This window comes from Prochlorococcus sp. MIT 0603 (assembly GCF_000760215.1).
Classification (GTDB): Bacteria; Cyanobacteriota; Cyanobacteriia; order PCC-6307; family Cyanobiaceae; genus Prochlorococcus_E.
In genome coordinates this window covers 56,036-113,706 of record NZ_JNAW01000003.1, presented here as the reverse complement: position 1 = coordinate 113,706, position 57,671 = coordinate 56,036, and the positions used below count along the sequence as shown (strand labels likewise).

The following is a 57,671-nucleotide window of genomic DNA, read 5'->3' as shown; positions in this document are numbered from 1 at the left end:
CACCTGCTGCACCATTTGTAAAAGTTGATAAACTATATACTTTATATGAATATTCACCTTCACTTAATGTTGTGGTAACTGGGAATGATGGACTGATTCTGGTTGGTTTTGAAAAATCTTTATCGATTGGCTTTATAGTCTTATATAGATTCTGAGCTTCATCTATAGATAATGGAATCTTATTATGTTTGTTTATAGAGTCAGGGCCTAATTCGATTTCATCACTATTAATAAATTCCCATCTCATTTCATCCGAAGATTGATCTGATTCTGGGTAAGTAATTTTTTCCCAGATTATTTTATTTTCCTCTTGATTTTCTGCTCTAGATTGATTTTCCGCAAGAAGTATAAATAATAAAGGAAATATAAATAATAAATAAGAGCGTGAATTTGAAAGACTTTTACCTAAAAATAGAAAATATTTGATTAAAAGGTTTTTTTTATTATGTGATCTATATTCCATTGGCTATTGATTTCAACGTTGGCCTCGTACGAATCTGGATTCTTCCTGTTAGATGATCTTACCACTTTAAACAATTAAGTTTTTCGCCAAACTGCCAATAGTTTGCCTTGTATTTCAACCATAGACGCTTCCAGCTCAATGGGTTCATAGGCTGAGTTTGCAGCTTCAAGTCTGATTAAAGATCCATTGCGATAAAAATGCTTTAATGTTGTCCCTGAGCCGCGAACCATTGCGCTAACAACGGCTCCATTTCTTAAAGAGGACGATTCTTTCACTGGTTCCATTAGGACTACATCTCCATCAGCGATAAATGAGTCAATCATTGAATCTCCATTAACAGTTAACGCAAATAAGCCTCGAGTTTTAAGAATTGATTCCATGTCAAGGGTTTCTTGAACATCATCAAATGTTTCTATAAGACCTCCAGCAGCAACAGCTCCAAGTAATGGAATGCCAGGAAAATTATCTTCCAATAACTGCAATGTTCTCGCTTGACCTTCTTGCCAAGTTATCCACCCCTTCTCTTGAAGATGCCTTAGCCTGCTTTGTATCGGCGCAGGAGAACGAAGCCCCATCGCTGACATCATTTGTCTGATGGAAGGGCTGTGATGATGCTCCCCTATGTAGTCAGATAGCCATTCAAAAAGCTCTTTTTGAGCAGGAGTCAATGCCTCGCTTGCCATTGGGCCAAAAGTAATGCATATGTTCTTCAATACATATGTACCTAAGAATCAATTGGTTCGCAAGGTCTAAAGTCCACCTAGTAATGCAGCTAGAAGAGCTTGTTGCACATGAAGTCTATTTTCAGCCTGATCGAATACTCGACTACGTTTGCCTTCAAGTACTTCGTCGGATATCTCTTCCCCTCTATGAGCGGGTAAGCAATGAAGAACGATTGCCTTGCTATCAGCCTTGTCTACTAAACGATTATCTAGAGTAAAGTCTTTAAAAGCTTCTTCCCGATGTAATTGTTCTTTTTCCTGTCCCATTGAGGCCCAAACATCTGTATAAATAACATTGCTTCCATTTACGGCCTCTAATGGATTATGTGAAATTTCAATATTAGATCCAGATTCCTTTGCCAAAGCTTTAGCTTGATCTATTACAGATGGAATTGGCTCAAAGCCTTTAGGGCAGGATATTCTCACATTTACTCCCAAAAGGGCCCCACAAAGCATTAGTGAATGAGCAACATTATTTCCATCGCCTAAATATGTAAGTGTTAATCCTTCTGTCTTGCCAAAAACTTCTTTCATTGTTAGAAAGTCAGCTAATGCCTGGCAAGGGTGCTCTAAATCTGTAAGTGCATTCAATACAGGTATTGAAGACCATTTTACGTATTCGATTAGCTCATCATTGCCATAAGTCCTTATCGCAAGAGCATCACAATAACGGCTTAGGACTCGAGCGGTGTCTTTTAATGGCTCGCCTCTCCCAAGCTGAGAGGTCTTTTGGTTTATATCAATTGTTTGACCGCCTAGCCTTGTCATTGCGACTTGAAAGCTAACTCTAGTCCTGGTTGAAGCCTTGCTAAAAATCAAACCTAATACTCGGCCACCAAGGTCGATTTTTCTCTCCCCATTTTTTAATTGAAGCGCGAGTTTGTGAATTGCTTCAATTTGATGAGCATTTAGATCATTGCAAGAGATAAAACTCTTGCCTTTAAGATCAGCAAGAATTCTTGATAATGATTCTGAGACCATTTCCATAAAATTAGTCTCTTTAAAAATTTAATATGGATATATAAATTAGCTATTGATCAAGAGAAAAACAAATTTTTATAAGCCTTAAGGCATAAGACTTTCTGAAAGCAAAGATTTAAGGTCATCTCCATCAATAACTTCTTTTTCAAGAATCTTCTGCGCAATGCTTTCAAGCAAAGGCAAGTTTTTGCGAAGTATGCTTAGAGCGCTTTCATGAGCTTCGTCTACAAGGCTCCTTACTTCCTTATCTATAGCCTGAGCAGTTGCGTCACTAACAACTCTTCTTGGATTATTGTTCCCACCTAAGAACTGACCTCCTCCTTGTTTGTCATACGCCAATGGTCCCAATATGTCACTCATCCCATAAGTACCAACCATTTGTTCGGCAATATCAGTTGCTCTTTGTAGATCATTTGAAGCTCCAGTTGTGACTTTCCCGAAAACAATTTCTTCAGCAGATCTACCACCTAATAATGTGGCAATTTGTCCCTTTAATTCATCTTTAGAGTTAAGAAATCTTTCCTCAGTGGGAAGTTGCAATGTATAACCTAATGCACTCATTCCCCTAGGAACTATAGAGATTTTTGCAACTTTGCTTCCACCTGGCATCAGATGCCCAACAATTGCATGACCAACTTCATGGTAAGCGACAACTTTCTTCTCATCATCTTGTAGGACCCTGCTTTTCTTTTCTAATCCAGCAACAACCCTTTCTATAGCCTCATTTAAATCTCTCTGCTCTACTGAGGTTCTTTTAGCTCTTGCCGCTAATAAAGCTGCTTCATTTACCATGTTTGCCAAGTCTGCTCCAGCAAAACCGCTAGTGGCTTGAGCAATAGTATCTAAATCAATTTTTTCAGCTAATTTTATTTTCTTAGTATAAATCTCTAAAATAGTTTTTCTTCCGGATAAATCTGGCCTGTCAACTAATACTTGTCTGTCAAATCGTCCAGGTCTCAATAAAGCAGCGTCAAGAACTTCTGGTTGGTTTGTCGCGGCTAAAACAATGACTGGCTTGTCAGCGGAAGAAAAACCATCCATTTCTGTGAGCAGTTGATTAAGGGTTTGTTCTCTTTCATCATTACCCCCAACAACACCCATAGAACCTGAGCGACTCTTGCCTATTGCATCTAATTCATCTATGAAAATTATGCAAGGAGCTTTTTTCTTGGCTTGTTCAAATAAGTCTCTAACTCTTGCAGCACCAGCTCCAACAAAAAGCTCTACAAATTCTGACCCTGAAATAATAAAGAAAGGAACTTCTGCTTCTCCTGCAACAGCTTTTGAAAGCAAGGTTTTCCCTGTCCCTGGCGGCCCTACTAGCAAAACACCTTTAGGTATCCTGGCTCCAATATCCGAATACCTTTGAGGTCTTTTTAGAAAATCAACTATTTCAGTTAGTTCTTCCTTGGCTTCATCAACTCCCGCTACATCATCAAAAGTGACTCGTGACTCTTCATCGGGTACATAAACTTTTGCTTTGCTTTTCGTAAAGCTCAATGCTCCTTGAGCACCTCCTCCACCCATGCTTCTGCGAGCGAAAAACTGAAGAACTAAAATAAATATCAATGGAGGCACAACCCAACTAAGAATTGTGCTGAAAATATTGGGCTTCTTAGGAGGTGCAGCTGCAAATTCAACGCCTTTTGCTTCAAGTCGTTGAGGTAGATCCATATCAAATATTGGTGTTGTAGCTAAGACTGATGGAGCTCCTTCAGTTGGCGTTGAGAGCTCATATCTAATTTGATCTTGGGTTATATAGGCTCTTTTAACTTCGCCATCATTTACCTGGTTAATAAATAATGAATATGGGACTCTTGGTACTTGCATGTTCTGATTTGGAAAGAAGCTGCTGAAAAGCAAAAGAGCTCCAAATCCAATCAAAATCAGATTAATTATGCCGAAACGACGATTCGGCTGATTTTCATCTTGGCGAATCGGCATAACAATAAAAAATTAATTGAATACAAAACTAACAAATATGTGCAATTCAGATATCAAAAATTAGGTGTAAGAACCGAACGAGATCAAAATTAACTTCTAGCATTGATTATCAAATAAGCATATTTAAAACAAAATCATGCCCTTTTTTTGATTGAGAAATCTCTTTTACCGTAAGGACTTGCTCCATTGAAGCAAACCCTAGATTAGAAAGAGGCGTCATCGCAGAGGTCCCCCCTAATAATTTTGGAGATATGAAAACTAATATTTCTTGAACGCAATTATGTTTAATTGCCGCAGTTGCTAGTCGACTTCCACATTCCCATAAGACTTGATTACAGCCTTTTTGAGCAAGAACCTCTAATAATTTTGCTGGATTACATTCTTCTAAAAGAATTGATTCAGGACCATCTGGCAATTTATCTAAAAGTCTAGAGTTACTTTCTGGACCATAACAAATCAAAGTTTCTGCTTGCTTAGTATTCCAAATTTGGGCCTCCACTGGAAAGTCTAGAGAAGAACTTAGAACAACTCTTAAGGGCTCTTTTTTCTTAATGCCTCTGCTTGTCAAGAGAGGGTTGTCGAATTTTACGGTTTTTCCTCCAACAATTACAGCATCGCATCGTGAACGAAGGGAATGGACTTTTTTTCTAGATTCTTCTCCACTAATCCATTGACTTGTTCCATTAGGCAATGCTGTCCTTCCATCCAAGCTCATGGCCCATTTTAAAACACCCCATGGCCTTCCAGTTTGATTGCGAAAAATGAAAGCTCTATTTAACCAAGCCGCCTCTTTTTCTAGAACTCCAGTAATTACTTCTATTCCAGCTTTACGTAAAATAGAAATGCCTTTACCAGAAACCCTTGGATCTGGATCCTTAATAGCAACGACAACCCTTGCCAAACCTGACTTTAAAATTGATTTTGTACAAGGAGGAGTTTTTCCATAATGACAACAAGGTTCAAGATTGATTAATAGCGTTCCCCCTTTTGCATTAGGACCGGCTTGCAACAAGGCTTCTATTTCCGCATGCTTTTGACCAGTACCCCTATGAAAGCCTTCACCTATAAGGTTTTGTTGAGAGTCTAAAATCACTGCGCCAACAAGTGGATTAGGACTTGTTTGCCCTTCAGCTAGAAGGGCTAAGTCCAATACACGGCGCATCCATTGCCCCCAAGTTCGTTGATATAAGTCAGGTCTCATTTCTTATAAAGCTTTTAAGCATTGATCTCCATTCATTAACAACATAGGGCGGTACAGGTAAATCATTAAAACCTCCCACCAAAGACAATCGCAATGGCCGATTATTATTAAGTTCTTGCAGAAATGGGCTTAATAAAAACTCTGCAGCCGCATCACGATTATCGTTAGCCAGTTGAGGGTTGCTTAAAGTTATATCTTTAAGATCCCAGGATTTAAGACCTGATTTTAAATGTAATTTTTCTGGGTGATTTAATCTAAGACTTCCTGTAAACCCAACTATTCGCAAGACTAAGTTATCTTCATGTCCTGTTTGAGGGTAAACAACCAATTGCCATGTCTGGTCATCAAGATCTCTTAAACTTTCTAAGCTTCTTTGAACTTCATTCCCATTGATATTTTCAAAAAGTTCCAACTTTGCTTCTAACGCTTTAGGTGGAATTAAATAACAAGAAATTGATATGAGTAGGAATAGAAGAAATGACTTAATCACTTTGAATTGACTCCGAATCAAGTAATGCATCTAAAGTTATTGAGGTGTTAACTAATGATTGGTATTTTGCCAAAACACGACGATTTCGGTCTAACCATTTTGCAGGATCAGTTGCATTGCTTCCATTAGAATCAAATCGTGGTCCTTCTGCATCCATTAGATCCAAGTCTTTTTGTTGTTTAATAAGAGCTATTAAAAGTTCATGTTGACGCTGACGCCTAATAGGATCTTTGTTTATATGGCCGGTTGACTTTTTCAATGAACTCTCTAAGAAGCAAAAAGAATCTAATCAATCAACTTATCAATTAAATGTTTTTAATATGGTAAGAAACAATAAAAACAAGGCCAAAGAGGGAATTTCTATAGACATCATTGGTGTTTCAGCTTCAGGGGTTGCAGATCTTTCAAGCAGATTGCAAGGAATTGTCCTCTCAGCAAGAAATATTTCAGCCCCTAGAAGATTGCTGATTTCTCTTAAAGACTGGTGGAATAAGCAAAATTCAAGTAATCCATTCCCAATTTTTTTTGCAACTGATAATCCAGGAGAATTTATCAATTGGCTCAATGAGCAAGATCAAAAAACTGTTGTATTAGCAAGTGGAGACCCTCTTTGGTTTGGAATTGGGAGGATATTGTTAAAAAATTTTCCATCTGAAAAACTTGTTTTTCATCCTTCTCCTACTTCTTTGCAATTAGCATTTTCACGATTAGCTATCCCTTGGCAAGATGCTCATTGGATTAGTCTTCATGGGAGAGAAACAACTCCTCTCACTAAGCTTTTACAAAAAAGACCTAATACGATAGGTATACTTACAGACCCGAATCGAGGCGGAGCCCAGGAAGTAAGAGCAATACTTGCGGCATGTGAACTTGAAAATATTTATAGCTTTTGGATATTCGAAAATCTTGGTCATAAGCAAGAACGTACATATCGAATTTCTCCTAAAGAAGAATTGCCTTTGCTAGACCCACTTCATCTAGTAGTGCTAATAAAGGACAAAGAACCCTTTATTAGTAAGAAAGATATTCCTTTATTTGGTATAGAAGATGGTTTTTATTTGTCATATCAGGATCGTCCAGGTCTTATGACAAAGAGAGAAATACGCATTCAATTATTAGCAGATTTAGAACTTCCAGAAACGGGTGTTATTTGGGATATTGGTGCTGGTGTAGGGACTATTGGCTTGGAAGCTTTACGATTAAGGCCTAAATTAGAACTTTTATCTATTGAAAAACGTTTGGGAGGGGAAGAGCTTATTAAATTAAATGCAAGAAGGCTAGCAGTCTTTCCTAGAAAAATTATTGAAGCAGATGCCCTCTCAATTCTTGAAAAAGAAGCAATCCCTAGTCAACTTGCACAACCAAATAGAGTGATTCTAGGAGGAGGAGGTTCTGAGAAAATAAATCTTTTAAATGAAATTATTGCTCGAATAAAACCAACAGGAATTATTGTTATTCCTTTAGCAACAATAGAAAATCTAGAAAAGATTGCGAACCTTTTAAAGAAAAAAGGATTTCAATTGAAAATTAGCCAGCATCAAAATTTAAGAGGTGTGTCTTTAAAAGAAGGGACAAGACTTAATCCAATGAATCCTGTCTTTATAATTAAGGGTAAATTTCAATAGAAGTAATTTCATTCGACAATCAATTTTTTTCAGGCTTGGCGATATGAGGCAAACCCCAGCCTAATTTATTACCAAGTACTTGGAAGAATTCATTATCAGACAAACGAATGAATTTAACAGGATGATTGCTTCTTCTAATTAGGACCCTATCTTCTGGCCATACATAACAGCCTGCAGTCCCATCAACAACCATCATCAATCTTTCAGGTGTTGCAGGGAAAACAGTTACAGGTTCTAATTCACTAAAAACAAGTGCTCTTGAAGCTAATGAGTGTGGGGCTATAGGAGTCAATTGAAGGACTGGGCAATCTGGAGTTATAACAGGTCCACCTGCACTAAGAGAGTAAGCAGTTGAACCTGTAGGAGTGGAAAGGATTACACCATCAGCAGATATATCTACAGGTGCATGATTGCCAATTGAAATTTCAAAGTGACACATGCTTGTTAAAGGCTCTCTATGTAACGCCATTTCGTTAAGACATAAAGCTTCCCAACGTCTCTGCTCTCCACGCATGACACTTACAACAAGACTAGTTCTTTCTTCTATATACCATTCGGTTCTTAAAACGCTATTAAGAGCTCTATCAATATCTGGAAGGTATGTTTCTGTTAAAAAACCTAAATGGCCTGTATTAATTGTAAGAATAGGGACTCCAATCGGCGCTGTCTGACGAGCTGCAGAAAGTACTGTGCCATCTCCTCCTAAGACAATGGCTAATTTCATAGAAGAATCAAAACCTTCTGGAACGCATGCGTTATATCCAAGTGTTCTCATATGTTGATCTGGGTTGGCGAAGCCAACCATTCCACCAGCACTGCTAGCTCTTATAACTTCATAACCAGCAGCCTCAAATTTTCTTTGAATATAAAGAGCTCTTTCTAAAGAAAGCTCTTTACCATCATTAAAAATCAGTCCTAGTAGAGGCACTGATCACAAAAGCAAACAACTTTATCACTTTAATTAAAAAGCTTATTCACAAGATAAATCTAATTAACCAGAAATCAAATAGAAGCAATACTAATTCTAAAATTGCTCCAAAAATCTAAGGTCACTTGTATAAAGCCTCCTAATATCATCTATCTCATGTCGAACCATGCAGAAGCGTTCTACCCCTAGCCCTGCAGCGAAACCAGTCCACCTTTCAGGGTCAATGCCCAATCCATTTAATACAGCAGGATCAACCATCCCACAGCCCATCACTTCAAGCCATTTCCCTCTCCATTGGACATCAACCTCAACAGAAGGTTCAGTGAATGGGAAATAGCTAGCTCTAAAACGAACTGGCAAATCTCCAAAAAAAGCTTTTAAGAATGCCATCACTGTTCCACGAAGATGGCTGAAGTCCAATCCTTCATCAATAGCCAATACCTCTATTTGATGAAAAACAGGCGAATGAGTTGCATCAATTGCATCTCTTCTATAGACCCGACCTGGTGCAATGATTCTTACTGGGGGAGGGCTTCCTTCTAAGCATCGAATCTGCACAGGGGAAGTGTGTGTTCTAAGAAGCAAATTGTTTTCTAAATAAAATGTGTCTTGCATATCCCTTGCTGGATGATCTGCAGGAATATTTAAAGCCTCAAAATTGTAATAGTCAGTTTCAATTTCAGGACCCTCATGAACTTCATATCCAAGTCCGCAGAAGAGATCAACTATTTGCTCTGTTGTTTTCATTAAGGGATGTCTATTGCCAAATGGTTTGCCTGTAGGCGGTGCAGTCACATCTACACTTTCATTCTTGATTTGTTCATTTAAAATCTTCTCTTCTAAATTATTAGATCGTTCAGCAATTAATTTGTGCAGTTGATTTTTTAATAAATTTGCTCTTTGACCAATTGCTGGACGTTCAGATCCATCCAAATTGGCCATAGAGGCTAATACTTTTGATAGGCGGCCTTTCTTTCCTAGGAACTGTATTCTAAGTTGCTCGAGAGAATCCTTGTCTTGAGAAATGGTAATAGCCTTTGCAGCTTCTTTCTCTAACCCTTCGAGGTCATCATTGAGCTGCTTAAGAGAGACGTTTTGACTCACAACAAAAATAGATTGAATACAATCTTAAACAGGTATGGTCACTATTTTTTTTTTACGAGCAACCAGCAACAATGAACCCATTGACAATTTTAATTAGTAATGATGATGGAGTGTTTGCAGAGGGAATGCGAACACTTGCTATTGCAGCAGCTAATAGGGGCCATAAGGTAATAGTAGTTTGTCCTGATCAAGAACGATCTGCAACAGGACATGGCCTTACTTTACAAGCCCCTATAAGAGCAGAACGAGTAGACGAACTTTTTCAAAAAGGCATCAAAGCATGGGCATGTAGTGGTACCCCAGCAGACTGTGTAAAACTTGCTTTATATGAACTTTTGGATGAAAAGCCAGATTTGATTATGTCTGGCATAAACCATGGTCCAAATCTTGGTACGGATATTTTCTGTTCAGGGACTGTGGCAGCTGCTCTTGAAGGAACGCTTGAAGGTATCCCTTCAATAGCAGTTAGTGTAGCGAGTTTTCAATGGCGAGAGTTTGCTTTTGCTGGAGAAATAGCTTTAAATATTTCCGAGAATGCTTTATTGCGTAATTGGTCCCAAAAGTTACTACTTAATTTAAATATCCCCCCGTGTAATGCTGAAGATATGGGTGAGATTGGCTGGACAAGACTTTCTATTAGACAATATCAAGAACAATTTAGTAAGAGAAAGGACCCTAGAGGAAATACTTATTATTGGATGGCTGGAGAAGCGGTAAGAGATCTTGAATCTGCTGGAGATGGTCCCATTGAATGGCCTAGTGATGTATCTCAAATCGAAACCAATGCACCATCATTGACTCCAGTGCAGCCAGATTTGTTTTGGAGAGGAAATGTTGATGATTTACCAAAATTAGATTTTAAAAATTATCTAGGCCGATAGATTCTTTGAAGCAACCAGAGGGAAAAAATCAATCCAAGCAAATGTGCAAATAAAACCTGTGTGTTACTTAAAACTGAAAGCATTTCCAAAGAAGTAATTGGATAATTCTCCATTGCTCTCACACCTGCCCCTATAGAAATACCAGGTGCTTGCATAGAAGCTTGAACAAAAAGAGCCCCTGCTAATGATTGATACCCAATTGAAGAAAATATTAATCCCAATAAATCAATTATGAGGCCTCTTTTTAACAACCGACTAGTCTCAGCTCTGCTAGGACGAGCAGGGGTATTAATGGCTCTTCCTGTTAGTACTATCAACCATCCCTGCCAAAGGCTGTATAACAATAAAAGAAAAGCCAAACTGGTAAGGGACAAACCTGGTCCTAAGCCCAATGCTTTTTCAGAGTTTCTAGCCAAGCTGCTTCCTACATTGTTAAACAGCAACACACCAACAACAACAACTCCAAGAACTGTCTGGACCCAAAAGCGTATCCAACCAATACGCCTCATCCCTAAGGCTATAGAGGGGAAATCTGGCTGGTCAGCCATCAAAAACAATGCGGCATTAATTCAAACTTGCCACTTATTTGAGAAAATTGCACGTTCATCTTGATATCACTCTGTTCTCCACTTCAGGCAAGCCTCCCTACAGCTTTGGCTTTAGGAAGTTTTGATGGTCTTCATGCTGGCCATCAAAGTGTTATTAAAAGAATAACAACGACAAAACTTGGAATTCCAACAGTTGTAAGCTTCTGGCCTCATCCTCGTGAGGTTCTTTATGGCGAGTCCAGACTTCGTCTAGACTTGCCATCCGAGAAAGCTGCATTGCTTGAGCCTTTAGGGGTCAAACAATTGGTTTTAGTACCATTTGATCGTTTATTAGCATCTTTAACTGCAGAAGAATTTTTTGAGCAAATTCTTTTAAATCAATTGCAAGCAAAACAAATTGCAATAGGAGCAAATTTTAGATTTGGAAAAGATAGAGAAGGAGATAACTCGACTTTGATTAAATTAGGGAAGCGATCAAACGTAGAAATAATCGTAGTAGAAATAATTGAAGATAGTAAAGGGAGAATGAGTAGCAGCAGAATTAGATCAGCCCTAAAAGCAGGTGATTTAAAAACAACAAACAATCTTTTAGGTAGACCTTATGTTTTTCGAGGTGCTGTTGTTCAAGGAAAGGGTATTGGCAAAGAAATAGGTTGGCCAACAGCAAATCTTCAAGTTGATGCTCGCAAGCTTCTTCCAAGTCCAGGAGTTTATGCAGTTTTAGCCAAAGAGGTTAATAACGAAGATTTCATTCCAGCAGTAATGAATCTAGGATCACAACCAACAATTGATCCAAGAGCCCCCTCTGCAACAGAGGTCCATTTTTTAAATCAGAATATTGATTTGAAAGGCAAAGAATTAATAGTTAAACCTGTCGAACGGATAAGAGATCAAAAGAAGTTCCCCACCTTAGATGATTTAAGTAATCAAATTAAATTAGACGCAAAGATGGCTATTTCAATATTGACTTAGCGTTAGAATAAATTTGGCTAAGGGTAGGCATTAGCTAATCCCCAAACCACAAAAAAACCTATCCCTCCAAGTAGAAGAACTCCCCAAATGAGCACATTAGTGCTATCAAAATCAGCGTTTCCCATAACTAAGGGGATATGCAACCTCTTTAAGATTGGCACGAAATAGATGAGTGTCACCCCTCAGCCGGATGAACGTGTTGCTCAGCTAATAGATGCTAATCTTGATAGAGCAAGGGAAGGCCTGCGAGTAATTGAAGACTGGTGCAGATTTTATTTGAAGGATAAAGAACTAGTAATAACAATAAAGAACTGGCGTCAGCAATTAGGGCAACAACATTTTGATTTTTATAAAAGAGCCCGTTGTGCTAGTGCTGATAGAGGAGCCGGTATATCACATTCAATACAAGAGAAGCGAACTCTGCCAAAGGAAATAGTAGCGGCTAATTTTGGCAGGGTTCAAGAGGCTTTAAGAGTCCTTGAAGAATTTTCTCGCCCTTGGCACTCAGAGTTGTCAGAAATTACAGCAAATATGCGTTATAAGGTTTATGACTTGGAAGTAGTTATTTTAAAGTCTTCCACAAAAAGGAAATTAGATAAAAAGCTTAGGGAATGCAAACTTTGCCTTATTACAAAGCCTCATAAGGAATTAATTAGAACTGTTTCTTTAGCTCTTCAAGCAGGAGTAACTATGATTCAGTACAGATGCAAAGAAGGCACTGATTTAGAAAGTTTTTCAATCGCCAAAGAAATATCAGATATCTGCAAAAAGCATGAATCTCTTTTTATAGTTAATGACAGGTTGGATATTGCTCTTGCAACAGATGCTGATGGAATTCACTTGGGACAAGAAGATCTTCCAGTAGAAATTGCTAGGAATATACTTGGAGCTGAAAAGTTAATTGGACAAAGTACACACTCATTAGAGCAGATAGAAATTGCCACTAATAAATCATTTGATTATCTAGGCATAGGTCCAATCTTTAAAACGAATTCCAAGCCTGGTGAAAATGAATTAGGAGTTGATTTTTTAAAAGATATTGCAAGTCAAGTTAGTATCCCTTGGTTTGCAATTGGTGGAGTTAATAGCACTAATATAATTGAAGTAAATAATGCAGGAGCTAAGCGAATAGCAGTAATCAATGCAATCATGGAATCAAAAGATCCATACTTAGCAAGCAAAGGGCTTTTGGAGAAAATTAAATGAAACTAACTATAAATGGAGAGCTTATAACTATTGATTTAGAAACAAAAGAGCAAAATCTATCTTTCTTAATCACTAAGCTTGGTTTTAACCCTAAGCTAATAGTGGTTGAGTTTAACGGGACAATATTGAGCCCAGATCTTTGGTCGAGTCAAAGCATCCAAGACGGAGATATGCTTGAGATTGTTACTATTGTTGGAGGAGGCGCATAATTTTTTGAAAATCAATACAGACAAAATCAATTGATTCTCAAAAAATGAGTGAAATTAACCTCAAATATTAAGCATTTATAAAATATTCACAAGAAAATACCTCTTTTGCAAAATCTTTATATTTTCTTCTACTAAAAATTCGCAACATGGGGCAAGTCAGCGGTTACACACAGTTAATCTTGTTGAGTAAGTTTTTATTTAGTTAGGTGTCTGCCTCGTCTCAACCTGAACCTCGGTCAATGAAGTGGGAGAGCAATGGTGAATTAGCTCAAAGAGATCTTTCTGAGCTAGTCAATCGTTTGCTTGATGTTGAGTCCCAAAGTAATAGCAATGAATTGTCTAGGCTGGGAACAAAATATGACAAACAAGATTGATCTTGTTTGCAACCTCTTGCTAAGTACTTATTTATAGCCCAAATTCAATCTATAAATTTCATTATCTTCTTTGAGAATAAAAAGATCGTTGAATTGGGTTAATACGCCTGTATTGGCAGAGGCATTGTCTCGATACCATGAAGGTCGTCTGACTTATCGTATGAAATTGTGGCTTGAGCAGGTCTTAGAATTAAATAACACTTGAACTTAAATTGTTGAGCAGATAATAAATTGATTTACAAAATACTTGAATTGAGAATTCTTAGGGCCGCCATTGCGGCGCCATATCCATTGTCAATGTTCACAACCAATAATCCAGGAGAACAGCTGCCAAGCATGCTTTGCAGTGCAGCATGACCTCCATTGCTAACCCCATAACCAACTGATACTGGTAAACCAATAACTGGTTGTGGAATTAATCCTGCAATGACTGTGGGCAGGGCTCCCTCCATCCCAGCACAAGCAATAACAACTTTTGCTTGTGATAATTTCTCTAAATTTCCTAATAGTCTATGTAGGCCAGAGATGCCTACATCCATTAATAAATCAGTTTTTACACTATGACAATGCAAGGAAAGAATCGCCTCAGAAGCAACTCTATGATCACTTGTGCCACCAGTAACAACTAAAACTTCGCCTAATGATTTATTAATTAAAACAGGTTCCCCTAATGTTAAGCAAGATGCTTGAGCATGATATTTAGCGGTTTTAAAATCAGAAATTAACTTTGATGCTTTTTCTTCGTTAACTCTAGTTACTAAAGCTAATTGATCAGATGTTTCCAATCTCTTCAAAATTCTACTGATTTGTTGAATTGACTTGTTTTCTCCCCAAATGGCTTCTACCATCCTTAATCGCTGCAGACGATCAATATCTAGATTGAACTCTTTCTCTTTCATTGTGGTATCAGTTCGCTTTCGTATTTAACCGGAAAGGGGTTTATGTCACTCTGAGCTGTTAAGTCCTTAGCGATATTTTCAAATAATTGCTGAACAGTGTCAATTTCTTTTTGAGGAATTGATTTCCAAGCAGCACGACTATCCCAAGAAATCAGCAATATAGCTTCTTCACTATTAGGGTCCCAAAGGAGTTTCCGATTCAGAAAACCCTTTTGTTTTTTTAACCAAGGTTCCCAACTCTGTTTCTCTGCCGATAGCCAAGCTTGTCTATTCTGTTTAGGAACATTGAGCTTAAGATATTCAATTACAGTTGATTCTGAAGAGGCCAACTCAGTTGATATTGAAGCAAATACAATTGGAGTATTGCAAAAAAACAAGAATAATACCAATAGCAATGATGTCCCTAAAACAAGAATCTTCTTTCTTAAAAAATTAAAAGGAAAGGCTTTCATATCTCTTCTAATAAAACAATTGCATGGCTACTAATTCCTTCTTCACGCCCTTCAGGCCCTAGTAATTCATTAGTTGTTGCCTTAACACCCACATCACTAGGATTTGAGCCAATACTCGTAGCAATATTTTTTCTCATCAAATCAATATAAGGCTTTAATTTTGGCCGTTCTGCAATGACAACAGAATCAATATTTACTATCTGCCATCCTTCATTCTTGATGAGTTCATTTACTTTCGCTAAAAGTTGCAAGCTATTAGCACCTTTCCACTTGGGATTATCTGGAGGAAAGTATTTGCCAATATCACCTAAAGAAAGTGCCCCAAGCATTGCATCCATTAGAGCATGTGTAAGTACGTCTGCATCACTATGGCCATCAAGACCTAGCCCAGCAGGATGAGTAAGTTTGACACCTCCAACAATTAGATCCCTCTCTGGAACTAAACGATGAATGTCATAACCGTTGCCAATACGGAACTTTGGTAAGGTTTTAGTCATATCAAGTGTTTTGGAGCATCATAAAGCAACCTGTAACTATTCTGTAACCGCAAATGTGTATTTTATTTAACCTTTAATGATACTTTCACCCCCTTCACAAGCTAATAATTTAGCTCCGCTTTTTACAAAACACTTAATTATATTTAAGTATTTTTTCAAAACTTGATTAACAACTCTCTTCTATAATATTATTAAACTTCTTCATTATATATATCTATATGCTTTTTCTCATTAATATTTGGAAGCAAGTTATACTATTTGTATCGTGTTAAGTTTGATTTAATATATTAAAATTCTAATATGACTATAAGAAAATACTACAATATTGCTAAAGCAAAACTTTTCCCTCTTACAAGAAGTTTGACAGGTGATGGTGTAAGAAAAACACTAAATATTATACAAAAAGAATTTCCTGAAATGGAAATTAAAAAAATCAAATCAGGGACAAAAGTTTTTGATTGGGATATTCCAGAAGAATGGAATGTAACAGATGCTTATATATTTGATAAATATAATAATAAAATTATAGATTTCAAGGAAAATAACTTACATTTAGTCGGATACTCAATACCTATTGAAAAAAATATTACAAAAAAAGAATTATTTAAACATTTATATTTCTTAAAAGATCAACCTGAAGCTATACCTTATATAACTTCTTATTATAAAAGAAGATGGGGTTTTTGTATTTCTTATAATGATTATAAAATTTTAGATAAGAGATATTCTTCAAATGATAAATTTAAGGTTGTTATTAATTCAAGCCTAAACAAAAAGGGCAATTTAAATTATGGCGAATATATTTTAAAAGGTAAATCTAAAAAAGAAATTTTAATTTCTACATATATATGCCACCCTTCAATGGCAAACAATGAGTTATCTGGGCCTATAGTATCTATGGGATTAATAAATCATTTTAAGAAAAAACAATTAAACAAAACTTTAAGATTTATTTTTATTCCAGAAACAATTGGTTCAATATCTTATTTGAGTAAAAATCTTCAATATTTAAAAGAGAATGTTATTGGAGGCTATAACCTTACTTGCATTGGTGACGAAAGGCAACATTCTTGCATGTTTTCTAAATATCAAAACTCACCTTCTGATGAAGCAATTATTGAAGCATATAACTTACTAAAAATAAAAAATTATAAAGTGTATTCATTCCTAGAAAGAGGTTCAGATGAAAGACAATATAATTCTCCTGGTATTGATTTGAAAATCTCGTCAATTTTTAGGACAAAATATGGTGAATTTCCTGAATACCATACTTCATTAGATGATTTCAATCTTGTTACTTTAAAAGGTTGTATTGGAGGATTTAATGTTGCAAAAAAATCAATAGAAATATTATTAAAAAGAATTTATCCAAAATGTAAAATGATGTGTGAACCACAAATGGGTAAAAGAGGACTCTACTCTAATTTATCTACTAAAAATTTAAAAAAATCAACCAGAAATTATATGGATTTCCTTCAATATGCTGATGGAACAAATTCATTAGAAAAGATTTCTAATTTAATTGATTTAGATTTAGCTTCTGTTAGAAAAATTAATAGTATTCTGCTTAGCCACAATCTAGTAGAATAATAGAGAATTAACTATTAATAGATGCAAGAAACAGACGCTTTTCAATTTTTCAATAGAGAAAATGAAGTTAAAGAATATTCTGATATGTATAAAAAATTAGATTTTGATATTTCGTATCCTGCTAATGTAAAAAGAGAGCAGATTTTTCTAGAACTTTTAAATAAATATAAACCAAATAAAATTATTGATGCTGGATGTGGTGCCGGAATGCCACTTATAGATATTAAAAAGAAAGGTTTTGACATTATTGGTTATGATAAAGCAAAGAATATGGTTTTAGAAGCAAAAGAAAATCTAAAAAAAAACAAATTCTCACCTGATTTAGTGTTTCATGATGATTTTGAAAATCCAAAAGTAGTTAAAAACAATTCCGTTGATTGTATACTTGGTATGGGAGCTTTTTATTATTCTAAAAATGTTAATCAAACACTCTTAAACCAGAAAAAAATATTAAAAGAGAATGGTAGATTAATTTTTTCATTAAGAAACAGGTTATTTGATCTAGTTACTTTAAATAATTATACAAAAAAATTATTAGATGAAATTTATGAAGTTGAAAAGTTAAAAGAAGAATGGAAGGATAAATACAACGATTTAACAAAAGACTTTACTGATAGAAACAAAATAAGGCTTAAAAAAAACATTGATGAAGAAGGTGTTTATAATCATATACCTCATAATCCTTTAACTATTGCTGATGAAATGGCAGAATTAGGTTTGTCCGTGGAAGGTATATATTTTTATCATTTTCACGCACTACCACCTTTATTTGAAACATTCGATAAAAATTATTTTAGAGAAATTTCATGGAAAATAGAAAACCCATTAGATTGGAGAGGTTTCTTCTTGGCATCCACTTTTATTATTGATTGCAAAAAAATTACTTAAACTAAACTCTAAACAAATCGTCTGATTAGATTTTCAACTAAATTCGACATTTTTTCATATCTTTATCATAAAACTCTATTATCACTACCAGTCGGGGTAATTATAGTATTCGTTCCCTATCCTCAAATGCAATGTATTAAAGCCAGTAAGTTCTATTGTTGACTTATGAACTGCCTGTTTTTCCACCCATTGTTCATACAGCTCTGGTCTGCGTTCTTTTGTTCGAAGTTCTTTCTTTTCCTGTCTCCATTTATTAATGGCTGAATGATTACCGCTTCTTAATATTTTGGGGACTTCAAGATTTCGGTAATTTGGTGGACGTGTGTAATGTGGATGTTCAAGTAATAAGTCTGAGTGACTCTCTTCAATCAGAGATTCTGGACTGCCAATAGTGCCAGGAAGTAAACGTAAGACCCCATTAATAATTGACATTGCTGCCAATTCACCTCCAGTTAAAACAAAATCCCCTAGAGAAATCTCTTCATCGGCAAGGCTCCTGATTCGCTCATCAAACCCTTCATATTGACCACAAATAAACACAAGCTGTTCATATGTTCTAGCCCATCTCCATAAATCTTGTTGTGATAGTCGCCGACCTTGTGGAGTCATCATTAAGACCCTTCTCTTTGGTGAAACAGGAATAGAATCATATGCATTGAAAAATGGTTCCGGCTTTAGGACCATGCCGACTCCACCACCATATGGCTGATCATCTACTTTGTGATAGACGTCCTTAGTGAAATCACGAGGATTATATATATTTAGCTTGGCTACTCCTCGAGTTAAGGAACGTCCAATTACGCCAAGCTCAATCATGCTTTCAAAAGACTTTGGTGAGAGGCTGATAACCTCAAGTTGATATATGCTCATTGGTTTTTATTTTTCTTCATATCCCAACTCAGACAACCTTGCCGGTTTGCTTCGCCAATTAGGGACAACCTTTACAAAAAGCTCAAGATATACAGGACCATTGATCAATTTCTGCATTTGAAGCCTCGCTCCCTTCCCAATCGCTTTTAACATAGAACCTCCTTTCCCAATTAATATCCCTTTCTGACTTTTACGTTCTACTAATACTGTTGCTAATATGGCAGTCTTTGAAGAAATTTTGTTGTTTGATTGGCTTTTTGGAACTTCTTCTATTCGCTCAATACTTACCGCAACACTATGAGGGACTTCCTCCTTTGTCCTTAGTAAAACCTGCTCGCGAATAAGCTCGCCCAATAATAGTTTTTCAGGTTGATCAGATTTGACATTTAAGGGATACAGGTAAGGTCCAGTTGGTAAAGAGTTGGAAATTTTTTCTATCAAGCCATCGCAACCGTCTCCATTAATTGCACTGCAACAACAAATTGGCCAATTATTCTTGCCAATAACAAACTCATATTCTTTCAATCTATCTTTACGATTATTTTCTCCGACTAAATCCCATTTATTCAAGACAATAAATACATGTTGCTTTTGAGCTTTAAGTAAATCGACAATAAATGAATCCCCTCTACCTGGGGGATCATTAGCGTCAAGAATTAGCATAATACTATCCACCTCTCCTATGACCTTTCGAGAGCTTGCTACCAACCTTTCACCAAGTAAATGATGGGGTTTATGGATTCCTGGTGTGTCTACAAAAACTAATTGTGCCTTGGAAGTTGTCAAAATAGCTCTTAATCTGTTACGAGTTGTCTGAGCAATTGGCGATGTAATTGCAACTTTTTCCCCTACTAATTGATTCATCAAAGTAGATTTCCCCACATTCGGTCTGCCAATCAAAGCGATAAACCCTGATCGAAAATTTTTTGTAGGAGGATCAAATGATGACATGCTCTAAGAATTTACCTCAAATAGATTGACCCCAAAGAGAAATTAAGTATGAAAAAGAAAGAACCTAGTTTTGAAGAGGCCATTAGTGCGTCATCTTTATGGTGCACTGCTTGGGAATCAGGTGAGCTAAGTGATGAGGTTTTAGCAGATAGGGTATCTGAATTGCTTGAAACTATTAATGGAGCCAGGGGCTTTTTTGTTTTTAGTCTTTCTAGTGACTCCCCTTTAATGGATAGACTTCCTGATGCGCTTGTTTTTGTTTTAAGGAATACTGGAAAAATGGTTGTTGATCTAACCGCTAAAAACCTTGTCATGAGCACTGCAATGGCATATCAACATCAACAAGATAAAAAAACAATACAGCAGGTTGGCTCTGAAAGAATAAAAAGAAGATGTATTGACCTTTTAAGATTACTTGAACCTTACTTGGTTAAAGATAGGCTTGAGAGCTTATTACTTGCAACTGAAGACAGTGGAAAAGATGTTAAATTCTTTAGTACTTGGAATTATGATAATGAACAGAAAAAAGAGATAGCTATGGTAATTAATTCAATTGCAGAAAATTAAAATAAAAAAGGGAAGCGAAATGCTTCCCTTTTATGGAGAAAAAGATAAATAAGAATTAATCTCTTCTTCCACCTCCTTGAAGAGCAATGATTAAACGAAGAATGAAAACAAACAAGTTTATATAAGTCAAATACATACCTAATGCACCAGCAAGGTATTGTTCATCGTTATACCTGCGAGGCATTGTATAAAAATCAACAAAGGACATCGCAACAAAAAGAACAGTTCCAAATCCAGCAATCATTAACTCAAAACCTGTTCCACCGAACATTCCAGGAACAAAGAAACCTCCTATTAATTGGACAACCATTGCAATTAACAATCCAATAAGGCCTAGTCCTACTGCCCCACTTAAGGCTTGTCCAACACTGTCGCTCATCCGCCTTCCTACACTGGAGGCTATTACAAAAGTTATTCCAGTTGCGAAAGCTGCTGTCCCTACTGAACCTATCCCTGCTGTACCAATAGCAATGGCAACAATTCCACTTAAAGTGAAACCAGTTAATAAACTAAAAGCTGTTAACAACGGCAATGCTTTTGAATTATTCGCATTGTTTGCTGCACTAGTTGCCATAAAAAACAGAACCAATTCTGCAATTAATGCCACAAAAGAAAGTGGTTGAAATAGTCCAGGGTTAGAAGCCAATAAGGATAATCCACTTAATACTCCAAGTGCAGTAAGGACCATTCCTCCGCCTACATAAGGCAAAGCTTTATTAACTACATTTGGGCCTACTAAAGAGCTCGATTGAGCATCTCGAATGGCTTGCTGAAAATTGCTACTTGCTGGCATCTGTATCCAAGTAATTAATTAATACTTTGACAGAAAAATAATATTTGCGCGATTATTTTTGTGCGGATGTCACGAACTTTTCGTTTTTTTCTCATAAGCATCTACTATTCGTTGAACAAGTTGATGGCGAACAATATCAGCAGAAGTTAGATGGCAGATGGAAATCCCTTTAACTTTCTTTAGCATTTCTATGGCTTCCACAAGGCCACTGACTTGTCCTGATGGAAGGTCGATTTGAGTAATATCCCCTGTTACAACCATCCGAGATCTTTCTCCTAAGCGAGTAAGAGCCATTCTCATTTGTGATGAAGTTGTATTTTGAGCCTCATCAAGAATTACAAAAGCATCTTCTAGTGTTCTTCCTCGCATATATGCCAAAGGAGCAACTTCAATAATCCCTTTCTCAAATAAAACTGATGTTTTTTCCAAGCCAAGCAAAGAATGCAGAGCATCATAAAGTGGCCTTAAATATGGGTCTACTTTCTGTTGAAGATCTCCTGGTAAGAAACCTAATCTTTCGCCAGCTTCAACAGCTGGTCTGGTTAATATAATTTTCTCGATTCTTCTCTCTGAAAGCATTCGAACAGCTAAAACAGTTGCAAGAAATGTTTTACCTGTGCCTGCTGGCCCCAAAGAAAATGTTAAATCATGACCTTCCATCGCGTCCAGGTAGGCTTTTTGCCTAAGAGTTCTTGGCCTTAGAAGATTCCCCCGTTGACTTCTTGCTAAAACCTGATCCCCCAGTGATGCATAATCTGATCTTTGCCCGGTATCAATAGAATTTAGAGCAGCTTTAATATCTACATCAGAAATAGCTTGACCTTCTTGCCAAACCGGTCGCATTAACTCAATCAAGGCAGCTGCTTTCTCAAGTTGATTGGAAAGCCCTCTTATCTCAAGCCTTAAGCCTCTTAAGACAATTGAAGCTCCAGTAAGTTTTTCTAGCTTATGAAGTATTGATTGGCCTGCCCCCGCAAGTGCTATTGCAGCATCTGTATCAGGCAAATCAATAGAAAACCTTCCAGAAGACTTTGCTTCTGTCATGAATGTATTAGGTGTCAGCAGAGGCTTCGGTTGAATCTGATTCTTTCAATTTGTCTTCTTGCTTTTTGGATGAAGCTTTTGTTGCTGATGTCCTATCCTTTTCTTGTTTTGCTTTGCCAATCAATTCAGCCGGTCTAATTGTTTTTTCTAAAATTCCACCTTTTTCTAATAGAGCACGAACAGCATCTGTTGGCTGAGCACCTTGACTTAATCTCAACCTAAGAGCTTCAGCATCTAATCGTGTTTCTTTAGTTCGTGGATTGTAAAAACCTAATTCCTGAAGTGGACGCCCATCTCTTCGCGAAGTGCTATTGCAAGCAACTAAGCGGAAGCTGGCTTCCCTCTTCTTTCCGAACCGCTTAAGGCGGAGTTTGATCATCTGCGCTTAACTTCTAAGTTATTTAAGGAAGGTAGTGATTAATCACGTACCGCTTTCTACATTAGCCTGTTGAGGGATCATAAGTCTCCAAATCCTTTCTTTTTTTTATGAGGACGCTGACGTTTTTTGGAGCCAATTGAACCACCACTTTTTCTAGAATTAAATTGATTCGGTGCCGAGCCAGGCATGCTTCCTGGCCCGCCAAGACCTGGGAAGCCTCCCAGCCCTGGCATTCCAGCCCCACTAGACATTTGCTTCATCAGGCCTCTCATTTTCTGAAAGTCTGCTAAAACCTTATCCATCTCAGGAGGGGTGTGGCCACTGCCAAGTGCAACTCTTCTCCTCCTAGAAGGCTCCGCTGCTAGCAGCTCTGGTTGCAATCTCTCTGCATCAGTCATAGAACCAATCATTGCCTCTATTCGCTTTAATTGTTCTTCACCACTTTTCAGCATTCCATCATCAATTTTATTCATTCCTGGGATCATTTTCATTAACCCTCCTAAAGATCCCATCCTTTTTATAAGCCTCATCTGTTTAACAAAGTCAGAGAAATCAAAAGTTGCTTCTTGAAACTTCCTTTGCATTTGTTCAGCATCAGCAATTTCCACTTCCTTTTGAGCTTTTTCAACAAGAGTCAATACATCGCCCATTCCCAAAATCCTTCCAGCCATTCTTTCAGGATGAAAAGGTTGTAAAGCCTCTACCTTTTCCCCAGTCCCAATGAATTTGATGGGTTGACCACTTATTTTTTTTATTGAAAGAGCAGCCCCTCCTCTTGAATCACCATCTAGTTTTGTAAGGACAGCCCCTGTAATACCTATTTTTTCATGAAAAGCCCTAGTGATATCAGCCGCCTCCTGACCAATCATAGAATCAACTACTAATAAGACTTCATCTGGATTCACAGCAGAATTGATGCGAACCATTTCATCCATCATTTCCTTGTCAATCTGCAATCTTCCAGCGGTATCAACTATTAGGTTGTCAAAATCTTCCTTTTGCGCTTTTGCTAAACCAGCAGAGGCAATCTCTTCAGGTTTTAGATCTTTACCAAGACTAAAAACCTCTACGTCAATCTGTTTACCTAAGGTGCTTAATTGATCTATTGCAGCTGGTCTATAGACATCAGCGGCAACCAGCAAGGTTTTCTTCCCTTTCTCTTTTAGATGCAGCCCTAATTTTGCTGTTGCTGTTGTTTTCCCAGCCCCCTGAAGGCCTGCCATAAGTATGACAGAAGGCTTTTTCGTTGATTCTGTTAATGGAGAGTTGTTACCCCCCATGACTTCTACTAACTCATTATGAACAACCTGGATGAATTTCTCTCCTGGCTTGACTCCTCTTACTACCTCTGCACCAATAGCTTTTTGACGTACTTCCTCTACAAAATCCTTGACCACAGAAAGGCTTACATCGGCTTCTAAAAGAGCACGTCGAACTTCCTTAAGCGCAAGTTCTACATTCTCTTCATTAATTGCTTTCTCGCCTCTTAGACCTTTGACTGCATCTTCAAAACGTGCGGAAAGCTCATCAAACATTTCAATGATTTTTTAAATCCATCTTTAATAGCCTACCTAAAGAAATGACTATATTCATTTAAATAAAAAAATTAAGCTCCGCTGGAGAAATCAACCAACTGCCAAAGTGTTTTCCTCCTACCTAAAATATATTTAACTTTTAAAGAAGGAATACTTGTTTCAGAAAGTATTTCTCCAGAGTCTTTCACTCTTTGGTCTTTGTAGGAAATAATAACTCTAACGGCAATTCTTTTATCTGTTTGATTCAAAATCTCTAATGAGATTATCTTTGCATTAATTACCTGCTTATGCCCTAATAATTCATCTTCCTTCCTCTGATTATTCACGATATCAACCAACTCTTTCCTTGCAACTTTTTCTAGGTTCTTATTTAAGCTACCAGAAAGAATATCTGCTTTGGATTTTAACCATGCTTCAATTAAAGTCATTATTTGACTCTGATTAGGCCTTATATCAGTTAAAGGCTTGAAATTAATTGTATCTGATCTTGATTGAAATGATTCCTTCAAATTATTACTAGGAATAGAATCCTTAGGCTCTGGTAACTCTTTTAATAGTGATGATTGTGTTGAGATATCCTTTTCTAGTTGACTTCTCATTGTCATCCAACCAATTAGAGTTCCAGAACTTAATAAACAGAGAAATACAAAAATACCTAATAAGCAATTGTTAGAAGTACTTCTAAACAGTGGTTGTAAAAAATTAAAAGAAGGAATTCTGAAACAAGAAAATAACTTTGCATAATCTGGAAATAATTCTTTTAGGATTAATGCCTTTTTGCCTTGGGATGTTCTTTGCTGATAATCTTCTCCTATAGCTTTCTGATTGGATTCACGTACAACAAAACCTGAGGGGTCTTGTGCTTGATTTGCAGATGAGACTTGCTGAGGCTTTTCTTGAGATAATCCAGAAATAAAAGAAAAACCTGCTTGTGCAATTCTTAAAGCTCCTTTCTTTTCAATTTTCTCTACATAATCTTGAACATCTTTATCAGCAAACCAAGCTTCTAAATCTACAGAATCTGCTTCAATATCTCTGAATCCAGGTAGAACATCTCTTGACAACCAACTCCTTGAATAATCGCATAATGCAGCCAGCTTCTCTCCTGGATAAGTGTTAAACCATTCCTTTAATCCTTTGTCAGAACTTTGGTTGAAACATAACTCTGCTTGCTTCACATCTGCAAGCAAAAGATCTATGCAACCAAGCAAAGGCATAGAGTCAAAACCTTCTAAACCAAGCCTCTTAATCTTTCTCCTTGCTTTTTGTAAGGCTTGTGGTTTTCGTCTATAGAAACCAGAAGCAACCAAAGATATTGCATACAGAAAACCTGCATCAATGGATCCGTTTTTATTCCAATGGGAAAATAAATCTATTTGTTCTTGAACGGTCAAAAATTTCCTGATTTGTTGGAAAAATAATTCGAAATCAGTTTGCTTTAATTCACTATTTGAACCACTTAACTTTTTGCCTTCTAAACCACCTCTTTTTAAAACAAAAGAATCTAATAAATTTAGCCCTTCTTGATGAGACTTTTGGTCAGATAAGTCTCTGCTAAGCAAATCTAGAATCCTATAAGGAATTAACGCTTCGAGTTCTTTTTCAAGATTCTTTCTATGTTCTGGCAGCTTTCCCATCCTTTGCAGTAGATGAATGCCTTCCTCTAATAGTTCTGCTGCAAAAGAATAGTGTCTTTGTTCTTGCTCTTGTAAAGCCGAATCTTTGCATGAAAGTGCAGCTAATAATGTTAAATCAGACTCTCTTCCACTGCCAAGTGCAGGCGCTTGCGGGGGTTGTAGGGCTTTGCGAACTAATTTGAAAGCTTCTAAAGCATTTCCGGCTTCCCATAAAAGTATTAAGCCAGCAACCTCTCGATTCGATGAGAATTCAAGACCAGTGGCACCTCCTAGGAGAGCCGATTCGTATTTGTCTCGCGATTCCTTATCACAAAGTAAATCAGCAGATCTGCGTAGAAGCTCTGCCCGTTGCACAAGTGCTTCAGGGGTAAAACCCTCTTCAGGAACTTGGTTTAAGCGCAACTGAAAAAATCTAAGTACCTCTTCTGGACTTGAAGAGGGACTGATCCCCAGTAAGCGAAAATGATCGATCGGCAGTTCCAATCAATAATCAAGCGATTAGAATTAAACTTTAGACAGAACAAAAATCTATGCAATGCTTATTTCTTCCATAGACCTTTAAAGTTATACATATATAAAAGGAATCATCAAAAGTGACTAATCAGCAAACACCCAATAAGTTGTCTTTAGAAGGTGCTCATGCAGAGCGGCTGCGGAATATCTCCAATCAAAAAAAAGCAGATCTCGATCGCACCACTGGTCTAAGACTTTTTAAGGATATGACCTTGGGAAGAAGATTTGAAGATAAATGCGCAGAAATGTACTATCGGGGCAAGATGTTTGGATTTGTTCATCTTTACAACGGTCAAGAGGCAGTAAGTTCAGGGGTTATTGGAGCAATGAAACAAAAGCATGATTGGTTTTGCAGTACTTACCGTGACCATGTACATGCCTTAAGTGCTGGAGTTCCTGCAAGACAAGTTATGAGTGAGCTGTTTGGGAAGGAAACAGGATGTAGCAAAGGGAGAGGTGGATCAATGCATCTTTTTTCCAAAGAACATCACCTGCTAGGTGGCTATGCCTTTATAGGAGAAGGTATTCCTGTGGCACTAGGGTCAGCTTTTACTAGTCGTTACAAAAAAGAAGTATTTGGCACTCAGGAAAGTGATGCAGTTACAGCTGCTTTTTTTGGAGATGGCACTTGCAATATTGGTCAATTTTATGAATGTTTAAATATGGCCCAACTATGGAAATTGCCTATGCTTTTTGTTGTTGAAAATAATAAATGGGCAATAGGTATGGCACATGATCGTGCTACTAGTGAACCTGAAATATGGAGAAAAGCTGATGCTTTTGGTATGAAGGGTGAGGAAGTTGATGGAATGGATGTCCTTGCGGTTCGAGGAGCTGCTCAAAGAGCAATTGAAAGAGCCCGGGCTGGAGAAGGTCCCACTTTACTTGAATGCTTAACCTATAGATTTAGAGGACACTCTCTTGCAGACCCTGACGAATTGCGCTCTTCTGAAGAAAAGGATTTTTGGGCAAAAAGGGATCCCCTAAAACTTCTTGAAAAGGATCTTTCTGAAAAGAACATTGTTTCATCCTCAGAATTAAGAGAAATAGAAAGAGAAATAGATAAGGAGATAAACGATGCTGTGGAATTCGCGCTTGGTGCAGCAGATCCTGACCCTGCTGAACTAACAAAATATATTTGGGCGGAAAATTAATTAATAGAAGCTTTATCCTAATAGACTTTGCAGGGAATCTAGAAATAACTAATTAAATCCCACTTGGAAGCTTTCTAGTCAAATTTCTCAATTTTCTTAGAGATTTTAGTTCAACTTGTCGTACACGTTCTCTTGATACTTCAAGTAATCGTCCAATTTCAGCAAGTGTATGCCTATCATTGCCTTCAAGTCCAAATCTAAGTTTGAGGACATGCTGCTCTTGCTCGCTTAGGTGTGTTAACCATCTGCCAAGTTGCTCTTGATGAATACTTTGTTCAACCTTTTCCAAAGGCTCTTCAGCAGAACCGTCTGCAATTAAATCACCTAAGAAGCTTCGTCCATCATCACCATTTACTGGTGCATCAAGACTGCTAGTTGTAAGTGCTTGACGCAAAATAGAATCAAGTTCTTCAACTTCTATATCCATTTCTTCAGCAATTTCAACTCTATTTGGCATTGCGCCTAACTTATGAGCTAAATCAAGGCTTACTTTTCTAATAGATGCAAGCCTTTCACTTAGATGAACCGGTAAACGAATGGTACGAGATTGACATGCAATAGCTCTAGTCATACTTTGACGAATCCACCAAAATGCATAAGTGGAGAATTTATATCCACGGGTTGGATCGAATTTTTCTACAGCTCTTTCTAATCCAAGCGAACCTTCCTGAACAAGATCCAAGAGCTCTAATCCTTTTCCTTGATATTTTTTTGCGACGCTAACTACAAGACGAAGGTTTGCTTTCATCATTCTTTCCTTTGCTCTTCGACCTATTCGAATTAAGCGGCGTTCATGTGCAGTAAATGTTTTGGTTTTTTCATTAACCATTCCATCTTCGGTCAGGTTCATCATTACCTGAACCTGATTGCCTAGCTCAATTTCCTCGGCTGGTGTCAATAGAGGTACTCTCCCGATAGTGGCTAAATACCAACTAATGGGGTCAGTGCTCCTTCTTTTTTGTGATTCTGCTGGCTTGGGTGCTGTTGAAACCATTTTGATTTTCCCAAACTCGGATAGTTGACTTTCCTACAGAATTTGGAAAAGTGGCCAATGCTTCAAAAAGCCTTCAGATTCTTGCTTTGAAATCTACACATTTCTCTCGAAAAACGTCATTTTAGGCGTCTATATGTATCATTGCGAACATTTTCTACCTGAATGTCATTGAAGGTTTTTTCTAAAGTTTTAGAAATCAAGGCTGCGCTAGTTCCGTCTTCACATGAAGCAGCTGCATAAGCATGAACTAAAACTGAAAAGGCAAATAAATCAAAGCCAATTTTCTGGTCGGAAGATAGTCCTAAAGCTCCAATCCCTGCAACAAAGCCTGCCAATACATCCCCTAATCCAGTTCTTGCTACAAGACCAGAAGTATTTGCCAGTTGCCAAACAGAGCCTCCTGGAGCGGCAATAACACTATGAGCACCTTTTAGCAAAATCCCTACTCTACTTAGATCTGCTGCAATCCTTGCTGCGTTTAGCGGATAATCAATATCTATCTCAGGGAATAAACGACAAAACTCATTTAAATGAGGTGTAATCCATGTCGGACCTTTGCGTTTATGGAACCATTTCCATCCTTCTTGCGAATGTGAAAGCCTGTTTAAACCATCAGCATCAAGTACTAATAATCCTGGGAAATCCTCAAGAGCGGGAGAGAAATCTTCCCACTTTTCATTCGCATAATCTAAGCCTGGTCCAATTAGTAAAGAATCAATTTTATCTAATCTAATTTTGCTTAAACATTTGCCGATATAAATTTCTTTTTCTTCTTTGTCAGAATAACTTTGAAAGACTACTTCAGGTATCAATTTCCAAAGCTGATCACAGATATTTTGTTGCAAAACTGCTTGGATACTTCCAACACCACTTGCAATAGCACCTCTCAATGCAAGTAAAGCAGCACCTCGATACTTTTGGCTGCCTGCACAAATCATCAGACGTCCGCGTTGATATTTATTTGAATTAACAGAAATTGAAGGAAGTTCAAATGAATGAATATCTTTTGGTGAGATTTGTAAAGGTAAAGATTTAGCTAATGATTTGATTGCAATATCTGGAATACCTATATCGATTCTGATTAGGTGCCCTACATAAGGCATCGCAATGTCTTGAAGAAGACCTGTTTTGATAAAGCCTACAGTTAGTGTGTAAGAAGCTTTTGCTGCTCCATTTTTAAAGGGTTTTCCATGATCTGAGCAAATACCAGAAGGGACATCTAAACTTATTAATTCTCTTGGTCTGAGCTCATTTCTTTTTTGGAATAGCAGCCCTATCTCTTTAGGTATTGACTTGGTTTGGCCAAGGCCAAAAAGAGCATCAATCCAAAGAACTTTTTCAGAAGCATCTGGAGGACTTGCTAATTTAGTTATTCCAATAGAAATACAATAAGAAAGATGTTTAGCTGTTAAAGATTTTTTTATTGGAAATGGACACCATAATGAGACATCTACACCTGATAAAAAAAGTTCCCTAGCTAAAACAAGACCATCGCCACCGTTGTGCCCAGGTCCTACTAAAATGACAACACCGTTTTTTATAACTTGTAAATTGTTAAGTATCCAGCTTGTCATTTTCAATCCAACCTTTTCCATTAATGCTTCTACTGGCATTCCACATGAAAAAAGCTGCTCTTCAATCTTTCTCATCTGAGAAGATGAGACAATTAAATGACCAGCGTCAGAGTTAGGCCAAGTCAAAATTTCCCCCTAAATATTTCCAACACTATGAAAAATTAATACAGCTATGACTATTACTAATACAAATATAAAAACTTTATCTAACCAAAAAAAATCAGCAGGAACTCCTGTAAGTAAAGATGTTTTGTCAAGGCTCAAGAAGATGAATGGTGAACATTCTATTGCTGTAGGCCTTTCTGGTGGTGTTGACAGTTCATTAACAGCGGCACTCCTTGTTGAAGCAGGTTGGAAGGTTGAAGGATTAACACTTTGGTTAATGACTGGGAAAGGATCTTGCTGCACCGATGGTCTTATCGATGCAGCAGGAATCTGTAAGCAACTTGGAATACCACATCATGTAGTTGATGCTAGAAAAACTTTTCAAAAGGAGGTTATTGAATCTTTGGTTAAAGGATATCAATCAGGAATTACGCCATTGCCATGTTCAAAATGCAATCGATTTGTAAAGTTCTCACCAATGCTGGATTGGGCTACAAAAAATTTAGGATTAAAACGCCTTGCAACAGGCCACTATGCACGAATAAGGCACGTAGAACAACAACGCTCCAAAAGAATAACGTCTAAAAGTTCTGCAGCTCCTCGTCATCAGCTCTTAAGAGGTTTAGATGAAACAAAAGACCAAAGTTATTTTCTTTATGACCTTTCCCAGGAAATTCTTGAAAAAGTAGTTTTTCCTCTAGGGGAACTTAAGAAATCAGATACAAGGAAAGAAGCTATAAATATGGATTTAAGGACTGCTTCTAAGCCTGAGAGTCAAGATCTATGTCTTGTGGAGCATCATGGCTCCATGAAGGCTTTTTTAGATTCTTATCTGCCACCAAGGAAAGGGCAAATAGTTTTGCAAGATGGCCAAGTATTGGGGGAGCATAATGGTATTGAGCATTTCACCATTGGGCAGAGAAAAGGCTTGGGAATAGCTTGGGAAGAACCACTTCATGTCATAGAGCTTCAATCCTCTTCGAATCGAGTAATAGTTGCGCCACGGTCAAAGGCAAGCAAATCTGAATGTACTGTTGGTGAAATTAATTGGTTATCAATTAACCCCCCCAATAATTCAATGCAAGTAGAAGTCCAATTACGCTATAGGAGTAAACCTGTAATGGCTAAACTTTCACCACTTGAACCAACAAAAAAAGATATAGAAAATGAACGCCCTCATCGTTGTAAATTAAATTTTGCCTCAGCTCAGTTTTCTATAACACCAGGCCAAGCTGCAGTTTTTTATGAGGGAGAAATACTTCTTGGAGGCGGTCTTATCCAGAGTGAATAAAGTTAACCGACATACTCACTTTTCTCCTTTAATCTAGTAATTTCAAAAATAGCAACTATCAGACCAAATATCATTGGTAGCTCTCCCCATCGGCTATATCCACTTATTTGATTGGAAAAACTTACTTCCACTGTCCCAACACCTTTAATGAACGGAACAACAACTTGCTTTACTTGTCCAGAGCTATTAATTAATGAAGTTGGCCCTGTATTTGCAACACTAATTACATCTCTAGCAAGTTCAATACCCCTTAATTGAGCCAATGATATGAATTGTTTTTGAAGAGAGATTGGATAGGGGTCGAGATTTGCAATAGATAAAATCCATTGAGCACCTTTATTTGCAGCTTTAGCTAAAGATTTTCCATCACTCAATTCATAACAAATTGCTACGCCTGCAGGTGGCCCTTCCCACTTAAGAAACCTTGAAGATTGACCTGGGTCAAGTCCTCCCACTAAAGAAAGACCTTTAAAAGCAAAACTAGGAAGTTTAGGGATCCATTCCCCTAAAGGGACTAATCGATATTTATCAATTGCTTCATTAAAGCTAGAGCTGCCTGTGTTGAATACAAGTAATGAACTCCTCTGCTTGCCATCAACCCATCTAAAACCTCCTGAGAGAAAAGGTATTACTGCAGGTGACAATAGAGTTTGATCAGCTAAGAGCGTCCCCTCTGGAGCAACCAACCATTCTGAACCTGTTTTTTTTGCTTCATTTAAAGCATCGTCGATTGCGGTGGGAAGATCTTTCAAATGAGAACTAGAAAATTTTTCTTTTATTGGCACATTTGTTTGCCATAGAGCAATACGCTTTGTGAATGAATAATTATTGATTGAGATAAGACTCCAACCAAGATAGTGAGAAATTACTAGAACAAAAACGCCCCAAGTAAATAAGCGTAAAATTGAGTGCCTTTTTTTTAATGCAAGCGCGATTTGCCAAATCCACCAGCCTAAGAGTAATTGCAAGGCGGTTAGCCCCCCTGCTCCAAACCACCTAGCTAAACCAGCTAGCCACCTGTCTTGAGGCAATAAACTTGAACTGATTCCAAATAAAAACAAAGGACTTTTTGCTAGAAGAACTTCTGAAAGACCCCAAATTAATGACAAAGCAAAAGCAACCAAGAATTGATTCTTTAGAGATGAATGATCACTTCTCTTGAAAAAAGTTGATCTGCCAAGCAAACACCAACATTCGATAAGTAATCCACCCCAAAAACTACATATAGACCATAAGAAAATTGTTATAGGAAGGCTTAAAATATTCGGTACCCCTATCCAACTCAATGGATGGAGGCTTAAAAGCCATCGATGGCTGATAAGAGTAGCAATACTGCCCCAAAGGAATCCTGCGAATGGATGTTCTTTAGAAGACCAGAGCAAAGCAATTGCTGGCAAAGTAAAAAGAACCCACCCTTCTGAAAGTCCTATTCCAGAAAAAATACCACCACAAATTCCTATTAAAAAGACGATATACTTCTGGCGACTTATGATCATTGTTTAATCAATAAATGAATACTTATATGATTTTCATTGTTTCAAAAAACAAATAAGTTTTAATTCAATTATTCTGAAAGAATTAATATCACTGAATTGTTAATTCCTGTGAAAGAAATCTTCATTAGCTTTTCAATTTTTCTGGCTTGCATAATTGTCGCTGTTGCTAGTCAGATCATTTCCCCATCAGTTGTTACCGCTGAAAGTCAATTTTCAACAGCTTTTGAGGTTAAAGTTGAAGAAGCACAAGCAGTAAATAATCCTCTGGAATTAGACCCAGACGAGCCTAACCCTTCTCTTTTTACTATGGCAAGCAACTCAAAATCTGCGAGTGATTCTCTCGGAGGTTCTATTACTACAAAATCAACTCCATCAGGATTAAGGATTACTGATCTTGTAATTGGTAATGGAGAAGCAGCATCAGCTGGCAAAAATGTCTCGGTTAACTATAAAGGCACGCTAGAGAGTGGAAAGGAATTTGATAGTAGTTATGGAAGAGGACCTTTTACTTTTGCACTTGGATCAGGGCAAGTGATAAAAGGATGGGATGAAGGGGTGATTGGTATGCAAGTCGGTGGAAAGAGGGAATTGATTATCCCACCTTCTTTGGGATATGGAGAAAGGGGTGCTGGTGGAGTAATACCTCCTAATGCAACATTGATATTTGAAATTGAGTTGTTAAGCGTTAAATAGAAATACTTCTGTTGAATAAATCATAAATTACTCATTATTTGTGTTGGGGAAGTAATGTATTGGAAGAGTTTTTATTTGATACCAAATGTTGCGATCGGCTATCTCATCATTTCTCAACAGGCTTCCAGCCCAAAAAGTACATGCACATTGCGATGGGCCTTGTGGTGTGTACGATCCTGCATCGGCCCGAATTGCGGCTGAAGCAGTACTTTCTATGACTAAAAAACTTATTGCTTTAGTCCCTCCAGAAGGAAATGATGCAGCAGCTTGGGCTGTTTATAACAATACTTTTTCTAGATTTGTTGCTGTAAAAGAAGAACAAGCCCAAGAAACTAAGAAGGAACTTCTAATTCTTTGGACAGACTATTTCAAGCCTGAGCACCTTGCTTCTTTCCCAGATCTTCATGATACTTTTTGGAAAGCAGCAAAGCTTTGTAGTGCATGTAAGGTGAATGTTGACCAGCAGAAAGCTGAGGAACTAATGAATGCCGTCGAGGTAATTCATAATATTTTCTGGAAATCCAAAGGTCGTTCAGATTCTTGGGTTACAGCAAGCTAGAGAAAGTTTAAAAAAACATCCTTTTAACTTTAATTCGCTTATTGATTGGCTCTCGACGATATTGTCGTGTAGTTGGAGACTCTATGACTCCCACCTTAAAAGAAGGTGATCTGATAATTTACAAGCCATTCAAATATTCAGAAGATATCCTTCTTGAAGGTTTGCTAGTGGTTTTAGAACACCCTTTGAAAACGGGAGTGCTAATTGTAAAACGAATTTATAAAATCGATTCTGGAAAATTAGAAATCCTTGGTGATAATAAATCAAGTAGTACAGATAGCAGACAATTTGGACAAATTAGGAAAGAACAAATACAAGGGATTGTTGAAAAAATAATTCCCAGACGTGTTTAGCTCAAAAAATATAAATAGATGTTTTATGAATCCAGAAAAAACCTGTACAAACTGAAAGTGTTCCTGTCAATCCAAAAAGAAAAGGTATGGCTTTTTTTCCTGCTTTTAATGTTGCTAGAGACATTATAGAAACCACTGCTCCCATTGCTAAAACAGAGCCTAAAAGATAAGACACTAAATACAAGAAAGCTCCGAATGAAGGTAATGCCAAAGCAGGTATTGCTGCTAATAAATGACTTGCTCCTGCCATGCCATGGAGCAAGCCTAAACTTGTTGAAGTATGTGAGTGCTTATTATGTTTTTCCCTTCCTCTTAGATGGATATGAAGGTGCTGGTGCTTTTGACCATCCCCATGATTGTGATTATGTGTATGTATATTTAGACCTAAAGAAGCTTTGATAGTAAAAACGCCAACTATTAAAAGAAAAACCCCTACACTTAATTCAGCCAAACCAGACATCCTTTCTATCTGAACTAGATCTTTAACTAATATTCCTATGCAAGATAAGATTAGGACGCCTGCCGAGTGACCCACTCCCCAGGCAAAACCATTCTTAATTGCCAATCTTGGTTGTTTTAAGGCAGCTGGTGCCATTGCGATTAAATGGTCAGGACCTCCAACTACGTGAACAGCTCCAGCAATAAAACCAGTAAGGATGCTAAAAAGCATTTCATTCATTAACTTTGATAAGTCTGCCTCATGAACAAACTATTTGTGTTATTTCTTTCTGGAAAAAACACTATTTAAAGAGAAGGTTTTCAAATTACTATCCAATCAAGTTTTTCAAAGCAGCAGTGAGATCATTTTGTTTTATCAGAGACTCCCCAATTAAAACAGCTTTAGCACCAAAGGAAGAAACTTTTTCTAAATCTTCCCGTGTAAATAAACCTGATTCACTTACTAATAGGATATTCTGTTCTTTGAAAATAGAAGAATATTTTTTAGATAATTCTTCAGTAATAGATATGTCAGTCTCAAATGTTTTTAAATTTCTATTATTGATACCTATCAAAGGAAAGTCACCAAGTCGCATAATCCTCTGCAATTCTTTTTCATCATGAACCTCGACTAATATTGACAGGCCAAGGTTATATGCAATTTTTTTTAAATAACTCAGATCTTGATCAGAAAGTATAGCCGCAATCAATAACACTGCATCTGCCCCGGCCATTCTTGCTTGATAGATTTGATAAGGGTGGATGATGAAGTCCTTGCATAGTAAGGGGAGATCTGTATTTTTACGAACCTCTTTCAGTACATCGAACCCTCCTTGAAAAAAAGTTTTGTCTGTTAGTACTGATAGACATGTTGCCCCTCCTTTTTGATAGGCAATTGCTATTTCACTTGGGTAGAAGTTTTTTCTAAGGATGCCTCTACTTGGACTTGCTTTTTTAATCTCAGCTATTACAGCAGGTGATTTAACAGAATTTTTTAAGTGCTTGAGAAAATCTTTGGGATGAGGTAAGTTTTCGGTTTTTCTTATTAACTCTGATAACGGTACTCTTTCCCTAGCAATACTTACTTCCCTATCTTTTTCCCAAACAATTTTTTCAAGTATATTTTTCGGTTCTGAGTCTTTATGCGGAATTGCATATTCAAGATTTTCTACTTGAACTTTTGGGTTTGGTGGACGACGGCGAATCTCCATCTGAAAGATTTGAAAAATTAAATTTAAGAGCTTGTTAATTGCTGAGCAGCTTGTTTGTAAGCAACTTCAACTACTTCACTCAGGGTGGGGTGAGTATGGACTTCTAAGGATAAGTCAACTACATTTTGCTTTCTAGACAGTGCATTAGCTACCTCTTGTATCAAATCAGCTGCATGTAACCCATATATATGGGCCCCAAGGACTTCACCAGTGTCTTTTCTGAAAAGTAGTTTCATTAATCCATCACTCTCTAATTCAGCCAAGGCTTTTGAATTCGCTTTGAAATAACTACGGACAATTCCCAATTCAAATCCTTCCTTACTAGATTCTTCCTTTGCTTCAGTCTCGGAAAAGCCTACTGAGCTTATTTCTGGATGGGTGAAAGTTGCAGCTGGAATACTTTTATAGTCAATCTCTCGATGATTTCCAAGAATATTTTCAACAGCAATAGTCCCTTGTGCAGCAGCAGTATGGGCTAGCATTAACTTCCCAGTTACATCTCCAACAGCCCAAAGATTCGGCAAAGGCTGCCCTTTTACTAGAACCCTCATTGATTCATCAATTGGAATAAAGCCTCTATTTGTTTCAACAGATACAGACTTCAAATTTAAATTTTTACTGCTGGGAACTCTTCCCGTTGCAACAAGAACAGCATCAACTTCTAATTCTTCAACCATTTCTCGCGTATTAATGTCAGAAAGTTCAATTTTCACCGGACATCCAGGGGAAACTTTGCTGGCAAGAACATTTGCTTTAGCATCAATATCTCTTCCTTCGATTAGCTTGCGAGAAGCCATCTTTGCAATGTCGGGATCAAATGTAGGCATTACTCTCTCTAATGCCTCAATCATCGTGACTTCACACCCCAAAGCAGTGTAAATATCCGCAAATTCTAGTCCTATGTAACCACTGCCAATGATTGCTATCCATCGTGGAAGCCACTCAAGACTTACAGCTTCATCACTTGTAAAGACTGTTCGACTATCAATCTCAATCCCAGGTGGTACAAATGGATCCGAACCAGTAGCTATTATCACATCCTTGGCGGATAAAATACGATCAACCCCGTTATTCTCTCTTAAGCCAACTCTCTGATGGCCTTCTAATCGCCCTTGGCCTCGCAAAATACTAACACCAGACCTCTCAAGTGCTTTGGTTAAATTGTCTCTAACATTAGAAACCAAATTATTTGCATGATCTGCTATCTTTTGCCGTTCAAAACGAATAGGCGCTGCATGAATACCAAGCTTTGATAAATGATCTTTGTCTGCGAGATCACGAACTTTTCCACTAGCAGCCAATAATGCCTTGGAAGGGACACATCCTCTGTTTACGCAAGTCCCTCCCATCTCTCTGGATTCAATAATCCCCACTTTCAACCCATGCGCGGCAGCATGCTTTGCGGCGTCAAACCCCCCATAGCCTGCTCCAAGGACAATCAAATCAAAATCGAAATTTGTTTTGCTCACCTTTCTAATTTGATACTAAGAGGTCATTTTGGTGCGCAACCTTTCTAGCAGTAGAGGAACGGCGGCAGATGCAACATTGAGAGACTCAACAATTTCATTATGAGGCAAAGTTACTGCATGAGTGCAGCAATCTTGGATCCTTGGATGAAGCCCTGCTCCTTCGTTCCCTAAAACTAATACAGTTGGCCTGTCCCAATCTATCTCCCAATAAGGCAAGATTCTTTTATTGATACAAGAACTAGGCTTATAAGCGCCTACCACTTGGAACCCTTTTGTTATAGCGCCTTTTAATTTAGAAGAAAGTTGTTCCAGAGCATTTTCTTCAGATACCCCCAGGCGCTTAAAAGGTAGATGGATTAGAGCTCCTGCAGAAGATCTTAGAACCTTTTGACTTAAAGGATCAGCACCCATGGCAATCCAAATAATTTCAATTTCAGCTGCTAGTGCAGTACGAAATAATGTACCTAAGTTCCCTGGATCTTGTATTCGATCCAGAGCTAAAATAAATTCAGCTTCTTTCTTTAATTTAGGTAGTGAATATAAAGGCAAAAGAGATGCAATGCCATCAGGTGAAACTGTTGAAAGGGATTCTCTTAGAACTAATTGAGTAACCAAATGCAATTCAATTTCATTTGGAATTTTGTTGAATATTTCTTTATTCTTTTCAATCCATTCTGGTGTGGTAATGATTTCAGATGGAATTAAATCAGCTTTCAGGGCTTCACATAAGAGATTAGTGCCTTCAAGTAACAACATTGAAGCTTTAGAGCGTCCTTTAGCGCTTGAAAGAGATCTTAAGCGCTTTACCAAAGGGTTTCGTCGACTAGAGATCAATGGAAAGTTTGTTTGATTGATTTTCACTTCTCCCAACTCTTCAAGATTTTCTTCATTGATCAAGGAAATCTTGATTGTCTTCTTAAGGTTGTTCTAGCATCTAAACCATAAATTCTCTATTGATTTTAGAGAAAACACTTGAAAATTAAATGCGGATGGGGAGATTTGAACTCCCAAAGCACTAAGCCACATGTACCTGAAACATGCGCGTCTACCAATTCCGCCACATCCGCAAAAAAAGCATTTTTCAGTAGAACATAAGAAATTAAAAATTGAGGGACTATTTCATTTATTCAGAAGTGTTCTAATTACCTTGTCATTGAGAGGAATAGATGATTTCATTTAATGTATGCATAACGTCGCAAGATTGAAATCAGAAGATAGTCTTTTAACACATTTTAAGGTTAAAGGAGGTCAAGCGTTATCAGGGCATATAGAAGCTAGTGGTGCAAAAAATTCGTCTTTAGTTTTAATGGCAGCATCTCTTCTTACTGAAGAGGTCCTGACTCTAAGCAATGTGCCTAGACTTACTGATATACAAGTCATGTCTGACCTTCTTTACTCAATGGGGGTAAGGCTGGTAAGGAAGGATTCTTATATGGAAATAAGTTCAAGTGGCGTAAAAAATTTGAAAAATAATCTGCCCTATGAATTAGTTAATGGACTGCGAGCCAGCTTTTTTTGCATTGGCCCTCTTCTTGCAAAGCTTGGTGAAGTAAAAATGCCATTGCCTGGGGGTTGCAGAATAGGCTCAAGACCTATAGATGAACATATTGAAGGATTAAGAGCTTTAGGTGCTGATGTGAAAATTGAAAATAATCATGTTTTAGCAACTACTATTAATCCTCAAAAAAGATTAATTGGAGCAAAAATAAAATTCAACTGCAAAAGCGTTGGCGCTACTGAAACTATCTTAATGGCAGCAACACTTGCCAAAGGGATAACTATTCTTGAGAATGCCGCGCAAGAGCCAGAAATTCAAGATTTAGCAAAAATGTTGAATAAGATGGGTGCAAAGATAGAAGGAGCTGGAACCGATACTGTAATTATTGAAGGAGTTGAAACTTTAAGAGGTTGTAGTCATAGCGTTATACCAGATCGTATTGAGATAGGTACATTCATGATTGCTGCAGCAATTAGCAGATGTTCATTAACAATTTCCCCTGTTATACCCGAGCATCTTGCATCAGTTATTTTAAAATTACAAGAATGTGGCTGTTTAATTGAACAATCAGGCCAAACCCTAAAAATCATTCCTGGTAAAAACATTAAAGCGGTAGATATTGTAACGATGCCATTCCCAGGATTTCCTACTGATCTTCAGGCTCCTTTTATGGCGCTTATGACTACGGCTAATGGGACATCACGAATTCAAGAAACAGTGTTTGAAAGTCGAATGCAGCATGTTGAAGAATTTCAAAAGATGGGTGCTCAAATAATGCAGCAAGATAACACTGCTTTTGTTAAAGGACCTAAAGAATTAACTTCCAACTCTGTGCGAGGAGGAGACTTAAGGTCTTGTGCTGCAATGGTATTAGCTAGTCTTGTTGCAAAGGGCACTAGCTCTATCCAAGGTTTAGACTATCTTGATAGGGGGTATGAAAAATTTGAAGAGAAGCTTCGTTCTATAGGAGCAATTGTCTCAAGAATCACTGTTTTTGATGGACAAGAATCATTTAAAGGGAATACAAAAAAAAGCGATGACAAACAGAATTATTATTCTGGTACCGAAGTGGCATAAAATTTATACTGATAACTGACATTAAACACAATTAAGGGAGCGTGGTGGAATTGGTAGACGCACCGCACTCAAAATGCGGCACCTTCGGGTTTGTCGGTTCAAGTCCGACCGCTCCCACTTGTTTAATGAATACTTATCAGCGCCTTCCTCTAAGATTGGTTAGAGGAAAGGGCTGTTGGGTCTGGGATGAAAAAGGCAATAGATACTTAGATGCTGTTGCTGGAATTGCTTCGTGCAGCCTTGGCCATAGTGATAAGAAATTACGCGCAGTTTTAAACAAGCAACTTACTAAAATTCAGCATATTTCAAATATTTTTCATATATGTGAGCAGGAAGAACTAGCTCAATGGCTAGTTAATAACAGTTGTGGAGATAGCGTATTTTTTTGTAATAGTGGTGCAGAAGCAAATGAAGCAGCAATAAAGTTGGCCCGCAAATATGGGCATGTAAAAAGAGGGATTGAATGTCCAATTATTCTATCTGCTAAATCTAGTTTTCATGGGAGAACCCTTGCAGCATTAAGTGCTACTGGTCAAACAAAATACCAGAAAAACTTTGAACCTTTAGTTGAAGGGTTTGAATTCTTTTTATTTAATAATTCAAACTCATTAGAACAATTAAAAAATAAGTTAGAAAAGGATATTCCTAGAATTTGTGCTGTTTTAATAGAACCGATTCAAGGGGAAGGTGGTATACATGCTGGGAATAAAACTTTCTTTAAATACTTAAGAGACTTTTGTTCTGAAAATAATATTTTGTTGATTTTTGATGAGGTTCAATCAGGAATGGGAAGGACTGGGGAATTGTGGGGGTATGAGCATTTAGGGGTAGAGCCAGATATCTTTACACTTGCAAAAGGATTAGGTGGAGGTCATGCAATTGGAGCTTTGGTTGCAAAACAGACTGCGAATATATTTGAGCCAGGAGATCATGCAAGTACTTTTGGAGGCAATCCTTTTGCCTGTAAGGCGGCTTTAACTGTGGGGAGAGAAATAGAAAATAGAAAACTTTTAGGGAAAATTAAATCTAGAGGGCAAGAAATCAGAGAAGGCCTTTTAAGAATTATTAGTAATTATCCAGATCACTTTGTTGAGGCTAGAGGTCTTGGACTAATGCAAGGTTTGGAAATCAAAGAAGAGAGTTGCTTAACTTCTAAAAGCATTGTGAAAAAGTCCATTGAGGAAGGATTGATTCTTATTGGAGCAGGACCAAAAGTAGTTAGGATTGTCCCGCCTTTGATTATTACTAAGAAGCAAGTTAATTATCTCTTAAAGCAACTGAATAAGAGCATAGAGAAATTAATTGAGACTTAGTAACTCCCAGAATAATGAAGGCTTTAAAGATTTAATTCCTTCATTTAAATCCGAAGGAATGAAACTTGGTCTTGGTAGAATCCAAAAAGTAATTCATAGAATGGGGAATCCTTGTGAAGGAATTCCTGCGATTCAAATTGTAGGTACTAATGGGAAAGGATCAATTGCATGTTTTCTTGAAAGCGCTCTTGTAAAAGCAGGTATCAAGACCGGTTGTACAACATCTCCACATTTAATTAATTGGTGTGAAAGAATTAGAATAGATGGGACAATGATTTCTGAAGAAAAGTTTTGCGAATCTATTAAAACTATTAAGTCTCTTTCTCAATTAGATCAATTAACCCCATTTGAACTTGTAATAGCTTCAGCTTTTAAATATTTTTCGACGAATCAGGTGAAAATAATGATTTTAGAAGCAGGTCTAGGTGGAAGGTTGGATGCAACGACAGTTCATTCTTATCGACCTTTAATTGCCATGGCCGGGATAGGGTTAGACCATTGCGAACACCTTGGGAAAAATATAAAAGAAATTACAAAAGAAAAAGCTGCAGTAATATCTCCAGGTTGCACAGTAATTAGTTCTAAGCAAAGTACAGAAGTGACAAAGATTCTTGAAGAAGTTGTAGAGACAAATAATGCAAAGATTGTTTGGGTTGAACCTTTGTGCGAAAAATGGAATCTAGGAATTGATGGAGACATACAACGGCAAAATGCATCTATTGCAAAGGCACTGTTAGAAGAATTGCCAAAAATTGGTTTGGAGATAAATATTCATCAGATAAAAGAAGGTTTTGCATCAGCAAATTGGCCAGGGAGACTGCAAAAGACAACATGGAAAAATCTCCCTTTAATTTTAGATGGTGCTCATAATTCTCATGCGATTAAACAATTAGCTAAAGAGCGTTCCAATTGGTCTCAAAAAGATGCCTGTATTAATTGGATTATTGGGATACAAAAGCAAAAGGATGCAGAAACAATGCTGCGATATTTGTTAAAGGAAAATGATATTGCATGGGTTGTCCCCGTTCCGAATCATGAAAGTTGGAAGAAAGATGATTTTGTAAATGTAGGCTCTGATTTTTTCTATCAACTTCGAGAATCAGAAGGAGTAGAAGAAGTTTTAGAAATCTTTAGATCAAGAAATAGATGGCCTTCGCCTTCTCCTGTTGTAACAGGCTCGCTTTATTTAATTGGTCACCTACTACAAACTATTTATAAGCAACCTTAAGTAAATTGTTGCCAACCTCTTAATTTACCTGGGTTAAGTATTCCTTGAGGATCATATTGTTTTTTTGCTTGAACTTGATCAGAATCAATTACACCAAGACCTCCATCTTCAACAGTAATGACATGGGGATTAAATAAAACTGCTCCAGCTTCTTTGCAATCCTTCATTAAACTTTCTAGTTTTTTCTGTCCTTGCCATTGGATTAAAGGTAAGGCCGCAATTCGCTGAACTCCTTGTTGTCTAACTCCTTCTAAATGCCACAAAATATTGTCACCCCATTTGGCATTAATAGCATTAATTGCATTGATTTCAGGTTGAGGTAGGAGCATTTGAAGATATGTGAGATTTGAGTCTATTGATCTCATATGCATGGTCGTATGGTTCCATGAGAGTTCTCTTAATCCATTTCCTTCTTTCTCTTTTTCAGGACCTAAATTATAAAAATCAGCACCAGCCTTTTGCGAAATTCTTTCTAAAGTAGTTATCCCATTGGGAGAAACTAAAAGTAGTAATCGATGTTTGCCGCGTGGTTCACCACTCCATGAGGGGATATGCTCAATAATCTTTTTATCTAAAAGAGTACATAAAAACAAATCAACTGCTGCTTGAGTAGAGCTTAGAAGAATTTCCATGGCTTTCGAAAAGCTATTGCAATCAATTGCTATTTCATGCCAATCAATTGCAATACAAGTGGAAAGTTTTAAGGCAGTAATAATCCCATTTGTTCCATATGCATGATTAATTGCTTCTGCTGAACTTGCATCTAGTTGAATTTTTCTTGAACATTTTTCTAGCGTTACAATTTCAAGAGCAAGCAAATGTCCAGGGTCTCGTAGGAAGCCCCAGCGGACAGACCCTATGCCACCAGAACCACCCGCAATGAAACCTGCAACAGAAGCAGTTCGACAAGTACTTGGCATTAATTTCAGATGTCGCCCCTTATTAAGTAGATATTTATTTAATTCCCCAAGCAAACACCCTGCCTCTACAGTTACATCTCCAGTCGATGAATCAAAATTACGGATTTTATTTATAGAAGTCATTAGCATTACAACTCCTCCATTAATAGGCACACATTGACCGTAATTCCCTGTTCCTGAACCCCGTAAGGTCAATGGGACTTTATATCTTTGACAGAGTTCTGCTACTGAAACTATTGCATTTGCTGAGAGTGGTTTTACTACTAGATCAGCACAGCATTCATGAAGTAGTTCTTTAAGTACAGGTGAATAATCAAAGAAATCTCGAGAATATCTTTTGCGTTCTGAAGACTTGAAGAAAATCTCCAAAGATTGAAGACTCTTTATGTCTTTTAAAAAAGAATGAAAACTTGAATCCTTTCTCATGGGATAAAGAGAGCAGCTAATAAATAAATTTTCATTCAATCCAGTTCCCCTGAATCATTATTTTCCTCTCAGGGGGATTGGCCATTGCTCCAGACCAAGAATCTGCTTTTAATAAAACAAAGTCTGCAGGACTTCCAATTTGAAAACGCCCATCCCACTCAAGATTCATGATCTGTGATGCCCCTGTTGTGTATGTCGCTAATCCTAGTCTTTCCCATGGAGCAATTTGAGCTATAGGTAATGAAGCACCCATTAAAGCAATTGGATCAAAATCACCAATTGGGTTCCATGGGTCTTGTACATTGTCTCCGCCAATAGCAACAGTCACACCTGCATTTTGCAGTTGACTTATTGGTGCTAAAGGTCGCTTTGTAGGAGTCTTTCGTTCGTAGCGAGAAAGCAACCAGAAATTTGTAAGAGGAAGTGCAATTACGCTTATTTTTTGATTGGCTATCCTCTGTGCGACTCTTTCCAAAGTTTGATTTGGAAGAAATCCTAAGCTACTTAAATGGCTACATGTTATTGGCACATCTATTTTCACTTGATCGAGGACATCAAGTAATTCACAGATGCCACATGCTGGTTGCATATCGGACTCATCAATATGTAAGTCAATGGCACATCCCAAATTATTTGCTAAAGCCAAAAAGTTAAACAATAAATTACGGAGTTGTCTATTTTTATAAGGAGGAACAATTACTCCACCAAGCAACCCTCCTTCATCGGCTACTTTGCGAGCCAAATCCTTCCCTTCTGAAGTAAGCCAATAATCTAATGGGACCAAAGCAACAAGTTGCAATTCGATTAAAGGCTTCCACTCGTCTTTGATTTCTAATAAGACTTCCCAAGATTTGTCGCCTATCTCCCCAACGCTATCAACATGACTTCGCATAGCTCTTACTCCATTTTGCAATGCTAATTGCAAAGATCTATTGGCTCTAGTGCGTACTTTCTTTTTTGTTCGATCTTTGTGTTCTTCAAGGTTTGCTTTCATTGCACCTTGATATGTTCCAGATAAATTGGGAAAATCTTTCCATGTAAATGCTTTGTCTATGTGAGCATGTGGCTCTATAAGCCTAGGGAGTAACAAAGGCATATTAGATTGGCTTGTTTTCTCAATAGAAGTTATTTCTCGAATACGTCCAAGTTCCAGATCGATTTTTATAGGACAAAGTCCTTCGTTAGTTGTTTGGATATTAGAAAGATCCCTAATACTGGCAATCAAGCTCTGAGGGACAAGTGCTTCAAGAAAATTATTATTAGAAGATGTCTGTTTTTGCGCAAACATTTATATGAAGCAGAGAGAATTGGTTAGTTTGTATATATGCGGCGGGCGTCGCCAAGTGGTTAAGGCAGCGGCTTGTGGCGCCGCTATTCGGGGGTTCGAATCCCCTCGCTCGCCCTTATTTAATAGAATCTTATGAAAGATTACAAATAAAAGTAAATCTTATGGAGAAAATTAAGAAAGCATCTTATCCAACCTTCAGGCAGCTTCTATCATTGTGATATCAACAAAGTTACTACCTATTAATAGTGAGTTGAGAACCTCTGGAAATAATAGAGGGAGTTATTGGATTACAACATTCGGATGTCAGATGAATAAAGCTGATTCTCAGAGAATGGCTGGGATCTTAGAAGATATGGGCTATCAGTTAGCAGATAATGAATTGAATGCAGATCTTGTTTTATACAACACATGCACTATTAGGGATAATGCAGAACAAAAAGTTTATAGTTACTTGGGAAGGCAAGCTTTACGTAAAAAAAATACTCCTAATCTAAAACTAATAGTTGCAGGTTGTGTAGCTCAGCAAGAAGGGGAGTCTCTTTTAAGAAGAGTCCCTGAGCTTGATCTTGTGATGGGACCTCAACATGCAAATAGACTGGAAACATTGCTTTCACAAGTTGATAATGGGCAACAAGTTGTAGCCACGGAGGAATATCAAATACTTGAAGATGTTGCGACGGCAAGGCGAGATAGCGATATATGCGGTTGGGTTAATGTCATATACGGTTGTAATGAAAGGTGTACCTACTGCGTTGTTCCTTCGGTTAGAGGCCGAGAGCAATCAAGAGAGCCAGGAGCTATAAAATTCGAAATAGAAAGTCTAGCTAGTAGAGGTTTTAAAGAAATTACTTTGCTTGGACAAAATATAGACGCTTATGGTCGAGATTTGCCGGGCATTTCCTCGTCAGGCAGGAGGGAAAATACCTTGACTGATCTTCTTTACTATATTCATGATGTTCAAGGGATTGAACGCATTAGATTTGCGACTAGTCACCCTCGTTATTTCACAACTAGATTGATTGAAGCTTGTGCAGAATTGCCAAAAGTTTGCGAACATTTTCATATCCCTTTCCAAAGTGGTAATAATGAAGTTCTTAAGAGGATGAGTAGAGGATATACGATTGAAAAATATAAAAAAATAATTGATAAGATAAGAGATCTCATGCCATATGCATCTATTAGTGCTGATGTAATAGTTGCTTTCCCTGGGGAGAAAGAAGAACAATTTAATCAAACACTTGATATTATTAAAGAGATTGAGTTTGATCAAGTTAATACTGCTGCATATTCACCAAGGCCTAATACTCCAGCAGCTACATGGCCTGATCAGTTAGATGAAAAGATAAAAATAGAACGATTGAAAAAGATCAATCATCTAGTTGAAGAAACAGCAAAAAATAGAAACAACCGCTATAAAAATAAAGTAGAAGAAATTCTTGCTGAGGCTATTAACCCTAAGGATAAGGATCAACTAATGGGTAGAACTAGGACTAATAGATTAACTTTTTTTGGAAAAAAAGGGCCTAATAACTTTTTATATAGACCAGGCGATCTTGTTAAAGTGAAAATAAATGAAATACGATCATTCTCATTAAGCGGGATTCCTTTAGAATGAAAAAGAAAATAGAAAAAATAGTGACTTGATTTTATATGGAAAGTGAGATCACATCAGTAGGAATAGTTTTTGGAGGGGTGTCTGGAGAACATAACGTCTCAATTAAATCTGCAAAAACTATTGTTAATGCATTGAGAGATGAATCTAATAGAAATAAGTTTGAAGTGATAGTTTTATATATTGATGAGGATGGCAGATGGCTTCCTAGTTCTATATCAGAAGAGGTTTTGAGAAAAGGCTCTATTGACATAAGTACTAAGGAAAAACTTGAAATGATTCCTATTGGTTTAACCGAGTTGCCTGTAGAGACTCAAAGGATACAAGTGTGGTTCCCAGTCCTTCATGGGCCTAATGGGGAAGATGGCACTATTCAGGGTTTCTTCAAACTTACAAGAAAACCATTTGTAGGTAGTGGGGTCTTAGCTTCTGCTTTGGGAATGGATAAGATTGCTATGAAAGCAGCCTTTGCTAAAGAAGGGTTGCCACAAGTTAGATACTGCACAGCCAATGCGATTGATCTGTTATCGGAAAACAACCTAAGTTTATTGATCCAAAAGATAGAATCTGAATTGGGATATCCATGTTTTATAAAACCAGCAAATCTTGGATCTTCAGTAGGGGTAAGTAAGGCATATAACAAAAATGAACTTTTGAAAGGGTTGAAATTTGCAGCTCAATTTGATCGAAGAATAGTTATAGAAGAAAGTCTTAATGCAAGGGAACTTGAGTGTGCTGTCCTAGGGAAGAGGAAGATTGCAGCATCGTGTGTTGGAGAAATAAAGCTCAATTCAGATTGGTATGACTATGAAACAAAGTATTCTGCAAACACTGCTGAGATCATGATTCCAGCTTTAATACCACAAGACATTTCAGATAAAGTTCGTAATTTATCTCTTTTAGCCTGTAAAGCAATTTCAGCAGAGGGTATTGCAAGAGTAGATTTTTTTTATCAAGAGAATAAACAATCTATTTTAATTAATGAAATCAACACCCTTCCTGGATTCACCTCCCAAAGTATGTACCCGATGCTTTGGGGTGCTTCTGGAATTAATCTTTCACAACTTGTGGCAAGGTTGGTGGAAAACGCTAAAGATTAAATTAGTTTGATTTCAATATTGTTTAAATTGCTTTAAAAATATGATGCATGGTTTGTTATGGCTCCCTTTGCTTTTGGTTTTTGTCCTTCTGACAGCACTTGGCTGGTTAGAGCGAAGAAGACAAACCCTTTATCGTTCTTGGGCAGCAGATTCGGAATTAGCAAAGCTTGATGGATCAGGAGCTGCTCGTCTAAGACAAGGAATTCTTAGTTGGAGTAGTTTCGAGGCAGGAAGTTTTAAAGAAAAAGAGACTTTTGAAATTAAATCTCTTGAATTAGTGGAGCTTATGGCTCTTAGCTCTGGGGAAGCACCGTTAACAAATGAGGCTCAAGGTCAATGCCGATTACGTCTCATTGGATGCGGAAAAGAAATAGATGTTCCATTTGCAGATGCTGACCGTGCGCGTGAATGGATGGATCAATTGATGGGAAAAGCACGATGTGATTTATGAAAGTTTCGAAGATCAAAAAAACTTATAAGAACCCTTCTAATTTAAAAATCATAAGAATTTGGCAATTTATTTGTTTCTCTGTAATTGCTTTTCTTCTAAGTAATTTTTTGACTTCTAATGGATGGGAGCCAATCAATAATCAGCAAATTATTATCAAAGGGGCTATTTACACCCCTAGAGAAGTCATTCTTAAGGCTTCAGGGATTAAATTCCCAAAAGCTATTTTAGAAATAAATCCCAAACAACTTGAAAGTAATCTTTTAAGAGAATTACCAATCAAAGCAGTAGCAATTAAAAGGAATATTGCACCTCTCAGTATTGATATAGAAATTCTAGAAAGAGAGCCAATAGCCTTTGCTTTAAGGAAAGGAGTAAATGGACAAGAAAAAGGAATGGTAGATAAAGAAGGCTATTGGATACCTATTTTTGAATTGGGGGAGGGTATGGATCCATTAACGAATATCATTGTTGATGGATGGACTGAAGAGAACAAGGAATTGATTGCATTTATATTGACCAATCACAAGGAATTAAAGGTTCCTCTTAAAAGAATTATCTTTAACTTGAATGGGAATATCAGCCTTCAAACTGAAAAATTTATGTTTGTCCACTTAGGTAACAAATCTGCTTTCCTTAAACAGCAGTTAATTGCCGTAGCTAAACTCGCTAAATCCATACCTAATGAATTAATTAATGGATCAGACGCTATCCTGGACTTAGAAAACCCCTTGAAACCAAAATTATTCTTGCCAAATGAACCAAATTAACCAAAGCAAATTAAATCGAGATGAATGTAGTATTTAGATTCGACTTTGATCAAAAGTCAGTGAATTCTGATTTATCTTCTTAAAGAAAGAAGAGACTTTCTTGAAAAATTGAACAGAATTCCATAAGCAGTTCATAATGCACCAAAAATCATTATTTAAATTCTCTCGATATGGTAATGGGTATGGGAAACAATCAAGGTTCTCCAATTAGGACCGAAAGCATTCAACCGAGTCAAAGTGCCCGAATCGAGGTTATTGGGGTAGGCGGTGGAGGCAGTAATGCTGTTAACAGGATGATTCTTAGTGATCTTCAAGGTGTTTCTTATAGAGTTCTTAATACGGATGCACAAGCTTTGCTTCAATCATCAGCAGAAAACCGTGTTCAGCTTGGACAGACTCTTACCAGGGGATTAGGTGCAGGAGGCAACCCTAGTATTGGCGAAAAGGCTGCAGAAGAATCTAGAGCAGAGCTTCAACAATCATTGGAAGGTGCTGATTTAGTTTTTATAGCTGCTGGAATGGGGGGTGGAACAGGAACTGGTGCTGCTCCAGTAGTTGCTGAAGTCGCCAAACAATGCGGAGCCCTCACAGTTGCAATAGTTACTAAGCCTTTTGGATTTGAAGGTCGTAGAAGAATGCGTCAAGCAGATGAAGGTATAGAAAAACTTACAGAAAATGTAGATACTTTGATTGTCATACCTAATGATCGACTGAAAGACGCAATTTCAGGCGCCCCACTTCAAGAAGCATTTAAAAATGCAGATGATGTCTTGCGAATGGGGGTAAAAGGCATAACAGATATAATCACATGCCCTGGCCTTGTAAACGTAGACTTTGCAGATGTGCGCTCTGTCATGACTGAGGCGGGAACTTCTTTGTTGGGTATAGGAATCGGATCTGGGCGCTCAAGAGCTGCTGAGGCGGCTCAAGCGGCAATTAATAGCCCTTTGTTAGAAGCTGGACGTATAGATGGTGCTAAAGGTTGTGTGGTTAATATTACTGGAGGAAAAGATATGACGTTAGAAGACATGACCTCAGCATCAGAAATTATTTACGATGTAGTAGATCCTGAAGCAAATATTATTGTTGGCGCCGTTATTGATGAAGCTCTAGAAGGTGAAGTTCAAGTAACTGTTATAGCAACTGGATTTAGTGGTAATCAAGCGTATAGGAACCAAAAAGCAGGAGTCAAATTATCACCTCAATCGCTATATCGGCAAAAGATAAATAAGGAGCCAGGAGCAAGCATCCCTGAATTTTTACGACTCAGACAGCTTAGACGCGACCCTGAAAACTAAGCTATCACTTCAGTTTAGGTGACCCGGAATCCACGCCTGCTTCGAGCATCCTTTTTGGCTGCTACCTTCCGGTCCTGACCAGATTTAGGCGTCGAGGCCGCATGGGTCCGAGTCTCCTAAAGTTTAGCAATAGAAATCTCTTAGCAAACAAGCTAAATGCTTCCTAAGGAATTAAGTCGTTTTAAAGATCTCGGAAGACAAATTACTGTGCTTACTGCATGGGATAGTCTTTCTTCAGCAATTGTTGAAGCTGCAGGAGCGGATGTCGTTCTTGTAGGAGACTCACTAGCAATGTTTATTCATGGTCATAGCAGCACATTGCCAGTTACCCTTGAGCAAATGCTTCATCACACTCAAGCAGTAGGCAGAGGGTTTTCTAATCCCAAGAATAAACACCCTCTTGTTATTTGCGATTTGCCTTTTCTGAGTTATCAATGTGGGGAAGACAAGGCTGTAGAAGCAGCTGGTAACTTAATCAAACATTCTTGTGCCGCTGGGGTAAAAGTTGAAGGTGCTGAACCTGAAGTCTTAAAAGTTATTGAAAGACTGATTCGGATGGGCATTCCAGTAATGGGTCATCTTGGCCTAACTCCACAATCAGTTAATAATCTTGGATATCAACGTCAAGCAGAGGACTCATTAGGACAAGAAAAATTGATCAATCAGGCTTCCGAAATTCAAAGGGTTGGATGTTTTGCATTGGTTTTGGAACATGTTCCATCAAAAGTGGCAGGTAAGTTAACTAAAACTTTGAAGATACCTGTAATAGGGATTGGTGCCGGAGCGGAATGTGATGGACAAGTTAGAGTTACTGCCGATTTACTAGGTCTTACAGATAAACAACCACCTTTTGCTAAGCCTTTAATAGAAGCAAGAAAGTTATTTATTGATACCCTTCAAGATTGGGTGCTTCAGCAGAATGAGAATTAGTTAAAGAGTCCAACCACAACAACATATCGACAAGGAACTGATTGCTAAGTTGCATACCATCAGGATCAGTTAGGTGAAATCTGAATCCACGTTGCTTAATCCAACCCATGTTCAAGCCATATTGCCATCTTTGCTTCAATTTACTTATATTGAAGTTTATTTGAGAATTATTATATTCAAATCTTTCTAATAATTCGTACAAATCTATTCCTTCTCTTCGACGTAAACCAACAATTAACAAGTCATCTAAAGGGATGTTTTTGTGCTTATAAATTGTTTTGAATGAGCTTTTATGAACTTTTGACTCTTCAATCTCTAACCATTTTTTATAGGCATTTCTAGTTCTTGGTTTAGATAACCTTTCTCCCCATGGACAAGATGTAGCACCTTGTCCAAAACCCCACCAATTAGCGCCACTCCAATACACTCGATTATGACGAGATGCATGGCCTGGCAATGCAAAGTTTGAGATTTCATAACGAGAGTATCCCGCTTCTTTAAGTTTCATGCTGGTTATTTTGCTTATATCTGAAGCAATTTCATCATTAGGTAAACACAAATCCCCTTTATTCATTTTCCAGGCAAAAACTGTTCCTTCCTCAATAGAAAGATCATATATAGATAAGTGAGGAGGATAAATATCAATAGCTTTTACAAGTTGCTCACTCCATGAGGCAAGATTTTGGTTGGGTAGATTTTGAATAAGATCTAAATTCCAGCTAAATAGTCTTCCTTCCTTGAAACTCTCATTAATCCAATTACATGAGTCAATTAATTGATCGAATGTATGCCTTCTACCTAATTCATAAAGAACATTATTGTCAAAACTTTGTGCGCCTAAACTTACGCGATTGATCCCTGCTGCTATATAGCCTTCTAGGGAAATCTTATCAAAGCTAGCAGGATCTATTTCAAGTGTAATTTCAGCACCATATTGGATCCCAAAATGAAAGCGTAAATGATCTAACAAATCAGCTATTTGAGCAGCACTTAATAGTGAAGGAGTTCCTCCCCCTATATAAACAGTTGACAATGCTCCTGTTTTTGGGGCTAAAGAAATATCCCTGTATAGAAGATTTAAATATCCCTTAATAGAAGAACTGCCTGGACCAGTTTCCCCATCAGCCCTATCGCCTAAAGGGACAACAGCAAAATTACAATAGAAGCATCGTCTATGACAAAAGGGAATATGCAAATAAGCGCTTTGGGAATAATTCACAAATTAACTTATAAATCAATACACAAAGCTATCCATATTCTCCTAAAGCAATAGATTAAATAAGAACAATTCTCCATAAAGCAAAAAGAAGGGCTCAAATTAATTCCATGGTGGAGATCCTCATACTGATTTTATTTTTTATTACTGGATTTGCTAGTGGTTGGATTGGGTCAGACTTGTTCCCTCCAATCATATTAGAGAAATTCCCAGCCATTCATGAATCAAAAATAATAGCAGGATCCTTAACTGGTCTTCTGACTTTTTTAGTAGGAATTTTTTTTCAACAACTAAGAAGAAAACTCACTCAACAAAACAAGACGACGCCAACAGATTTGTTAGTGAGCAGATCGGTTGGCTTAATCCTGGGACTGTTAATAGCAAATTTAGTTTTAGCCCCAATACTTCTTCTCCCCTTGCCCAAAGAAATATTTCTTTTGAAACCTATAATTGCTGTACTTAGTAATATTTTCTTTGGACTACTTGGCTATAACCTTGCGGAAATTCATGGAAGAACATTCCTTCGATTATTAAATCCAAATAGTACAGAAGCGCTTCTTGTTGCAGAAGGACTGTTGACCCCTGCAAGTGCAAAAATTGTTGACACGAGTGTAATTATTGATGGAAGAATAAAAGCTCTTTTGAGTTTTGGCTTGATTGAAGGGAAAATTATAGTTGCACAAACAGTTATAGATGAACTCCAACAATTAGCTGATTCAAGTAATGCTGAGAAAAGGTCAAAAGGAAGAAGAGGACTGAAAATACTTACAGAGCTAAGAGAAAGTTTTAAAAAAAGACTCGTAATTAATAGCACAAAGTATGAAGGTGGAGGAACAGACGATAAACTTTTAAAATTAACTGAAGATATAGATGGAGTTTTGATTACTGCTGATTACAATTTGGCGCAAGTAGCTCAGGTTAAAGAATTAAGTTTTTTAAATCTCAGTGAATTAGTAATAGCACTTCGTCCAGAAGTTCAACCAGGTGAGAAATTATCTTTAAAAATAGTTCGGGAAGGTAAAGAAAACAGTCAAGGAGTTGGATATTTGGATGATGGAACTATGGTGGTAGTTGAAAGTGCAAAAAAATTCTTAGGTCAGAGATTAGATGTAATTGTCACAGGAGCATTACAGACTACGACTGGAAGAATGGTCTTTGGCAAACTTGAGAAAAATCCTCCTACCAACAAATCCGACAAAACGAAAGCTTCTTCTGGCTAGATATAGCTAGGCTCAAGTTCTGGACAAATTAGTTCAATATGACGGTTTCTGCTCCTTATTACGGTGAATCAGCCGTAATGCGTACCCCACCTCCAGATTTGCCATCACTACTACTTAAAGAGAGGATTGTTTATCTTGGCCTCCCTTTGTTTTCAGATGATGATGCTAAAAGGCAACTTGGGATGGATGTTACTGAGTTAATTATTGCTCAACTGTTATTCCTTGAATTTGACAACCCTGAAAAGCCTATTTATTTCTACATAAATTCTACAGGGACCAGTTGGCATACTGGAGATGCAATTGGTTTTGAGACAGAGGCATTTGCTATCTGCGACACAATTAGCTATATCAAGCCCCCTATTCATACGATTTGCATTGGTCAAGCTATGGGAACAGCGGCAGTGATTCTTTCGGCTGGCTCTAAAGGTCAAAGAGCTGCATTGCCTCATGCATCAATAGTTCTTCACCAACCAAGAAGTGGTGCAAGTGGCCAGGCAACTGATATTCAAATTCGTGCTAAGGAAGTTTTGCATAACAAAAAGGAAATGCTTGGAATCCTTGCTAGTAATACTGGAAAAAGTATCGAGCAATTAGATAAGGATTCACAACGACCAAATTATCTCAACCCTCAAGAAGCAGTTGAATATGGCCTTATAGACAAAGTCTTAACTAGCAGAAAGGACTTACCAGATTCCCCTGCAACAATTTAATTTCTCAAACACTTCTAACTTCTAAACCTTTAAAAACATTTTTTTACTTTTTCATCATGCCAATAGGAACTCCAAGCGTGCCCTACCGTCTTCCAGGAAGTCAATACGAGAGATGGGTAGATATTTATACAAGGCTTGCGGTTGAGCGCATTTTATTTCTTGGTTCAGAAGTCAATGATGGGATTGCTAATAATCTTGTTGCACAAATGTTGTATCTAGATTCGGAAGATAGTAGCAAGCCTATTTATTTATACATAAATAGCCCAGGAGGTTCGATTAGTGCTGGAAATGCTATCTATGACACTATGAAATATGTCAAGAGTGATGTAGTTACAATTTGCGTTGGTCTTGCTGCTTCAATGGGCGCATTTTTGTTGTTAGCGGGTACAAAGGGCAAGCGTTTAGCCTTGCCACATAGTCGAATTATGATTCACCAGCCATTAGGTGGAACCAGTCAAAGGCAAGCAAGCGATATAGAAATAGAAGCAAAAGAGATTATTCGTATGAAAGCAGATTTGAACAAAAGGATGGCTGAAATCACTGGCCAATCATTTGAGAAAATCGAAAGGGATACCGATAGAGACTATTTCTTAAGTGCAAAAGAAGCAAAAGAGTATGGACTTATTGATAAAGTGATTGCTCATCCTAGTGAGGCTTAATTATTTTTAAAGAAGGCTTTCAGCTTTCTGAAAATCTTTTAACTATTTGACCACAAACCCTACCTAATTTTAAAAAAGTCTTTTATCAATAGCTTTCTTATTTATAATTTAACTTCTTTAGCTTGGCCCTAAAGGACCTCAACAAAACATTCGGATGGCTCAACTCTTTTACGACTCAGACGCAGATCTCAATCTTCTTGACAACAAGACAGTGGCGATTATTGGTTATGGCTCACAAGGCCATGCTCATGCACTAAACCTTAAAGACAGTGGGATCGAAGTTGTTGTAGGCCTTTATGAGGGCAGCAGATCTGCAAGTAAGGCTACTGCAGATGGCTTGGAAGTGTTAAGTGTTTCCGAGGCATCAGCTAAAGCTGACTGGATAATGATTTTGGTCCCAGATGAATTTCAGAAAGATATATATATAAAAGAGATAGCTCCTCATCTAAAACCTGGAAAAGTCCTTAGTTTTGCGCATGGTTTTAATATTCGTTTTGGACTTATTGATCCTCCTTCTTTTGTAGATGTGGTAATGATTGCACCAAAAGGTCCAGGCCATACTGTTCGCTGGGAATTTCAGAATGGTCAAGGGGTCCCAGCGCTTTTTGCAATAGAACAAGATGCTTCAGGTATTGCTAGGGGGCTAGCAATGGCATATGCAAAAGGTATTGGCGGCACAAGGGCGGGGATTTTGGAAACTAATTTCAAAGAAGAAACTGAAACTGATTTATTTGGTGAGCAAGCAGTTCTTTGTGGCGGACTTTCTGCACTAGTAAAGGCTGGTTTTGAAACGCTTGTTGATGCTGGTTATCAACCTGAACTGGCTTATTTTGAATGTCTTCACGAAGTCAAGTTAATTGTTGATCTAATGGTTAAAGGTGGCTTGACTGCGATGCGTGATTCAATTTCAAATACTGCTGAATACGGAGACTATGTTAGTGGTCCAAGATTAATCACATCTGAGACAAAAGAAGAAATGAGGCGAATACTATCAGATATACAAGATGGAACTTTTGCTAAAAATTTCGTGGAAGAATGTGAAGCAGGGAAGCCCGAGATGAAAAGAATTCGAAATGAAGATGCATCTTTACCAATAGAAAAAGTTGGGAAAGGCCTTAGGGCAATGTTTAGTTGGCTAAAAACTGACTGATTACTAACATCACGCTACTTCTTGGAGCAGTCTTAATAGATCTACTGATTGGGGATCCAAGGTTTATCCCTCATCCAGTAGAGATAATTGGATGCCTAATAAGTTTTCTCAGGAAAAAGGTTGAATTCTTTGCTGGTGGAAACACCTTTTACTTAAGAGTTGGGGGAGCGCTAATAACATTTTTAGTTACTGGACTAAGTACTCTTTGTTGTTGGTTTTTAGAACAATTATTTTTCTTGAACTCTTCCCTTATGCCAAGGCAAATAATCTTTTTGATTTTAATTTTAGCATTGGCAAGTTCTTTAGCATCAAAAAGTCTTTTTATTAGTGCTTTCAATATAATTAATGCATTAAATGAATCTGACTCTATAGATCATATACAAAGAGCTCGAAAAAAATTAACTCATATTGTTGGTAGAGATGTTGAGAATCTAGACAGACAAGAAATATTAAGGGCTACTGCAGAGTCTATTAGTGAAAATGCAATAGATGGAATTTTTGCGCCTTTGTTTTGGATGATGATAGGAATGCTTTTATGGAAACTCTCACCTGTATTTCCTGGGCCTTTATCGATGGTCTGGTTTTTTAAGTCCAGTAGCACTATTGACTCAATGATTGGATATAAGGAAGGGAACCTTTTGTGGCTAGGTCAAGCAGGAGCAAGATTAGATGATACCCTTACCTTTTTGCCCTGTAGATTAGTGTTAATTACACTTCCTTTTATTAGCCATAGTTTCTCTAAAGCACAATCTTTAATCAAAATGGCATGGATTGATGGTAGTAAGGACTTGTCTCCAAACTCTGGCATTTCAGAAGCAATATTTGCTCATTGCGCTGGTATTAGAATGGGTGGGATGAATACATATAAAGGTAAGAATGTTTTTAAGCCACTTCTGGCAAAAAATGCACCTAAAGCAAATATTAAAAGTATAAAAAAAGTTATAAACTTAAGTCTTAAACTTCAGATTGTATGGGTTTCTGTTTTTAGTACCCTATATTTAGTATTAGCATAATTAATAAGCACCTCTATCTCTAGGGAATAGAAGGACCCCAAATGTTCTAAAGAATATTTTTAAATCTATAATGAAGCTTCTCTTCCTGACATATAAAATGTCAAGCATGACTCTTCTTCTGTAAGTTAAATTGTTCCTGCCACTAACCTGCCAAAGTCCTGTTATACCAGGCCTGACTGAAGCAACTTCTTTCAT

General features: G+C 37.4%; 59 protein-coding genes, 3 tRNA genes and 1 other RNA gene (2 of these 63 running past the window's edge). 30 read left to right on the top strand and 33 right to left on the bottom strand.

The window, feature by feature from the left end:
- The 7 genes from EV07_RS06620 to EV07_RS06590 all read right to left on the bottom strand — a co-directional run.
- On the bottom strand, positions 1 to 463 hold the 5' portion of the coding sequence (locus tag EV07_RS06620) for a hypothetical protein (protein ID WP_052043760.1). It extends 1,424 nt beyond the left edge of the window; 463 of the gene's 1,887 nt are visible here — the first part of the coding sequence; it begins with the start codon at positions 461 to 463; its stop codon lies beyond the left edge, outside the window.
- A gap of 74 nt (positions 464 to 537) precedes the next feature.
- A complete protein-coding gene (gene lexA, locus EV07_RS06615; RefSeq protein WP_036918644.1) occupies positions 538 to 1,146 on the bottom strand; it encodes a transcriptional repressor LexA in 609 nt (202 codons plus the stop codon).
- A 66-nt stretch (positions 1,147 to 1,212) separates the two neighbouring features.
- Complete coding sequence (argF, locus tag EV07_RS06610) at positions 1,213 to 2,172, bottom strand: ornithine carbamoyltransferase (RefSeq protein WP_036918642.1); 960 nt, start codon at positions 2,170 to 2,172, stop codon at positions 1,213 to 1,215.
- Between the two features lie 78 nt (positions 2,173 to 2,250).
- Positions 2,251 to 4,110 (bottom strand): ATP-dependent zinc metalloprotease FtsH, encoded by a 1,860-nt coding sequence (ftsH, locus tag EV07_RS06605; RefSeq protein WP_036918641.1) that lies wholly within the window; start codon positions 4,108 to 4,110, stop codon positions 2,251 to 2,253.
- A gap of 109 nt (positions 4,111 to 4,219) precedes the next feature.
- Positions 4,220 to 5,311, bottom strand: coding sequence for a bifunctional diaminohydroxyphosphoribosylaminopyrimidine deaminase/5-amino-6-(5-phosphoribosylamino)uracil reductase RibD (gene ribD / locus EV07_RS06600; protein ID WP_036918639.1), 1,092 nt, complete (start codon positions 5,309 to 5,311; stop codon positions 4,220 to 4,222).
- Entirely contained in the window at positions 5,301 to 5,801 is a 501-nt protein-coding gene (locus EV07_RS06595) for a DUF3122 domain-containing protein (protein WP_241434017.1), read from the bottom strand. Before EV07_RS06595 ends, ribD begins: the two co-directional genes overlap by 11 nt.
- Entirely contained in the window at positions 5,794 to 6,060 is a 267-nt protein-coding gene (locus EV07_RS06590) for a hypothetical protein (protein WP_036918634.1), read from the bottom strand. The genes EV07_RS06595 and EV07_RS06590 overlap by 8 nt, the downstream gene beginning before the upstream one ends.
- Positions 6,061 to 6,121: 61 nt before the next feature.
- Between EV07_RS06590 and EV07_RS06585 the strand changes: the two genes are divergently transcribed.
- Positions 6,122 to 7,426, top strand: a complete 1,305-nt coding sequence (locus EV07_RS06585; protein WP_052043770.1) for a bifunctional cobalt-precorrin-7 (C(5))-methyltransferase/cobalt-precorrin-6B (C(15))-methyltransferase — start codon at positions 6,122 to 6,124, stop codon at positions 7,424 to 7,426.
- A gap of 19 nt (positions 7,427 to 7,445) precedes the next feature.
- On the opposite strand, the gene EV07_RS06580 is transcribed toward EV07_RS06585, so the two are convergent.
- Both EV07_RS06580 and pheS read right to left on the bottom strand, forming a co-directional pair.
- Positions 7,446 to 8,354 (bottom strand): NAD(+) kinase, encoded by a 909-nt coding sequence (locus tag EV07_RS06580; protein WP_036918631.1) that lies wholly within the window; start codon positions 8,352 to 8,354, stop codon positions 7,446 to 7,448.
- Positions 8,355 to 8,450: 96 nt separating this feature from the next.
- A complete protein-coding gene (gene pheS / locus EV07_RS06575) occupies positions 8,451 to 9,458 on the bottom strand; it encodes a phenylalanine--tRNA ligase subunit alpha (protein ID WP_036918630.1) in 1,008 nt (335 codons plus the stop codon).
- A gap of 71 nt (positions 9,459 to 9,529) precedes the next feature.
- Here pheS and surE point away from each other — a divergent pair, with 71 nt between their 5' ends.
- A complete protein-coding gene (surE, locus tag EV07_RS06570; protein WP_036918628.1) occupies positions 9,530 to 10,339 on the top strand; it encodes a 5'/3'-nucleotidase SurE in 810 nt (269 codons plus the stop codon).
- On the opposite strand, the gene EV07_RS06565 is transcribed toward surE, so the two are convergent.
- Complete coding sequence (locus tag EV07_RS06565; protein ID WP_036918626.1) at positions 10,324 to 10,887, bottom strand: DUF3611 family protein; 564 nt, start codon at positions 10,885 to 10,887, stop codon at positions 10,324 to 10,326. The two genes, surE and EV07_RS06565, sit on opposite strands and share 16 nt — an antisense overlap.
- 60 nt (positions 10,888 to 10,947) lie before the next feature.
- On the opposite strand from EV07_RS06565, the gene EV07_RS06560 reads away from it, so the two are divergent.
- The 4 genes from EV07_RS06560 (at position 10,948) to EV07_RS09670 (ending at position 13,648) form a co-directional block, all read left to right on the top strand.
- Entirely contained in the window at positions 10,948 to 11,859 is a 912-nt protein-coding gene (locus EV07_RS06560) for a bifunctional riboflavin kinase/FAD synthetase (RefSeq protein WP_036918624.1), read from the top strand.
- Positions 11,860 to 12,027: 168 nt separating this feature from the next.
- Positions 12,028 to 13,065 (top strand): thiamine phosphate synthase, encoded by a 1,038-nt coding sequence (locus EV07_RS06550; protein WP_036918619.1) that lies wholly within the window; start codon positions 12,028 to 12,030, stop codon positions 13,063 to 13,065.
- A complete protein-coding gene (thiS, locus tag EV07_RS06545; RefSeq protein ID WP_036918616.1) occupies positions 13,062 to 13,274 on the top strand; it encodes a sulfur carrier protein ThiS in 213 nt (70 codons plus the stop codon). Before EV07_RS06550 ends, thiS begins: the two co-directional genes overlap by 4 nt.
- 206 nt (positions 13,275 to 13,480) lie before the next feature.
- Complete coding sequence (locus EV07_RS09670; protein ID WP_152557480.1) at positions 13,481 to 13,648, top strand: hypothetical protein; 168 nt, start codon at positions 13,481 to 13,483, stop codon at positions 13,646 to 13,648.
- A gap of 236 nt (positions 13,649 to 13,884) precedes the next feature.
- Here EV07_RS09670 and larB read toward each other — a convergent pair whose 3' ends face one another.
- Genes larB through ispF form a run of 3 tightly spaced genes read right to left on the bottom strand, consistent with a single transcriptional unit; the run spans position 13,885 to position 15,496 of the window.
- Positions 13,885 to 14,547 carry a nickel pincer cofactor biosynthesis protein LarB gene (larB, locus tag EV07_RS06540; RefSeq protein ID WP_036918614.1) on the bottom strand — a complete coding sequence of 221 codons (663 nt, stop codon included), beginning with the start codon at positions 14,545 to 14,547 and terminating at the stop codon, positions 13,885 to 13,887.
- Positions 14,544 to 14,999, bottom strand: a complete 456-nt coding sequence (locus EV07_RS06535; protein WP_052043761.1) for a TIGR03792 family protein — start codon at positions 14,997 to 14,999, stop codon at positions 14,544 to 14,546. The genes larB and EV07_RS06535 overlap by 4 nt, the downstream gene beginning before the upstream one ends.
- A complete protein-coding gene (gene ispF / locus EV07_RS06530) occupies positions 14,996 to 15,496 on the bottom strand; it encodes a 2-C-methyl-D-erythritol 2,4-cyclodiphosphate synthase (RefSeq protein ID WP_036918612.1) in 501 nt (166 codons plus the stop codon). Before ispF ends, EV07_RS06535 begins: the two co-directional genes overlap by 4 nt.
- A 300-nt stretch (positions 15,497 to 15,796) precedes the next feature.
- Here ispF and EV07_RS06525 point away from each other — a divergent pair, with 300 nt between their 5' ends.
- Together EV07_RS06525 and EV07_RS06520 are read left to right on the top strand one after the other, a co-directional pair.
- Complete coding sequence (locus EV07_RS06525; protein ID WP_036918611.1) at positions 15,797 to 17,086, top strand: DUF4910 domain-containing protein; 1,290 nt, start codon at positions 15,797 to 15,799, stop codon at positions 17,084 to 17,086.
- A gap of 21 nt (positions 17,087 to 17,107) precedes the next feature.
- Complete coding sequence (locus tag EV07_RS06520) at positions 17,108 to 17,974, top strand: class I SAM-dependent methyltransferase (protein WP_036918609.1); 867 nt, start codon at positions 17,108 to 17,110, stop codon at positions 17,972 to 17,974.
- Positions 17,975 to 18,058: 84 nt separating this feature from the next.
- On the opposite strand, the gene trmD is transcribed toward EV07_RS06520, so the two are convergent.
- Positions 18,059 to 18,844, bottom strand: a complete 786-nt coding sequence (trmD, locus tag EV07_RS06515) for a tRNA (guanosine(37)-N1)-methyltransferase TrmD (RefSeq protein WP_072013337.1) — start codon at positions 18,842 to 18,844, stop codon at positions 18,059 to 18,061.
- 6 nt (positions 18,845 to 18,850) lie between these two features.
- On the bottom strand, positions 18,851 to 19,795 hold the full coding sequence (gene era / locus EV07_RS06510) for a GTPase Era (RefSeq protein ID WP_036918607.1): 945 nt from the start codon (positions 19,793 to 19,795) through the stop codon (positions 18,851 to 18,853).
- Positions 19,796 to 19,843: 48 nt separating this feature from the next.
- On the opposite strand from era, the gene EV07_RS06505 reads away from it, so the two are divergent.
- Positions 19,844 to 20,362 carry a hypothetical protein gene (locus EV07_RS06505; RefSeq protein WP_036918606.1) on the top strand — a complete coding sequence of 173 codons (519 nt, stop codon included), beginning with the start codon at positions 19,844 to 19,846 and terminating at the stop codon, positions 20,360 to 20,362.
- Between the two features lie 55 nt (positions 20,363 to 20,417).
- Here the strand turns inward: EV07_RS06505 and EV07_RS06500 are convergent, their stop codons facing one another.
- The 5 genes from EV07_RS06500 to EV07_RS06480 all read right to left on the bottom strand — a co-directional run bounded on the left by EV07_RS06500 (position 20,418) and on the right by EV07_RS06480 (position 26,233).
- The gene (locus EV07_RS06500) at positions 20,418 to 21,155 is read right to left on the bottom strand and encodes a Bax inhibitor-1/YccA family protein (RefSeq protein WP_036918603.1); all 738 of its coding nucleotides are present in this window, start codon (positions 21,153 to 21,155) and stop codon (positions 20,418 to 20,420) included.
- Positions 21,156 to 21,224: 69 nt separating this feature from the next.
- A complete protein-coding gene (locus EV07_RS06495) occupies positions 21,225 to 22,199 on the bottom strand; it encodes a PhoH family protein (protein WP_036918600.1) in 975 nt (324 codons plus the stop codon).
- Positions 22,200 to 22,206: 7 nt separating this feature from the next.
- Positions 22,207 to 22,578 carry a 30S ribosomal protein S16 gene (rpsP, locus tag EV07_RS06490; protein ID WP_036918598.1) on the bottom strand — a complete coding sequence of 124 codons (372 nt, stop codon included), beginning with the start codon at positions 22,576 to 22,578 and terminating at the stop codon, positions 22,207 to 22,209.
- Between the two features lie 77 nt (positions 22,579 to 22,655).
- A complete protein-coding gene (gene ffh / locus EV07_RS06485; protein ID WP_036918595.1) occupies positions 22,656 to 24,113 on the bottom strand; it encodes a signal recognition particle protein in 1,458 nt (485 codons plus the stop codon).
- Between the two features lie 71 nt (positions 24,114 to 24,184).
- Positions 24,185 to 26,233, bottom strand: a complete 2,049-nt coding sequence (locus tag EV07_RS06480) for an IMS domain-containing protein (protein WP_036918592.1) — start codon at positions 26,231 to 26,233, stop codon at positions 24,185 to 24,187.
- Between the two features lie 110 nt (positions 26,234 to 26,343).
- On the opposite strand from EV07_RS06480, the gene pdhA reads away from it, so the two are divergent.
- Entirely contained in the window at positions 26,344 to 27,417 is a 1,074-nt protein-coding gene (gene pdhA, locus EV07_RS06475) for a pyruvate dehydrogenase (acetyl-transferring) E1 component subunit alpha (RefSeq protein WP_036918589.1), read from the top strand.
- A gap of 52 nt (positions 27,418 to 27,469) precedes the next feature.
- Here the strand turns inward: pdhA and EV07_RS06470 are convergent, their stop codons facing one another.
- Both EV07_RS06470 and EV07_RS06465 read right to left on the bottom strand, forming a co-directional pair.
- A complete protein-coding gene (locus EV07_RS06470; protein ID WP_036918586.1) occupies positions 27,470 to 28,411 on the bottom strand; it encodes an RpoD/SigA family RNA polymerase sigma factor in 942 nt (313 codons plus the stop codon).
- Between the two features lie 116 nt (positions 28,412 to 28,527).
- The gene (locus EV07_RS06465; protein ID WP_036918583.1) at positions 28,528 to 30,111 is read right to left on the bottom strand and encodes a bifunctional ADP-dependent NAD(P)H-hydrate dehydratase/NAD(P)H-hydrate epimerase; all 1,584 of its coding nucleotides are present in this window, start codon (positions 30,109 to 30,111) and stop codon (positions 28,528 to 28,530) included.
- Positions 30,112 to 30,157: 46 nt separating this feature from the next.
- On the opposite strand from EV07_RS06465, the gene mnmA reads away from it, so the two are divergent.
- A complete protein-coding gene (gene mnmA / locus EV07_RS06460; protein WP_072013336.1) occupies positions 30,158 to 31,381 on the top strand; it encodes a tRNA 2-thiouridine(34) synthase MnmA in 1,224 nt (407 codons plus the stop codon).
- Positions 31,382 to 31,383: 2 nt separating this feature from the next.
- Here mnmA and EV07_RS06455 read toward each other — a convergent pair whose 3' ends face one another.
- On the bottom strand, positions 31,384 to 32,877 hold the full coding sequence (locus EV07_RS06455; RefSeq protein WP_036918581.1) for an apolipoprotein N-acyltransferase: 1,494 nt from the start codon (positions 32,875 to 32,877) through the stop codon (positions 31,384 to 31,386).
- A gap of 108 nt (positions 32,878 to 32,985) precedes the next feature.
- Between EV07_RS06455 and EV07_RS06450 the strand changes: the two genes are divergently transcribed.
- The 3 genes from EV07_RS06450 to sodX all read left to right on the top strand — a co-directional run bounded on the left by EV07_RS06450 (position 32,986) and on the right by sodX (position 34,482).
- Positions 32,986 to 33,570, top strand: a complete 585-nt coding sequence (locus EV07_RS06450; RefSeq protein ID WP_036918812.1) for an FKBP-type peptidyl-prolyl cis-trans isomerase — start codon at positions 32,986 to 32,988, stop codon at positions 33,568 to 33,570.
- Positions 33,571 to 33,655: 85 nt separating this feature from the next.
- Complete coding sequence (gene sodN, locus EV07_RS06445) at positions 33,656 to 34,129, top strand: superoxide dismutase, Ni (protein ID WP_036918578.1); 474 nt, start codon at positions 33,656 to 33,658, stop codon at positions 34,127 to 34,129.
- A gap of 41 nt (positions 34,130 to 34,170) precedes the next feature.
- Positions 34,171 to 34,482, top strand: coding sequence for a nickel-type superoxide dismutase maturation protease (gene sodX / locus EV07_RS06440; RefSeq protein ID WP_081936965.1), 312 nt, complete (start codon positions 34,171 to 34,173; stop codon positions 34,480 to 34,482).
- A 1-nt stretch (position 34,483) separates the two neighbouring features.
- Here sodX and EV07_RS06435 read toward each other — a convergent pair whose 3' ends face one another.
- From EV07_RS06435 to EV07_RS06415, 5 genes are all read right to left on the bottom strand, one after another.
- The gene (locus EV07_RS06435; protein ID WP_036918807.1) at positions 34,484 to 35,152 is read right to left on the bottom strand and encodes a hydantoin utilization protein A; all 669 of its coding nucleotides are present in this window, start codon (positions 35,150 to 35,152) and stop codon (positions 34,484 to 34,486) included.
- A gap of 97 nt (positions 35,153 to 35,249) precedes the next feature.
- On the bottom strand, positions 35,250 to 36,131 hold the full coding sequence (trpC, locus tag EV07_RS06430; protein ID WP_036918575.1) for an indole-3-glycerol phosphate synthase TrpC: 882 nt from the start codon (positions 36,129 to 36,131) through the stop codon (positions 35,250 to 35,252).
- A gap of 23 nt (positions 36,132 to 36,154) precedes the next feature.
- Complete coding sequence (gene lpdA / locus EV07_RS06425) at positions 36,155 to 37,600, bottom strand: dihydrolipoyl dehydrogenase (protein ID WP_036918572.1); 1,446 nt, start codon at positions 37,598 to 37,600, stop codon at positions 36,155 to 36,157.
- A 15-nt stretch (positions 37,601 to 37,615) separates the two neighbouring features.
- Positions 37,616 to 38,434 carry a TrmH family RNA methyltransferase gene (locus tag EV07_RS06420; RefSeq protein WP_036918805.1) on the bottom strand — a complete coding sequence of 273 codons (819 nt, stop codon included), beginning with the start codon at positions 38,432 to 38,434 and terminating at the stop codon, positions 37,616 to 37,618.
- Positions 38,435 to 38,584: 150 nt separating this feature from the next.
- Positions 38,585 to 38,667: transfer RNA gene (locus EV07_RS06415), tRNA-Leu, on the bottom strand.
- A gap of 116 nt (positions 38,668 to 38,783) precedes the next feature.
- On the opposite strand from EV07_RS06415, the gene murA reads away from it, so the two are divergent.
- The 4 genes from murA to EV07_RS06395 all read left to right on the top strand — a co-directional run bounded on the left by murA (position 38,784) and on the right by EV07_RS06395 (position 42,716).
- Positions 38,784 to 40,175, top strand: a complete 1,392-nt coding sequence (gene murA / locus EV07_RS06410) for a UDP-N-acetylglucosamine 1-carboxyvinyltransferase (RefSeq protein ID WP_036918569.1) — start codon at positions 38,784 to 38,786, stop codon at positions 40,173 to 40,175.
- 35 nt (positions 40,176 to 40,210) lie between these two features.
- A tRNA-Leu gene (locus tag EV07_RS06405) sits at positions 40,211 to 40,292 on the top strand.
- 8 nt (positions 40,293 to 40,300) lie between these two features.
- Positions 40,301 to 41,488, top strand: coding sequence for an aspartate aminotransferase family protein (locus EV07_RS09425; protein WP_072013334.1), 1,188 nt, complete (start codon positions 40,301 to 40,303; stop codon positions 41,486 to 41,488).
- Positions 41,478 to 42,716, top strand: coding sequence for a bifunctional folylpolyglutamate synthase/dihydrofolate synthase (locus EV07_RS06395; protein WP_241434015.1), 1,239 nt, complete (start codon positions 41,478 to 41,480; stop codon positions 42,714 to 42,716). Before EV07_RS09425 ends, EV07_RS06395 begins: the two co-directional genes overlap by 11 nt.
- Here EV07_RS06395 and EV07_RS06390 read toward each other — a convergent pair.
- Together EV07_RS06390 and EV07_RS06385 are read right to left on the bottom strand one after the other, a co-directional pair.
- Positions 42,713 to 44,062, bottom strand: coding sequence for an FAD-binding oxidoreductase (locus tag EV07_RS06390; RefSeq protein WP_036918801.1), 1,350 nt, complete (start codon positions 44,060 to 44,062; stop codon positions 42,713 to 42,715). The two genes, EV07_RS06395 and EV07_RS06390, sit on opposite strands and share 4 nt — an antisense overlap.
- Before the next feature lie 31 nt (positions 44,063 to 44,093).
- A complete protein-coding gene (locus EV07_RS06385; protein WP_036918566.1) occupies positions 44,094 to 45,350 on the bottom strand; it encodes an amidohydrolase family protein in 1,257 nt (418 codons plus the stop codon).
- 41 nt (positions 45,351 to 45,391) lie between these two features.
- Between EV07_RS06385 and EV07_RS06380 the strand changes: the two genes are divergently transcribed.
- From EV07_RS06380 to ftsZ, 6 genes are all read left to right on the top strand, one after another.
- A tRNA-His gene (locus tag EV07_RS06380) sits at positions 45,392 to 45,464 on the top strand.
- Positions 45,465 to 45,564: 100 nt separating this feature from the next.
- Complete coding sequence (miaB, locus tag EV07_RS06375) at positions 45,565 to 46,965, top strand: tRNA (N6-isopentenyl adenosine(37)-C2)-methylthiotransferase MiaB (RefSeq protein WP_036918564.1); 1,401 nt, start codon at positions 45,565 to 45,567, stop codon at positions 46,963 to 46,965.
- Between the two features lie 35 nt (positions 46,966 to 47,000).
- Entirely contained in the window at positions 47,001 to 48,062 is a 1,062-nt protein-coding gene (locus EV07_RS06370) for a D-alanine--D-alanine ligase family protein (RefSeq protein ID WP_036918561.1), read from the top strand.
- 40 nt (positions 48,063 to 48,102) lie between these two features.
- Positions 48,103 to 48,513 carry a hypothetical protein gene (locus EV07_RS06365; RefSeq protein ID WP_036918560.1) on the top strand — a complete coding sequence of 137 codons (411 nt, stop codon included), beginning with the start codon at positions 48,103 to 48,105 and terminating at the stop codon, positions 48,511 to 48,513.
- The gene (locus EV07_RS06360) at positions 48,510 to 49,280 is read left to right on the top strand and encodes a cell division protein FtsQ/DivIB (protein ID WP_036918558.1); all 771 of its coding nucleotides are present in this window, start codon (positions 48,510 to 48,512) and stop codon (positions 49,278 to 49,280) included. Before EV07_RS06365 ends, EV07_RS06360 begins: the two co-directional genes overlap by 4 nt.
- A 176-nt stretch (positions 49,281 to 49,456) precedes the next feature.
- Entirely contained in the window at positions 49,457 to 50,578 is a 1,122-nt protein-coding gene (ftsZ, locus tag EV07_RS06355) for a cell division protein FtsZ (RefSeq protein WP_036918556.1), read from the top strand.
- A gap of 17 nt (positions 50,579 to 50,595) precedes the next feature.
- Here ftsZ and ffs read toward each other — a convergent pair.
- Positions 50,596 to 50,692: signal recognition particle sRNA small type (gene ffs / locus EV07_RS09420), an RNA gene on the bottom strand.
- 42 nt (positions 50,693 to 50,734) lie between these two features.
- Between ffs and panB the strand changes: the two genes are divergently transcribed.
- Complete coding sequence (gene panB, locus EV07_RS06350; RefSeq protein WP_036918553.1) at positions 50,735 to 51,508, top strand: 3-methyl-2-oxobutanoate hydroxymethyltransferase; 774 nt, start codon at positions 50,735 to 50,737, stop codon at positions 51,506 to 51,508.
- Here the strand turns inward: panB and hemW are convergent.
- Positions 51,462 to 52,727, bottom strand: coding sequence for a radical SAM family heme chaperone HemW (hemW, locus tag EV07_RS06345; RefSeq protein WP_036918551.1), 1,266 nt, complete (start codon positions 52,725 to 52,727; stop codon positions 51,462 to 51,464). The two genes, panB and hemW, sit on opposite strands and share 47 nt — an antisense overlap.
- A 107-nt stretch (positions 52,728 to 52,834) precedes the next feature.
- Here hemW and EV07_RS06340 point away from each other — a divergent pair, with 107 nt between their 5' ends.
- The 5 genes from EV07_RS06340 (at position 52,835) to cbiB (ending at position 57,476) form a co-directional block, all read left to right on the top strand.
- Positions 52,835 to 53,944: a PIN/TRAM domain-containing protein gene (locus EV07_RS06340; protein WP_036918549.1), complete on the top strand. Its 1,110-nt coding sequence runs from the start codon at positions 52,835 to 52,837 to the stop codon at positions 53,942 to 53,944.
- Positions 53,945 to 53,982: 38 nt separating this feature from the next.
- Complete coding sequence (locus tag EV07_RS06335; RefSeq protein ID WP_036918547.1) at positions 53,983 to 54,654, top strand: ATP-dependent Clp protease proteolytic subunit; 672 nt, start codon at positions 53,983 to 53,985, stop codon at positions 54,652 to 54,654.
- Positions 54,655 to 54,710: 56 nt separating this feature from the next.
- Positions 54,711 to 55,313, top strand: a complete 603-nt coding sequence (locus EV07_RS06330; protein ID WP_036918545.1) for an ATP-dependent Clp protease proteolytic subunit — start codon at positions 54,711 to 54,713, stop codon at positions 55,311 to 55,313.
- A gap of 154 nt (positions 55,314 to 55,467) precedes the next feature.
- On the top strand, positions 55,468 to 56,463 hold the full coding sequence (ilvC, locus tag EV07_RS06325) for a ketol-acid reductoisomerase (RefSeq protein WP_036918542.1): 996 nt from the start codon (positions 55,468 to 55,470) through the stop codon (positions 56,461 to 56,463).
- Complete coding sequence (gene cbiB, locus EV07_RS06320) at positions 56,460 to 57,476, top strand: adenosylcobinamide-phosphate synthase CbiB (RefSeq protein WP_342626391.1); 1,017 nt, start codon at positions 56,460 to 56,462, stop codon at positions 57,474 to 57,476. Before ilvC ends, cbiB begins: the two co-directional genes overlap by 4 nt.
- On the opposite strand, the gene EV07_RS06315 is transcribed toward cbiB, so the two are convergent.
- Positions 57,477 to 57,671: the final stretch of a sugar transferase gene (locus EV07_RS06315; RefSeq protein WP_036918798.1), read on the bottom strand. The gene runs 543 nt beyond the window's last position; 195 of the gene's 738 nt are visible here — the last part of the coding sequence; its start codon lies off the right edge, out of view; its stop codon occupies positions 57,477 to 57,479.

Bases quoted from the DNA above. Each gene is read 5' to 3' on its own strand.
- lexA (WP_036918644.1), bottom strand. From the start codon at position 1,146: ATGGCAAGCGAGGCATTGACTCCTGCTCAAAAAGAGCTTTTTGAATGG.
- argF (WP_036918642.1), bottom strand. From the start codon at position 2,172: ATGGAAATGGTCTCAGAATCATTATCAAGAATTCTTGCTGATCTTAAA.
- ftsH (WP_036918641.1), bottom strand. From the start codon at position 4,110: ATGCCGATTCGCCAAGATGAAAATCAGCCGAATCGTCGTTTCGGCATA.
- ribD (WP_036918639.1), bottom strand. From the start codon at position 5,311: ATGAGACCTGACTTATATCAACGAACTTGGGGGCAATGGATGCGCCGT.
- EV07_RS06585 (WP_052043770.1), top strand. From the start codon at position 6,122: ATGGTAAGAAACAATAAAAACAAGGCCAAAGAGGGAATTTCTATAGAC.
- surE (WP_036918628.1), top strand. From the start codon at position 9,530: ATGAACCCATTGACAATTTTAATTAGTAATGATGATGGAGTGTTTGCA.
- EV07_RS06565 (WP_036918626.1), bottom strand. From the start codon at position 10,887: ATGGCTGACCAGCCAGATTTCCCCTCTATAGCCTTAGGGATGAGGCGT.
- EV07_RS06550 (WP_036918619.1), top strand. From the start codon at position 12,028: ATGAGTGTCACCCCTCAGCCGGATGAACGTGTTGCTCAGCTAATAGAT.
- thiS (WP_036918616.1), top strand. From the start codon at position 13,062: ATGAAACTAACTATAAATGGAGAGCTTATAACTATTGATTTAGAAACA.
- larB (WP_036918614.1), bottom strand. From the start codon at position 14,547: ATGAAAGAGAAAGAGTTCAATCTAGATATTGATCGTCTGCAGCGATTA.
- EV07_RS06535 (WP_052043761.1), bottom strand. From the start codon at position 14,999: ATGAAAGCCTTTCCTTTTAATTTTTTAAGAAAGAAGATTCTTGTTTTA.
- ispF (WP_036918612.1), bottom strand. From the start codon at position 15,496: ATGACTAAAACCTTACCAAAGTTCCGTATTGGCAACGGTTATGACATT.
- EV07_RS06525 (WP_036918611.1), top strand. From the start codon at position 15,797: ATGACTATAAGAAAATACTACAATATTGCTAAAGCAAAACTTTTCCCT.
- EV07_RS06520 (WP_036918609.1), top strand. From the start codon at position 17,108: ATGCAAGAAACAGACGCTTTTCAATTTTTCAATAGAGAAAATGAAGTT.
- trmD (WP_072013337.1), bottom strand. From the start codon at position 18,844: ATGAGCATATATCAACTTGAGGTTATCAGCCTCTCACCAAAGTCTTTT.
- era (WP_036918607.1), bottom strand. From the start codon at position 19,795: ATGTCATCATTTGATCCTCCTACAAAAAATTTTCGATCAGGGTTTATC.
- EV07_RS06505 (WP_036918606.1), top strand. From the start codon at position 19,844: ATGAAAAAGAAAGAACCTAGTTTTGAAGAGGCCATTAGTGCGTCATCT.
- EV07_RS06500 (WP_036918603.1), bottom strand. From the start codon at position 21,155: ATGCCAGCAAGTAGCAATTTTCAGCAAGCCATTCGAGATGCTCAATCG.
- EV07_RS06495 (WP_036918600.1), bottom strand. From the start codon at position 22,199: ATGACAGAAGCAAAGTCTTCTGGAAGGTTTTCTATTGATTTGCCTGAT.
- rpsP (WP_036918598.1), bottom strand. From the start codon at position 22,578: ATGATCAAACTCCGCCTTAAGCGGTTCGGAAAGAAGAGGGAAGCCAGC.
- ffh (WP_036918595.1), bottom strand. From the start codon at position 24,113: ATGTTTGATGAGCTTTCCGCACGTTTTGAAGATGCAGTCAAAGGTCTA.
- EV07_RS06470 (WP_036918586.1), bottom strand. From the start codon at position 28,411: ATGGTTTCAACAGCACCCAAGCCAGCAGAATCACAAAAAAGAAGGAGC.
- mnmA (WP_072013336.1), top strand. From the start codon at position 30,158: ATGACTATTACTAATACAAATATAAAAACTTTATCTAACCAAAAAAAA.
- EV07_RS06455 (WP_036918581.1), bottom strand. From the start codon at position 32,877: ATGATCATAAGTCGCCAGAAGTATATCGTCTTTTTAATAGGAATTTGT.
- sodN (WP_036918578.1), top strand. From the start codon at position 33,656: ATGTTGCGATCGGCTATCTCATCATTTCTCAACAGGCTTCCAGCCCAA.
- EV07_RS06435 (WP_036918807.1), bottom strand. From the start codon at position 35,152: ATGCTTTTTAGCATCCTTACTGGTTTTATTGCTGGAGCTGTTCACGTA.
- trpC (WP_036918575.1), bottom strand. From the start codon at position 36,131: ATGGAGATTCGCCGTCGTCCACCAAACCCAAAAGTTCAAGTAGAAAAT.
- murA (WP_036918569.1), top strand. From the start codon at position 38,784: ATGCATAACGTCGCAAGATTGAAATCAGAAGATAGTCTTTTAACACAT.
- EV07_RS09425 (WP_072013334.1), top strand. From the start codon at position 40,301: ATGAATACTTATCAGCGCCTTCCTCTAAGATTGGTTAGAGGAAAGGGC.
- EV07_RS06390 (WP_036918801.1), bottom strand. From the start codon at position 44,062: ATGAGAAAGGATTCAAGTTTTCATTCTTTTTTAAAAGACATAAAGAGT.
- EV07_RS06385 (WP_036918566.1), bottom strand. From the start codon at position 45,350: ATGTTTGCGCAAAAACAGACATCTTCTAATAATAATTTTCTTGAAGCA.
- EV07_RS06370 (WP_036918561.1), top strand. From the start codon at position 47,001: ATGGAAAGTGAGATCACATCAGTAGGAATAGTTTTTGGAGGGGTGTCT.
- EV07_RS06365 (WP_036918560.1), top strand. From the start codon at position 48,103: ATGATGCATGGTTTGTTATGGCTCCCTTTGCTTTTGGTTTTTGTCCTT.
- EV07_RS06360 (WP_036918558.1), top strand. From the start codon at position 48,510: ATGAAAGTTTCGAAGATCAAAAAAACTTATAAGAACCCTTCTAATTTA.
- ftsZ (WP_036918556.1), top strand. From the start codon at position 49,457: ATGGGTATGGGAAACAATCAAGGTTCTCCAATTAGGACCGAAAGCATT.
- panB (WP_036918553.1), top strand. From the start codon at position 50,735: ATGCTTCCTAAGGAATTAAGTCGTTTTAAAGATCTCGGAAGACAAATT.
- EV07_RS06340 (WP_036918549.1), top strand. From the start codon at position 52,835: ATGGTGGAGATCCTCATACTGATTTTATTTTTTATTACTGGATTTGCT.
- EV07_RS06335 (WP_036918547.1), top strand. From the start codon at position 53,983: ATGACGGTTTCTGCTCCTTATTACGGTGAATCAGCCGTAATGCGTACC.
- EV07_RS06330 (WP_036918545.1), top strand. From the start codon at position 54,711: ATGCCAATAGGAACTCCAAGCGTGCCCTACCGTCTTCCAGGAAGTCAA.
- ilvC (WP_036918542.1), top strand. From the start codon at position 55,468: ATGGCTCAACTCTTTTACGACTCAGACGCAGATCTCAATCTTCTTGAC.